This is a genomic window from Peribacillus sp. CSMR9 (genome assembly GCF_033141925.1).
Classification (GTDB): Bacteria; Bacillota; Bacilli; order Bacillales; family DSM-1321; genus Peribacillus; species Peribacillus simplex_A.
In genome coordinates this window covers 288,358-346,028 of sequence record NZ_JAOPHO010000001.1, presented here as the reverse complement: position 1 = coordinate 346,028, position 57,671 = coordinate 288,358, and the positions used below count along the sequence as shown (strand labels likewise).

52 protein-coding genes (2 of these 52 only partly in view) are annotated in these 57,671 nt (G+C 40.9%); 1 reads left to right on the top strand and 51 read right to left on the bottom strand.

The annotated features are described in order from the left end of the window. From yfmF to N9I19_RS01690, 6 genes are all read right to left on the bottom strand, one after another. Positions 1-1,041, bottom strand: the 5' portion of a protein-coding gene (yfmF, locus tag N9I19_RS01715; protein WP_317776828.1) for an EF-P 5-aminopentanol modification-associated protein YfmF. 240 nt of this gene lie to the left of the window's left edge; 1,041 of the gene's 1,281 nt are visible here — the first part of the coding sequence; its start codon is at positions 1,039-1,041; the stop codon falls past the left edge of the window. A gap of 202 nt (positions 1,042-1,243) precedes the next feature. Further along, complete coding sequence (locus N9I19_RS01710; RefSeq protein ID WP_089364410.1) at positions 1,244-2,203, bottom strand: ABC transporter permease; 960 nt, start codon at positions 2,201-2,203, stop codon at positions 1,244-1,246. Then, on the bottom strand, positions 2,204-3,247 hold the full coding sequence (locus tag N9I19_RS01705) for an ABC transporter permease (protein WP_317776827.1): 1,044 nt from the start codon (positions 3,245-3,247) through the stop codon (positions 2,204-2,206). Then, positions 3,240-4,775, bottom strand: a complete 1,536-nt coding sequence (locus tag N9I19_RS01700; protein ID WP_317776826.1) for an ABC transporter ATP-binding protein — start codon at positions 4,773-4,775, stop codon at positions 3,240-3,242. The genes N9I19_RS01705 and N9I19_RS01700 overlap by 8 nt, the downstream gene beginning before the upstream one ends. Before the next feature lie 214 nt (positions 4,776-4,989). After that, positions 4,990-6,090 carry a BMP family lipoprotein gene (locus N9I19_RS01695; protein WP_089364407.1) on the bottom strand — a complete coding sequence of 367 codons (1,101 nt, stop codon included), beginning with the start codon at positions 6,088-6,090 and terminating at the stop codon, positions 4,990-4,992. A 162-nt stretch (positions 6,091-6,252) separates the two neighbouring features. Beyond that, entirely contained in the window at positions 6,253-6,978 is a 726-nt protein-coding gene (locus N9I19_RS01690) for a GntR family transcriptional regulator (protein ID WP_061462463.1), read from the bottom strand. Between the two features lie 313 nt (positions 6,979-7,291). Between N9I19_RS01690 and N9I19_RS01685 the strand changes: the two genes are divergently transcribed. Continuing rightward, on the top strand, positions 7,292-7,591 hold the full coding sequence (locus N9I19_RS01685; RefSeq protein WP_317776825.1) for a DUF6509 family protein: 300 nt from the start codon (positions 7,292-7,294) through the stop codon (positions 7,589-7,591). A gap of 29 nt (positions 7,592-7,620) precedes the next feature. Here N9I19_RS01685 and N9I19_RS01680 read toward each other — a convergent pair whose 3' ends face one another. The 45 genes from N9I19_RS01680 to flhB form a co-directional block, all read right to left on the bottom strand. After that, positions 7,621-9,951, bottom strand: a complete 2,331-nt coding sequence (locus N9I19_RS01680) for a DNA translocase FtsK (RefSeq protein ID WP_317776824.1) — start codon at positions 9,949-9,951, stop codon at positions 7,621-7,623. Positions 9,952-10,190: 239 nt separating this feature from the next. Further along, positions 10,191-10,418 (bottom strand): YlzJ-like family protein, encoded by a 228-nt coding sequence (locus N9I19_RS01675; protein WP_061462460.1) that lies wholly within the window; start codon positions 10,416-10,418, stop codon positions 10,191-10,193. Further along, the gene (locus N9I19_RS01670) at positions 10,415-11,161 is read right to left on the bottom strand and encodes a ClpP family protease (protein ID WP_061462459.1); all 747 of its coding nucleotides are present in this window, start codon (positions 11,159-11,161) and stop codon (positions 10,415-10,417) included. Before N9I19_RS01670 ends, N9I19_RS01675 begins: the two co-directional genes overlap by 4 nt. 128 nt (positions 11,162-11,289) lie before the next feature. Beyond that, a complete protein-coding gene (locus N9I19_RS01665) occupies positions 11,290-12,960 on the bottom strand; it encodes a ribonuclease J (RefSeq protein ID WP_317776823.1) in 1,671 nt (556 codons plus the stop codon). A gap of 304 nt (positions 12,961-13,264) precedes the next feature. After that, positions 13,265-14,134 carry a 4-hydroxy-tetrahydrodipicolinate synthase gene (gene dapA / locus N9I19_RS01660; RefSeq protein ID WP_061462457.1) on the bottom strand — a complete coding sequence of 290 codons (870 nt, stop codon included), beginning with the start codon at positions 14,132-14,134 and terminating at the stop codon, positions 13,265-13,267. A gap of 48 nt (positions 14,135-14,182) precedes the next feature. Next, positions 14,183-15,403, bottom strand: coding sequence for an aspartate kinase (gene dapG, locus N9I19_RS01655; RefSeq protein WP_317776822.1), 1,221 nt, complete (start codon positions 15,401-15,403; stop codon positions 14,183-14,185). A 98-nt stretch (positions 15,404-15,501) separates the two neighbouring features. Continuing rightward, on the bottom strand, positions 15,502-16,560 hold the full coding sequence (gene asd / locus N9I19_RS01650; protein ID WP_061462455.1) for an aspartate-semialdehyde dehydrogenase: 1,059 nt from the start codon (positions 16,558-16,560) through the stop codon (positions 15,502-15,504). A 204-nt stretch (positions 16,561-16,764) separates the two neighbouring features. Next, positions 16,765-17,367 carry a dipicolinate synthase subunit B gene (locus N9I19_RS01645; RefSeq protein WP_125161963.1) on the bottom strand — a complete coding sequence of 201 codons (603 nt, stop codon included), beginning with the start codon at positions 17,365-17,367 and terminating at the stop codon, positions 16,765-16,767. Beyond that, the gene (gene dpaA / locus N9I19_RS01640) at positions 17,364-18,266 is read right to left on the bottom strand and encodes a dipicolinic acid synthetase subunit A (RefSeq protein ID WP_089364991.1); all 903 of its coding nucleotides are present in this window, start codon (positions 18,264-18,266) and stop codon (positions 17,364-17,366) included. The genes N9I19_RS01645 and dpaA overlap by 4 nt, the downstream gene beginning before the upstream one ends. Before the next feature lie 229 nt (positions 18,267-18,495). Continuing rightward, positions 18,496-18,765, bottom strand: a complete 270-nt coding sequence (locus N9I19_RS01635; RefSeq protein WP_061462452.1) for a YlmC/YmxH family sporulation protein — start codon at positions 18,763-18,765, stop codon at positions 18,496-18,498. Between the two features lie 162 nt (positions 18,766-18,927). Beyond that, on the bottom strand, positions 18,928-20,154 hold the full coding sequence (locus tag N9I19_RS01630; RefSeq protein ID WP_089364987.1) for a M16 family metallopeptidase: 1,227 nt from the start codon (positions 20,152-20,154) through the stop codon (positions 18,928-18,930). A gap of 46 nt (positions 20,155-20,200) precedes the next feature. After that, complete coding sequence (locus N9I19_RS01625; RefSeq protein ID WP_061462450.1) at positions 20,201-21,160, bottom strand: polysaccharide deacetylase family protein; 960 nt, start codon at positions 21,158-21,160, stop codon at positions 20,201-20,203. Between the two features lie 157 nt (positions 21,161-21,317). Beyond that, positions 21,318-23,435 (bottom strand): polyribonucleotide nucleotidyltransferase, encoded by a 2,118-nt coding sequence (pnp, locus tag N9I19_RS01620; protein WP_061462449.1) that lies wholly within the window; start codon positions 23,433-23,435, stop codon positions 21,318-21,320. A gap of 319 nt (positions 23,436-23,754) precedes the next feature. Next, positions 23,755-24,024, bottom strand: a complete 270-nt coding sequence (gene rpsO, locus N9I19_RS01615) for a 30S ribosomal protein S15 (protein WP_061462448.1) — start codon at positions 24,022-24,024, stop codon at positions 23,755-23,757. A gap of 147 nt (positions 24,025-24,171) precedes the next feature. Further along, positions 24,172-25,122, bottom strand: a complete 951-nt coding sequence (ribF, locus tag N9I19_RS01610) for a bifunctional riboflavin kinase/FAD synthetase (protein ID WP_317776819.1) — start codon at positions 25,120-25,122, stop codon at positions 24,172-24,174. Between the two features lie 33 nt (positions 25,123-25,155). Next, positions 25,156-26,076 (bottom strand): tRNA pseudouridine(55) synthase TruB, encoded by a 921-nt coding sequence (gene truB, locus N9I19_RS01605; RefSeq protein ID WP_284471257.1) that lies wholly within the window; start codon positions 26,074-26,076, stop codon positions 25,156-25,158. Between the two features lie 169 nt (positions 26,077-26,245). Next, entirely contained in the window at positions 26,246-26,614 is a 369-nt protein-coding gene (rbfA, locus tag N9I19_RS01600) for a 30S ribosome-binding factor RbfA (RefSeq protein ID WP_061462445.1), read from the bottom strand. A gap of 17 nt (positions 26,615-26,631) precedes the next feature. Further along, positions 26,632-26,913: a DUF503 domain-containing protein gene (locus tag N9I19_RS01595; protein WP_057913375.1), complete on the bottom strand. Its 282-nt coding sequence runs from the start codon at positions 26,911-26,913 to the stop codon at positions 26,632-26,634. Beyond that, on the bottom strand, positions 26,910-29,066 hold the full coding sequence (gene infB, locus N9I19_RS01590; RefSeq protein ID WP_061462444.1) for a translation initiation factor IF-2: 2,157 nt from the start codon (positions 29,064-29,066) through the stop codon (positions 26,910-26,912). Before infB ends, N9I19_RS01595 begins: the two co-directional genes overlap by 4 nt. Positions 29,067-29,085: 19 nt before the next feature. Further along, positions 29,086-29,388: a YlxQ family RNA-binding protein gene (locus tag N9I19_RS01585; RefSeq protein ID WP_057913377.1), complete on the bottom strand. Its 303-nt coding sequence runs from the start codon at positions 29,386-29,388 to the stop codon at positions 29,086-29,088. Between the two features lie 4 nt (positions 29,389-29,392). Next, positions 29,393-29,668, bottom strand: coding sequence for an RNase P modulator RnpM (rnpM, locus tag N9I19_RS01580; protein WP_061462443.1), 276 nt, complete (start codon positions 29,666-29,668; stop codon positions 29,393-29,395). A gap of 17 nt (positions 29,669-29,685) precedes the next feature. Then, the gene (gene nusA / locus N9I19_RS01575; protein ID WP_061462442.1) at positions 29,686-30,816 is read right to left on the bottom strand and encodes a transcription termination factor NusA; all 1,131 of its coding nucleotides are present in this window, start codon (positions 30,814-30,816) and stop codon (positions 29,686-29,688) included. A gap of 43 nt (positions 30,817-30,859) precedes the next feature. Next, positions 30,860-31,333 carry a ribosome maturation factor RimP gene (gene rimP / locus N9I19_RS01570; protein WP_061462441.1) on the bottom strand — a complete coding sequence of 158 codons (474 nt, stop codon included), beginning with the start codon at positions 31,331-31,333 and terminating at the stop codon, positions 30,860-30,862. Between the two features lie 193 nt (positions 31,334-31,526). Then, entirely contained in the window at positions 31,527-35,849 is a 4,323-nt protein-coding gene (locus tag N9I19_RS01565; protein ID WP_317776815.1) for a PolC-type DNA polymerase III, read from the bottom strand. A gap of 164 nt (positions 35,850-36,013) precedes the next feature. Beyond that, the gene (locus N9I19_RS01560) at positions 36,014-37,714 is read right to left on the bottom strand and encodes a proline--tRNA ligase (RefSeq protein ID WP_317776813.1); all 1,701 of its coding nucleotides are present in this window, start codon (positions 37,712-37,714) and stop codon (positions 36,014-36,016) included. A gap of 277 nt (positions 37,715-37,991) precedes the next feature. Beyond that, the gene (gene rseP, locus N9I19_RS01555; RefSeq protein ID WP_317776812.1) at positions 37,992-39,260 is read right to left on the bottom strand and encodes an RIP metalloprotease RseP; all 1,269 of its coding nucleotides are present in this window, start codon (positions 39,258-39,260) and stop codon (positions 37,992-37,994) included. A gap of 7 nt (positions 39,261-39,267) precedes the next feature. Further along, positions 39,268-40,428: a 1-deoxy-D-xylulose-5-phosphate reductoisomerase gene (dxr, locus tag N9I19_RS01550; protein WP_061462437.1), complete on the bottom strand. Its 1,161-nt coding sequence runs from the start codon at positions 40,426-40,428 to the stop codon at positions 39,268-39,270. 42 nt (positions 40,429-40,470) lie between these two features. After that, positions 40,471-41,268, bottom strand: coding sequence for a phosphatidate cytidylyltransferase (locus tag N9I19_RS01545; RefSeq protein WP_317776811.1), 798 nt, complete (start codon positions 41,266-41,268; stop codon positions 40,471-40,473). Positions 41,269-41,293: 25 nt separating this feature from the next. Then, a complete protein-coding gene (uppS, locus tag N9I19_RS01540; protein WP_089362492.1) occupies positions 41,294-42,067 on the bottom strand; it encodes an undecaprenyl pyrophosphate synthase in 774 nt (257 codons plus the stop codon). Positions 42,068-42,466: 399 nt separating this feature from the next. Beyond that, positions 42,467-43,024 (bottom strand): ribosome recycling factor, encoded by a 558-nt coding sequence (frr, locus tag N9I19_RS01535; protein ID WP_061462435.1) that lies wholly within the window; start codon positions 43,022-43,024, stop codon positions 42,467-42,469. Between the two features lie 3 nt (positions 43,025-43,027). Further along, positions 43,028-43,750, bottom strand: a complete 723-nt coding sequence (gene pyrH / locus N9I19_RS01530) for a UMP kinase (RefSeq protein ID WP_317776810.1) — start codon at positions 43,748-43,750, stop codon at positions 43,028-43,030. A 125-nt stretch (positions 43,751-43,875) separates the two neighbouring features. Then, entirely contained in the window at positions 43,876-44,760 is an 885-nt protein-coding gene (tsf, locus tag N9I19_RS01525; RefSeq protein WP_061462433.1) for a translation elongation factor Ts, read from the bottom strand. A gap of 305 nt (positions 44,761-45,065) precedes the next feature. Beyond that, on the bottom strand, positions 45,066-45,779 hold the full coding sequence (gene rpsB / locus N9I19_RS01520; protein WP_056526825.1) for a 30S ribosomal protein S2: 714 nt from the start codon (positions 45,777-45,779) through the stop codon (positions 45,066-45,068). A 152-nt stretch (positions 45,780-45,931) separates the two neighbouring features. Beyond that, on the bottom strand, positions 45,932-46,570 hold the full coding sequence (locus N9I19_RS01515) for a hypothetical protein (RefSeq protein WP_317776808.1): 639 nt from the start codon (positions 46,568-46,570) through the stop codon (positions 45,932-45,934). 266 nt (positions 46,571-46,836) lie between these two features. Further along, a complete protein-coding gene (locus N9I19_RS01510; RefSeq protein ID WP_317776806.1) occupies positions 46,837-47,127 on the bottom strand; it encodes a hypothetical protein in 291 nt (96 codons plus the stop codon). A 302-nt stretch (positions 47,128-47,429) separates the two neighbouring features. After that, complete coding sequence (locus N9I19_RS01505) at positions 47,430-48,188, bottom strand: FliA/WhiG family RNA polymerase sigma factor (RefSeq protein ID WP_317776804.1); 759 nt, start codon at positions 48,186-48,188, stop codon at positions 47,430-47,432. A 132-nt stretch (positions 48,189-48,320) separates the two neighbouring features. Continuing rightward, positions 48,321-48,824, bottom strand: a complete 504-nt coding sequence (locus N9I19_RS01500) for a chemotaxis protein CheD (protein ID WP_089362487.1) — start codon at positions 48,822-48,824, stop codon at positions 48,321-48,323. After that, positions 48,817-49,455: a chemotaxis protein CheC gene (locus N9I19_RS01495; RefSeq protein WP_317776801.1), complete on the bottom strand. Its 639-nt coding sequence runs from the start codon at positions 49,453-49,455 to the stop codon at positions 48,817-48,819. The genes N9I19_RS01500 and N9I19_RS01495 overlap by 8 nt, the downstream gene beginning before the upstream one ends. Positions 49,456-49,459: 4 nt before the next feature. Continuing rightward, positions 49,460-49,915, bottom strand: a complete 456-nt coding sequence (locus tag N9I19_RS01490; RefSeq protein WP_317776799.1) for a chemotaxis protein CheW — start codon at positions 49,913-49,915, stop codon at positions 49,460-49,462. A gap of 111 nt (positions 49,916-50,026) precedes the next feature. Then, a complete protein-coding gene (locus N9I19_RS01485) occupies positions 50,027-52,069 on the bottom strand; it encodes a chemotaxis protein CheW (RefSeq protein ID WP_317776797.1) in 2,043 nt (680 codons plus the stop codon). Positions 52,070-52,089: 20 nt separating this feature from the next. Then, positions 52,090-53,187, bottom strand: a complete 1,098-nt coding sequence (locus N9I19_RS01480) for a protein-glutamate methylesterase/protein-glutamine glutaminase (RefSeq protein WP_317776795.1) — start codon at positions 53,185-53,187, stop codon at positions 52,090-52,092. Between the two features lie 10 nt (positions 53,188-53,197). Continuing rightward, positions 53,198-54,064: a MinD/ParA family protein gene (locus N9I19_RS01475; protein WP_317776793.1), complete on the bottom strand. Its 867-nt coding sequence runs from the start codon at positions 54,062-54,064 to the stop codon at positions 53,198-53,200. Then, positions 54,048-55,196, bottom strand: a complete 1,149-nt coding sequence (gene flhF / locus N9I19_RS01470) for a flagellar biosynthesis GTPase FlhF (protein ID WP_317776791.1) — start codon at positions 55,194-55,196, stop codon at positions 54,048-54,050. The genes N9I19_RS01475 and flhF overlap by 17 nt, the downstream gene beginning before the upstream one ends. After that, the gene (flhA, locus tag N9I19_RS01465; RefSeq protein ID WP_317776790.1) at positions 55,193-57,229 is read right to left on the bottom strand and encodes a flagellar biosynthesis protein FlhA; all 2,037 of its coding nucleotides are present in this window, start codon (positions 57,227-57,229) and stop codon (positions 55,193-55,195) included. Before flhA ends, flhF begins: the two co-directional genes overlap by 4 nt. 40 nt (positions 57,230-57,269) lie before the next feature. Continuing rightward, positions 57,270-57,671 carry the 3' portion of a flagellar biosynthesis protein FlhB gene (flhB, locus tag N9I19_RS01460; protein ID WP_317776789.1) on the bottom strand. It continues 681 nt past the right edge of the window, so 402 of the gene's 1,083 nt are visible here — the last part of the coding sequence; the start codon falls outside the window, past its right edge; the stop codon is at positions 57,270-57,272.

Genomic DNA, 57,671 nt, shown 5'->3' with positions numbered 1-57,671 from the left:
AAAGTTCCCTTGCTTCATTTCCTTCATTTGTGCATGAATGATTTCCAATGCCTGCTTGTAGTTGGCATTTTCAATGCCGGCCATGACCATTAATAGACCTTTATGACTTTCGAGCCTTGAAGCTGCATAATAAGCAAGGCTTGCTTTCTCCCTGACATTAATGAAAAGCTTCGAATGTGAAAATCCGCCAAAAATCCCATTGAATAGCTGAAGAGCATAATAATCCGGATCACCGTATGCAACATGGGTTCGATAACCGATATTCAATTTCCCTTGTTTCACATCCGAGTTTTCAATGATTTCTTTTTCCTTCTCCACTTCATTACCCGTAATCCTTGTCATATTCACCGGCATTCGTTCTTTCAGTGATACATACTTGTCAGCTAGAGCCCCCACTTCTGATTCATCGATGTCACCGATCACATATAAATCGATTTCATCCTCAGTCAGCATTTTTTTATAATAAGCGAAAAGTGACTCAGGCGTTATCGTTTCCAAGTCTTGCAGATTACCGCTCGCTTCTAAAGCATATGGTTCATTTTTGCACATTTCCTCTACAAGCCGTGTTGCTGAATAACGCATTTTATCATCGGAAATGGATTGAATCCGCTGTTTTAAAGAACGGATTTCATTGGAAACGGTTTTGGGGTCAAAGGCTTCGCCATTCTTCTTCGGATTAAAGATCACCTCTGATAATAATCCAAAAGCCTTTTCGAGAAGCGGCGTTGAATCACTAAGGAATTTTTCATTGACGATATCGATCGTAAAACTTATGATTTGATATTCACCTTTTTTAACTACATCGACATAAAACCCTGCCCCGTATAAATCATCAAGATACGAACGAAGCTCGGGTGTTGTAGGATATTTATTTGTATTGCTTTGTAACACATATGGCAACAATGCACGATATGTAACGTCCTCTTTTGTAAGCGGGGCTTTCATTTTCAGCACGAGAGTATTCGTTTTATATTTATCCGTACGGACCACATGAAGCCTGTAGCCGCTTTTTTCCGTAATTGTATCGGAAGCAATAGACATGAATAATCCTCCTCATTATATAAATCACCTTTATTAGCTTATTGTTTGTAGATCGGGACCCTTTTAAACATCTACTTAAAATATACATGTGAAAGGAAAAATCATGCAAGTTACAGCTACTTTTTTTGTTTTACCAGCCCGATCTTTTGCTTAAACAAAGAGAAAAACCGGCCAGCACAGTTTGCTGACCGGTTAAGATAACTTATCTTTTCCCTTTGATGTATGGCTGTCCGGATGCTTTCGGAGCATCTGCACGTCCAATGAAACCTGTTAGTGCAATGATCGTCAGAACATATGGCATAATTAATAAGAAAACGGATGGTATATCTTTTATGAATGGCAGACTGGATCCGACAATGCTTAAACTTTGTGCCAAACCAAAGAATAACGCAGCTCCCATGGCCCCAAGTGGATTCCATTTACCAAAGATCATTGCGGCAATGGCCATGAAACCTTGCCCATTTATTGTCGTATGACTGAAATCATTCGCAAATAAAGTCGCGTGGATTGCTCCTCCGATACCAGCAAAAGCTCCTGAAAGAAGGACAGCCTGATAACGGATCTTCGTTACATTTACGCCCATTGTATCCGAAGCCATCGGATGTTCCCCTACAGCCCGGAGACGAAGTCCGAATGGAGTTTTAAAAATGATATACCAAACGATAATTGCAACGATAATGGCAAGATATGCAATATAGTAACCATTTGAGAAGAAGATTGGACCAATAAAAGGAATATCACTTAACAAGGGAATATCTATCCTCGGGAAAGTCTCCGTAATTATATCCGTCTGCCCTTTATCATAAATCTTCTTTACTAGAAATAATGTGAGTCCAACCGCCAGTAAGTTAATAGCAACCCCACTTACCGTTTGGTCCGCTCGGAATGTTATCGATGCCACTGCATGAAGAGCTGAAAATAGCAGGGAAGCAAGCATGGCGACAACAACGGATAGCCATGGTGTCCAAACTCCAAATACATCTGCATACATTAAGTTAAAAACGATTCCTGTGAAAGCCCCAATTACCATTAACCCTTCTAACCCTATATTGATAACACCAGATCGTTCAGAAAACACACCACCAAGCGCAGTGAAAATCAGCGGGGCAGCGTAAGCAATCATGGACGGAATGATGATTTGTAACACTTGATAAAAGTCCACTTATTTCGCCCCCTTCTTAAAGCGTTGCACGATCCAACGTATAAAATAACTTGATGCAACAAAGAATATGATTAATGCTATGACAATATCAACAATTTCACTTGGAATCCCGGTCTCCAATGGCATATTGATTGCCCCTGCTTTAAGACCACCGAACAAGAAAGCGGCTAACACGACCCCAATCGCTGAGTTGCCTCCTAGTAAGGCGACCGCAATCCCGTCAAAGCCGATTCCCGTGAATCCACCTTTAATGGCTGCATAGCCGAAAGTGCCTAAGCCTTCCATAGCTCCAGCAAGTCCTGCAAACGCACCAGAAATGGCCATAGATAGAATAATATTTTTGTTTACGCTCATACCCGAATATTCCGAAGCCTGCTGATTAAACCCAACAGCTTTTAATTCGAAACCGGTTTTTGTTTTTTCCAGGATGAACCACATGATGAATACACAAATGATCGCTATAAAGATTCCCCAGTGAAGACGGGAGAAGTCTGTTAAACTCTCAAAAAATGGAGAACGAAGAGATGCTGTTTCAGCAATCCGTTCAGTTTTGTCCTGGTTATCAGAAATAACATTTTGAATTAAATAATTCGTTACATATAAAGCAGTGTAATTAAGCATGATGGATACAATTACTTCGTGCACACGGAATTTAGCTTTCAAATACCCAGGAATAAAAGCCCATAGAGACCCAGCTGCAGCACCAGCAAGCACTGCTAATGGTAAGTGAATGATCTTAGGAAGATCAAAAGCTACACCGACCCAAACCGCTGCAAGCCAACCTACAATTAATTGACCCTCTACTCCAATATTGAACAGTCCTGTCCTAAAGGCGAAGGCAACGGCTAAACCAGCAAGAATATAAGGAATGATCGTCCTTAAGGTTTCTCCAGCATAGTAGGAATCACCTAGGATTCCCGCTAACATTGCTCCATAACCTTCAACCGGATTATACCCACTGACCAACATGATAATGGCACCGGCGAGCAATCCGAGTATGACAGCAAATAATGGACTCGTTAATTTATAAAAATATTTAGACATTCTCTCTTTCACCTGCTTCCGAACGCTTACTTCCAGCCATTAATAATCCCAATTCCTGTTCTGTTGTTTCTTTAGGATCAACTATTGCAACGATTTCCCCTTCATAAATAACAGCGATTCGATCACTGACATTCATTATTTCATCTAATTCAAAAGATATGAGAAGTACAGCTTTCCCCGCATCACGCTGTTCAATCAATCGACGGTGGATGAACTCGATTGCACCAACATCCAATCCACGTGTGGGCTGTGCTGCAATTAGTAAATCAGGATTCCGGTCGACTTCACGACCGATAATTGCCTTTTGCTGATTACCGCCTGATAGTGCCCGTGCCGGTGTATATTCATTAGGGGTCCTGACATCATATTCTTTTATGATAGTACGAGCTTTTTCGAATATTTTCTTCGAATGTAAAATGCCTCCTGTTGAAAAAGGCTCTTGATAATAAGTTTGTAGCACGATATTTTCCCCAATGCTGAAATCAAGGACAAGACCATGTTTATGACGGTCTTCAGGTATATGTCCTACTCCAGATTCGGTGATTTTACGCGGTTTCATATTTTGTATTTGTTTTCCGTTTAATGTTATAGTACCTGAAGCCACTTTCTTCAATCCTGTAAGTGCTTCGATAAGTTCAGATTGTCCGTTCCCATCCACTCCGGCAATACCGATAATTTCACCGGCACGAACTGATAGGTCAAGGTTATGAACAGCTGATACACCACGGGAATCCTTCACTTCCAGATTCTTCACTTCTAAAACGACTTCTTGCGGAATTGCTACCGATTTATCTGTTTTAAAAACCACATCCCGTCCAACCATTAAACTGGCTAGTTCATCAGGATTTGTATCCTTTACGTTCACTGTACCTATACCTTTACCTTTTCTAATAACCGTGACTCGGTCGCAAACTTCCATAATTTCTTTTAACTTATGTGTAATCAGGATAATCGACTTTCCTTCTTTAATAAGAGCTTTCATAATTGTTATTAACTCTTTTATTTCCTGGGGTGTCAAAACCGCAGTAGGTTCATCAAAAATCAGAATTTCAGCACCACGGTACAAGGTTTTCAAAATCTCTACTCTTTGTTGCATCCCCACCGATATATCCGCAATTTTCGCATCTGGATCTACGCTTAAATGATATCGTTCAGAAAGTTCCCTTACCTCTTCACTCGCTCCCTTTACATTAACTTTTCCATATTTCGATGGTTCTTTTCCTAGAATGATATTTTCGGTAACTGTAAATGGATCAATCAGCATAAAATGCTGATGCACCATCCCAATTCCGAGGTCATTGGCAACATTCGGACTTGTAATCTGAACAATCTGCTCATTTACTCGGATTTCGCCCTGTTCTGGTTGATATAATCCGAAAAGCACATTCATGAGCGTGGATTTACCAGCTCCATTTTCACCTAGCAATGCGTGAATTTCCCCTTTTTTCACTTGAAGGGTTATATTATCATTTGCAATAATACCAGGAAATTCTTTGCGTATATTAAGCATCTCAATTACATGTTCCACGTATAATCAACTCCTATAGAAATGAGGATTCTGATACCTAACTAGGAGATATGATAAATTCCTAATAGTTCTCATTAATTGGTTTTCTTTTATAAAAAACCAAATGAAAAACTACAAACTTTTTCATAGTCTTTCATTCGGCTTTTTTTTCAGTATGAAAAGGATTTGAAGGCCTTTGACAGGCCTTCTTCTCTCCTTATCATGTTATGCTTAATTATTTAAATCCTAATTCCTTCAACTCTTTTTCTGTTCCAGGAGTTTTTTGTTCACCAGATTTAATTTTTTCAACATATTCTTCAACCGCTTTTAATGATTCCTTGGTTACATTTTCTTGAGATTTTGAAATCATGATTCCGTTTTCTTCAAGACCATATTCAATGGTTTCTCCACCAGGGAAGTTACCCTCTTTTGTCTTTTTCGCTAAATCTTGTACTGCTACATCCACTCGTTTTACCATGGAAGTCAAAGTGACATTGTAGTCCTTGCCATTGACTTTCAATGCGCCTTCTTCTTTTTGGTCACGGTCTACCCCGATAACCCAAATGTCTTTTTTAGGATCTTTTTTCTTCAATTCCTTAGCAGATGTGAAGACGCCGTTTCCAGTTCCGCCAGCTGCTTGGTAAATGATATCAATTCCTGAAGAATACATGTTGTTGGCCATTTGTTGTCCTTTTGCCGCATCACCAAACGATCCTGCATATTGTGCTGTAATTTTTGCATTAGGATTAACAGAGAGAACACCAGCTTTAAAGCCTACTTCAAATTTCTTAATTAGTTTAGAATCCACACCACCGATGAAGCCAACTTTATCCGATTTTGTCTGCAAGCCAGCAATAACACCTACTAGGAATGAACCTTGCTGTTCTTTAAAAACGATGCTTGCTACGTTATCTTGTTTAACAACACTATCAACGATCGCAAAATGAGATTTAGGACGCTGTGTTGCTACTTCATCAACAGATTCGGCTAATGCATAGCCAATAGCGTAGATAAGATTGTAATCTTCTTTAACAAGAGTATTTAGGTTCGTCGTATACTCGGAATCTGATTTTGACTGAAGGTAATTATAGCCGTCTTTTCCTTTTTCCAATCCATTGTCTTTTCCAAACGCCTGAAGGCCTTCCCAAGCAGATTGGTTGAAGGATTTGTCATCGATACCACCAATATCGGTTACCATCGATACTGTGAAGTTATCTTTTTTGTCTTTTCCATTTGAAGATTTTTTATCATCATTCTCTGAATTACCACATGCTCCTAGTAGCGTTCCAGCTGCAAGAACAAGTGAAAGAGCTAGGCCTAATTTGCGCTTTTTCAAATTTTTATCCCCCTAAAATACATAGTTTTTTGAGCAGGAATGTTCTGAAAAGTCATTCATGTTGGCGTTTTCACTTCTCTTGAAAAATTTTTTTGCATGCGTTTGACCGACTTTTAAGGAATCGAACAAACGCTTGCATTCACCGTATGCAGACTAAAAGGACTACACACGTTTACGAAGGACATGAAAACTGAACATATTGGCTTTAAAGTAGTTAACAGAATACAGGATAGGCTGGTCCCAATCATCCAGATGCATCTGCTTTAGAACGAGGAGTGCGGCTTCTGGCGAACATTTAAGGATAGGAGAAACTTTCTCATGATATCCAATAGGCTCAATCTCTGCTACGGCATGCGTAATTTTTCGATTCGCATCTCTTTCCAAAATATCAAAAAGAGACTCATCATTACGGTCAAAATTTTCTGATAGTATTGATTCAGGAATTTTGTCAACACAGTAGACAACTGGTTCGCCATTCGCTGTCCTTACACGTTCAATGATGACGATGCGTTCATCTGGTGAACAAGAAAACCTTTGTATATCCTCTTCTGTAGCTTCTTGGGTCGTCGAGCTTAAGAAAATCGTACCCGGCTTCATTCCTGCCTCTTCAATCATGTTCGTGACACTTTTTAATTGCTCGATACCTGAAGTGAAGCGAGGTTTTGGATTGACAAAGGTCCCAACTCCATGGCGGCGAATGATAACGTTTTCTTCTTCTAAAATTCGCAGCGCTTCTCGAAGTGTCGCCCTACTCACTCCCAATTTTTTTGCAAGATCGAATTCTGAAGGGAATTTTTCATTTTCCTGATAGACTCCTGCTTCAATATCCTGCTTCAGGTAATCAATGACCTGCAAATATAAATGTCGACTATCTGATTTTATTGACATACAGTTTCCCCCAGCTAATTTCTTAAGACATCAGACCTCTGATGTTGAATCATTCCTACTAATCGAAAATAATATAACATTTTTTTTGATATAAATAAATAGTGTTTTACTATTTACTTTAAAAGAATTTAGGATAAATTACCCTCCTCTGTGTCTTTCCGTCTAGGGATGGCCGCGAAAGTTGTACGATTATTCTCCTAAATCAGATATTTTTTTTTTTTTGAAAATGCAAGATGAATGCAGCCAGCTTTCTTTTCAAGGCACCGTTTTCCTGTATAATAAGATTTATCTTCTTTGAAGGGATGTACACATGATGTTAAAGATTACAGAATACACGATTGAAAAATTGAATGATCCATTCGGAATTTTATCCGGGGAGCGTTACGAGTTGTTCTTGGATATTGAAGTGCCGGAAGAGGATGAGCTCTTTTCGGAAAATGGTTTATATATCCGGGTACTTTTTGTAGTGGAAGAACAAATAGGCAAGCTGATTAAATATGATATTTTTGAAAAAGGGAACGAAGCCGCACTCGAATTCGATTTAGAGGAAGATGAAGAAGCGATGATTTACGACTTCTGTCTTAAACATTTAGATGAGGCGATGAAGAATTAAAAAACCGGGCAGCCGCCCGGTTTTTTTTCCTATGATAAATGCGCTTCATCCTGTTCATCTTTAGTGACCAATACATTTCGTGGCTTACTGCCTTCATATGGCCCGACAATTCCCCTCGTTTCCATTTCATCAATCAATCTTGCTGCCCGCGTGTAGCCAATCCGGAAACGGCGCTGCAGCATGGAAACGGATGCGGTCTGCATTTCTATGATCAAGGACACGGCATCCCCGTATAAACTATCTTCGACTTCACCATTTGAAGTTTCTGCAATTTCATCCGGGATCATCTCTTCGTTATATTGTGCTTTTTGTTGTGAAATGACATATGTGACAACTTCCTCGACTTCATTGTCGGATAAAAAGGCCCCTTGGACGCGAACGGGTTTAGAAGCTCCTGCAGGCAGGAAGAGCATGTCACCCCGCCCTAACAGTTTTTCGGCACCGCCCATGTCCAGGATCGTTCTCGAATCGGTCATTGATGAGACACTAAAAGCAATCCGAGATGGGATGTTCGCTTTAATGACCCCTGTAATAACATCTACGGAAGGCCGCTGAGTGGCTATTATCAAATGGATGCCTGCAGCCCGTGCCATTTGCGCAAGCCGTGTTATGGCATCCTCAACATCATTCGAGGCGACCATCATCAAATCTGCCAGCTCATCGACAATGACTACGATATAGGGCAGGAGCGGTTGCTTTGCATCTTCTTCAATGTTATATCGGTTAATATAATCGTTGTAACCTTCAATATTACGCGTACCAGAATGTGAAAATAGCTCATAGCGCCTTTCCATTTCACTGACTACTTTTTGCAAGGCCTGTGCAGCTTTCTTTGGATTTGTCACTACAGGTGCGAGTAAGTGGGGAATTCCATTATAGACATTAAGCTCCACCATTTTTGGATCGATCATCATCATTTTCACTTCATGCGGTTTTGCCCTCATCAAGATACTCGTGATAATTCCGTTGATACAAACGGATTTTCCGCTGCCCGTAGCTCCAGCTACTAGTAAATGCGGCATTTTATTAAGCTCCGCCTTAACCGCTTCACCAGAAATATTTCGCCCTAGGCCTATTTGCAGTTTTGCATCAGGCTTGTCAACTTCTTTGGCCTCCAACACTTCCCTTAATGACACCATCGCCACTTCTGAGTTAGGAACTTCAATTCCTATAGCCGATTTACCGGGAATCGGCGCTTCGATCCTAATATCCTTTGCGGCCAGTGCAAGGGCTAAGTCATCGGAAAGGCTGACAATCTTACTTACCTTCACCCCTACATCCGGATGCACTTCATATTTGGTTACGGCTGGGCCTAAATGCACTTGAGTGACCCTCGCTTTCACTCCAAAGCTATGAAATGTCCGTTCAAGCTTTGCCGCATTTTCATGGATCAATTGGTACTCTCCGCTTTGGTCCGTTTTTTTGGGCTGTAATAATAATGAAAGCGGCGGTAAAAGATATTCTTTATTTTCCACTTCAGTAAAATTCATAGGCGGAACGGCATCTTCCTGCTCTTCTGCACTTTCAGCTGCAGGTTCCGTCGCAACCTGAATTACTTCAGTTTCGTCGCTATAGGCTTTATCAGCAAAGCTGGAAATGATCCGTTCCGTCGCCATTTGCTGTGTCTCCTCTTCTTGATGAAGGGGCTGATCCGTTTCTTCCTCCGGATCTTTTTCTCGTTTCTTCTTTTTTACGGGGTTTTTTTTCTTTTCTTTTTTGTCTTCATTCCACGTTTTCATATCATCACTGAATTCAGACCATTGCTTACTGAAAAAACCGCCAAGACCCATAAAAAACTTCCCGAGGGTTTCACCTAAAGTTTTCCCGGTCAATAATACAGCACCTACAATGATAAAAAGGAATGAGATGATTTTCGATCCAGCTTCGTCGAATAAAAAGTATGAGGAAGCGAATAATATCGCTCCAATCATACCGCCCCCGAGGTCCTTTGTGCTGGCCTTGCCGGTCACTTCCATCCAAAATAGTTCCCATGTATTCGAAATGACGCTGGGCTTCGTAAACGGGCCTCCATCTGCAAGCATGTTAAACAGCGTCACATGACTTAGTAAGAGCATGCTCGCGACAAGGAAGTACATCCCGATGAATTGCCGTTTCAACAGGAAAGGGACTTCCCTCCTTATCATCAAATAGAACCCAGCTGCAATCGCTCCCAACAAAAAGAGGATATACCATTCCCCCATGAAAAAGCGGATTAAAAAGACCGTCCCTTTTCCAACTGCTCCTAGCTTGGCAATGCCAATGATGGCCAACCCTATTAAAGTGAGGCCGATCAATTCATATTTAAGCGTTATTTTTAACTTCTCTGTACTTTTCTTTTTTCTGCGTTTCTTCTTTGCCATAATATCACCTGATTCTTCATGAAACTATTCTAACTTTCCTATTCAACATCACAACATGATTTCCCTTCACGAAACAAACGTTCGCTTATTGATTATACCAAATAAATTTGTCCCTGTCCTTGATATATGTACCATTTCTTCTTAAGGCTGACAATTTGCCCGTATAATGAATAAAGCAGCCAAGCGGCTGCTGATTTTCATTCCAGTATATCATAATTTACCTCAGTTAGTCGTTTTTACTAGGTACTCATATGTTCGAACACATTGATGACAGCTCCCGGCTGAATGTGTACATTCATATAATCTTCTGGATCCGTGCTCACAATTCGATCAATGCGAAACGTGCGTCCACCGTCATGTTCAACCATAACATGTACACCATTATAAATCATTTCTATTAAGTTTGCCGTCTTTTCATGGTGATGAGGGAAAATGACATCATCAGGAACGATCGTATAAAGCGTCATTGCAGAAGCCCCTCCCCTTCCCCAGCTATTTTTGGCCTTCTTTCATCCATGAAGCTATTTAGTTTTCTCATGGCCTGGCCCACTCCTCCTACATCATCGATCATACCTATTTCAACTGCCTCGGCCCCGATTACATTCGTGCCTATATCACGGGTTAAATTTCCTTTAGCAAACATTAAATCCTTAAAACTTTCTTCCGTAACATTGGAATGCCTCGTAACAAACTTAATGACTCTTTCCTGCATTTTATCCAAGTATTCAAAGGTTTGAGGTACGCCAATGACTAGACCTGTCAAACGAATGGGATGAATCGTCATCGTTGCTGTTTCTGCTATATAGGAATGATCACACGAAACTGCAATCGGCACACCGATTGAATGACCTCCCCCAAGCACAATCGAGACAGACGGCTTGGACAGTGAAGCCAGCATCTCTGCGATGGCCAGTCCCGCTTCGACATCTCCTCCAACTGTATTTAAAATGACAAGAAGCCCCTCAATATTGGGATTTTGTTCAATTGCCACAATTTGTGGAATAACATGTTCATATTTGGTCGTTTTATTTTGAGGCGGCAGCTGCATATGTCCTTCAATTTGTCCAATGATTGTTAAGCAATGGATTTTTGAGTCCTGAGATAGTTGCGGGACATTAGTAGCCCCCAGCTGCTGGATCTTTTCGACTAAAGTTGAATTCTTACCTTCCTGCCGGCCTTCGTTTTCATTTGGTAATGGTGCATTATCCACTATGCCAACCCCTTTCTTCTTAGCCTATAGCTTTATTATGTCTCGAGTCTCGGACTTCATTCTTCAAGATATAAGAGGTTTGAATCGAAAAAAAGAACCCCTGACTGCTCGAATCAGGAGTTCTTTACTTAATATTCCATGATGATTGGTAAAATCATTGGACGGCGTTTCGTTTTTTCATAGAAGAATTGGTTCAATGCATCACGCATTTCCTGCTTCAAAGTGGACCAATCGAAGGGTTGGCGCGATCCATTTTTTTTCACGATTTCACTTACTATTTCAGTTGCTTCCCCAATCATTTTTTCTGATTCGCGTACATAAACGAATCCCCTTGTAATGATTTCAGGTCCTGCTGCAATGCTTTTATCCTGACGGTTCAATGTGACGACTACAATCAAAATGCCATCCTGGGATAACAAGCGACGATCACGAAGAACGATATTACCAACATCTCCAACACCACTGCCATCTATCAAGATATTTCCTGCAGAAACTTTGCCGGATAGACCCATTTTATTGCCCTTTAGTTCGATGACATCACCTTTTTCGGCAATTATGATGTTTTCCCGTTTAATCCCCGCGGCAATCCCAACTTTTTGATGGGCATATAATTGGCGGTATTCCCCATGTACTGGGATAAAGAATTTAGGATTCATCAAATTGATCATCATTTTCAGTTCTTCCTGGCTGCCGTGCCCCGTTACGTGCACTTTATATTTATTAGCAGATACCACTTCCGCACCTACCCTGTACAGCAAATCGACGGTTTTTGATAAGATAAGTTCGCCGCCCTGAAGTGGTGATGCACTGATTAGAACTGTGTCTCCCTTTTTGATCGATACCTGCTTATGAGTCTGTTTTGCCATTTTTTGAAGGGCTGCAATTGGCTCCCCCTGATGACCTGTCGATAACACGACGATTTCACGGTCGTCATACTGGCTAATTTCATTAATTGGGATGATCAGCTCTTCTTCGACCTTCAGGTAGCCAAGATTCAAGGCTGTTTCATAAACGCGTTGCAGACTTTTTCCTACCACTGCAACTTTCCTGCGACTTGCAGACGCTGCATTGAAGACATGCTGAATCCGGTTGATGTTAGAAGCGAAGCACGCAACGATGATCCTTCCGGAGGCAGCAAGGAAAGCCTCTGTAATATCTCTGGCCACAACTGCTTCTGATGGCGTGTAACCTGGCCTCTCAGCACCCGTACTATCCGAAAGCAAGCATAGGACACCTTCTTCACCTATACTAGCCATTTTACCGATTTCGGGTTTATAAAGACCGGTCGCCGCTTGGTCGAATTTGAAATCCCCTGTATATACGATTGCACCTTCACGCGTGTGGATCACGACTCCGACAGAATCAGGGATACTATGGTTAGTCCGGAAAAAAGACACGGCTGCTTGAGGGAAACTTAAAAGAGAATCGGAATCGATTTCAGTAAATGTTGCCCTGCCGTTAAAGCCATCTTCCTTTAATTTGGTTTTGATTAAAGCAAGTGTAAGCTTTGTTCCATAAACAGGAACCGGTAAGTATTTCAAAACATAAGCAAGAGCTCCCATATGGTCTTCATGACCATGTGTAATGAATATCCCCTGCACCCGTTCCTTATTATCCATCAAATATGATATATCAGGAATAACCGCATCGATTCCCAGCATTTCCTCTTCTGGCAGCATTAACCCTGCATCAAGAAGATAGATGTCCTCATTCACCTCAACGACGTACATATTTTTACCAAGTTCCCCTTGTCCTCCAAGAGAAATGACTTTTATCCCATTATTTTTATCTTTACCCAATCGAATATCCTCCTTAAAAAATCCCGTTCATAATTTCCCAATGATTTCATTATAACTGATGTTCAAAAAACATGACAACACTTACCATTTTCAGAGGGACTTTTTCTTTTATTCATTAATAAAACTTTGCAAGTATGTATGGGACATTCATCCCATGTACTATTCGAATGGTTTTATCCTCTTTCGATCGAATTTTGGAGGAAATCACAATATTCAACCAAAATGCGGAAAATATATCCTATTTCAAATACATCTTTATGTAAAAACAAGCCAATCTTCAACGATCAGCTTGTTCCGTGTATTTTTATTTTTTTAATATCGAAGTTAAGGCAAGGCGCTCCTGCTCCGTCAATGGCACGATTGGAAGTCTGACCGATCCAACGTCTATTCCATATAACTGAAGAGCTGTTTTGACAGGTGCCGGGCTTGGCGCTGCAAACAAACCTTTAATAAGCGGTAACAGTTCCTGATGCAGCTGAGCCGCCTCTTTCAGGTTACCACTGATGAAAGCCTCCACTATTTTCTGCAACTCATTACCAGCAATATGTGAAGCAACCGAAACTACACCCACACCACCAATCGCTAGTACAGGGAGTGTTAAAGCGTCGTCTCCACTGTATAATGCAAAATCATCATCCGTTCCTGCTATGATTTGAGACATAGCGTTTAAATCCCCGCTTGCTTCCTTCACGGCTACGATATTAGGAATTTGTGCAAGGCGGATGATCGTTTCCGGTTCAATGTTAACCGAAGCACGCCCAGGGATATTATATATCATTACAGGGAGAGTGGTGCTGGCTGCAATAGCTTTAAAATGCTGGTACAGACCTTCTTGATTCGTTTTACTATAATACGGGGCCACCAGCATAATTGCATCGGCGCCATTTTGTTCTGCTTTTTTTGTCAACTCAATGGAAGCATACGTATTGTTGCTCCCTGTACCCATGATGATGGGCACACGTTTTTCAACCACCTTAGAAACATGACGCAATAATGCGATTTTCTCCTCCGAAGATAAAGTTGGAGATTCCCCTGTTGTTCCCGATAGCACAAGTGAATCCGTTCCATTCGTCAATAAGTAATTAACCAATGTAGTCGTCTTTTGAAAATCTACATTTCCCTTGCTATCAAAAGGGGTGACCATTGCGGTTGATACTCTACCAAATATCATCATCTAACACCTCTTTATTTTTTAAAACCTTTATTTATTAAAAAACCATGATTAGTGGACTTCATGCAGTTGAAATGCATCGTGCAGTGAATTAACAGCTTCAATTAAATCTTCTTCTTTTACGAGTACCCAAATAGTCGTATGGCTGTCTGCAGACTGAAGTATGGCAATTTCCTTCTCGGAAAGCGCTGTGACAATCTTCGCTGCAACGCCTGGTACTCCGTTGATGCCTGCACCGACTACGGAAACTTTGGCACAATTTCGTTCAATGACCGGTTCATGACCAAGCTCGGCCAAAATCGAGAGGGCCAGTTCTGTCATCTCTTCCGAAACTGTATAAACCACGCCACTTGGATAAATATTTATAAAATCCACTGAAATGGAGGCATTGGCCATTGCTTTAAAAACTTCTGCTTGTAGATTGTATTGATCTTTTTTTGCACGCACCTTGATTTGAGTGATTTTTGGAACATGGGCAATCCCGGTTACAAGCCTTTCACGTATGTCACTACCCTGGCTTTCCTTGTTCACACTTGTAACAAGTGTTCCCAAACCTTCGCTGTATGTTGACCTTATCCGAATCGGGACTTTGGCCTGCATGGCAATTTCAACAGCTCGCGGATGAATCACTTTCGCCCCTTGATATGCCATATTGCAAACTTCCGTATATGAAACGATTGATAATGGACGAGCTTGATCGGCAATACGTGGATCTGCCGTCATGATTCCTTCCACATCCGTATAAATATCGACCCGCTCAGCTTGCAAAGCCGCACCTAATGCAGCAGCTGAAGTGTCACTTCCACCACGACCAATGGTGGTGATATCCCCATTTTTAGCTGCTCCCTGGAATCCTGCTACAACGACAACATCCTTCACTTCCAGTTCTTTCATGAGACGGTCACATTTCATTTCGATTATTTTCGCACTAGAATAGTCGGAATTCGTCAAGAACCCCGCTTGAGCTCCAGTATAGGCGACGGCTTCAATACCGTGTTCCAACAGCATGTTCGTAAACACGACAGAAGATATCGTTTCCCCTACTGACATAAGTAAATCCTGTTCTCGTTTTGAAAGGCTGGCTTTTGCTCCATTTACTAAAGAAAGTAAGGTATCCGTTGCATAGGGATCGCCTTTTCTTCCCATTGCTGAAACCACAACCACCACTTTATACCCTTCTTTGATCGCATTTTCAATATGCCCTTTTGCAAATGAACGGCTTTTCTCATCACGAACGGATGTCCCACCGTATTTCTGGACGATAATTTTCATAATATGCACCCCAAATATAAGCCAGCTTCCCGATTAGGGAAGCTGACAAAAACTCTCTATCCTATAGGAAATTAATTTTCAAGTTCGTTAAGAATAAATTAATCCTTAACTGTAACTAAACCTAATTTCAAAAGGCTTTCAGCAATTTGAACAGAATTCCAAGCTGCTCCTTTTAATAGATTATCGGAAACCACCCATAAATGGAAGCCTTTATCTTCATCCAAATCTTTGCGGATCCGACCGACGAATACATCATTCTTGCCGACGGATGAAGCAGGCGTTGGGTAAATTTGTTGTTCCGGTTCATCTTCTAACACTATTCCAGGCGCCATCCTCATTAAATCTTTGATTTGAGAAGCCGCTACGCCTTCTTTTTCAACTTCAATGTAAACAGATTCTGAATGACCTGTTACAACAGGAAGCCTTACGCATGTTGCAGCTACTGGAAGGTCATGCATATGCATGATTTTCTTTGTTTCATTGATCATTTTCATCTCTTCGAATGTGTAACCATTTTCTTGGAATTTATCGATTTGGGGAATGACGTTAAAAGCGATTTGATAATGCTTTTCGTCCCCCTTCACCGGTAAAATTTTCGGATCTATTTCTTTTTCATCAAGCAAGTTGCGAGCTTGTTCTTTTAATTCATTTATCGCTGCAGCCCCTGCACCCGAAACAGCCTGATAGGTAGAGACGACAACTTTTGATAATCCGTATGTCTGGCGGATAGGTTCTAATGCCACAACCATTTGGATAGTTGAACAATTCGGGTTCGCAATGATCCCATTATGCAGTTTCAAGTCTTCAGCGTTTACTTCAGGCACGACTAGCGGCACATTTTCATCCATGCGGAACGCGCTGGTGTTATCCACTACTATTGCTCCGCGTTTCACTGCTTCTGGAGCCAATTCCTTAGACACGCTTCCTCCAGCACTGAATAATGCGATATCGATGCCTTCAAAGCTTTCAGGTTTTGCTTCCTGCACTTCGATTTCTTCGCCCTTAAACTTAAGTTTGATTCCAGCGGAACGAGCCGATGATAAAAAGATGATTTTCTTAATCGGTAAGTCCCTTTGTTCGAGTGTTGAAATCATTTGTTGTCCTACTGCTCCAGTTGCTCCCACAACTGCAATACGCAATCCCTGTGTCTCAGTCATTTATACATACTCCTTTTCTATCTCTTAAAATTAGTTTATAGTTGGATTTACTCTTCTTGTTCAGAATATCATTTATTTTATCACATTAACATTCCAAAGGGTCGGACTTTAACAAAATATTCTGGTAGTGGAGTGGTTTTTTATAACTTTACACTACAAAATTATGCATATATGTGAAAGCGGGAGCGTGCCTGAAAACTTGTTTTAGTCTAAATCATCCTTGAACCTTTCGACGATGACCGGTTGAACCTGTTCCCTTTCCAGTGCCGCAACGATCGTATCCCTTATCATACTCATCCTTGCAACCATGGAACTTGGCTTTCCTATTGGATTATCCTGGCCATATGGAACAAAATAAATATCTTTTGCTGCCATCAGCCTCATTAGATTGACACCATTTAACCCAAGTGCATCATTCGTTGATATAGCGACCACAACTGGACGGTGATTTCTCATCGTCGCTTTTGCAGCCATAAGTACAGGCGAATCGGTAAGAGCATTTGCCATTTTACTCATTGAGTTACCCGTTAAAGGAGCGATTACCATGCAATCAAGTGGCAATCTAGGCCCTAATGGCTCTGCTTTGACGATTGTATCAACGACATGATTCCCCGTCAATGTTTCAATCCTTTCGATCCAGTCCTCGCCCTTTCCAAAACGGGTTTCCGTGTTCTGTACAGTCGATGTTACGATTGGAATGACTTCCGCCCCTTCATTTACAAGTTTTTCTATTTCAGGAAATACTTCATCATATGTGCAATGTGATCCTGTTAATCCGAAACCGATCCGTTTCCCTTGGAGACTCATAGTTTTTTCCCCTTCCTTTTCATAAACTCGCCTTGAATCAATAGTCCCAGTGCATTTGCTAATATCTGACCAGCCGTTTTCGGGGCAACTATACCCGGTAGGCTCGGTGCCAACAGCGCTTTAATTCCCCTTTTTTCAGCGTAACGAAAATCCGTCCCCCCTGGTTTTGAAGCAAGGTCGATGATTAATGTATGAACGGGCATATTGGATATAACTCTTGCGGTAATTATCGGAAAAGGAATCGTATTAATACATATATCAACATTTTTCATTTCTTCAGCAAGATCATTTAAATGAAAAGGGGTTAGTGCCATTTCACTGATCCTCGCAATATCTTCGCTTTTTCTTGCCCCCACCTTCACTTTTGCTCCAAGGGCCTGGAATGACCGGGCTACACTCATACCGACCCTTCCCAGCCCAAGAACGGCTACATTCGATCCATGGATAGTAAAATCCGTATGTTGAATGGCCATCATGATCGCACCCTCTACAGTGGGAATGGAATTATAAATAGCCACATCATCACGTTCGAACAATAGCACAAGCTTACGATCCGCTTTCTTAAATATCCCATTGAGGTAATCGTTACTGATTCCTGCATAAAAAATGCAATGTGCCGGGGTCTTTTTTATCATTTCTTCAGTCAAAACAACCTCTTCACTGGAAAAGATCGTTTCCACTTTTCCATCTGAATCCGTGCCCCGGACAGGTAAAATAACTGAATCAATTTCGTTGAAATTTATATCTTTCATTTTTTCCTTAACCGCACCGGTAAAAGCATGGTCGAGCTGTTCAAACCCTACCAATAATAGCTTCGCATCAAGCTCCGTCAGTTTACGGACAACTTCAAGCTGACGCGCATCTCCACCAATTACAGCGATTTGCATGCCTGTGAGCATTAAAACCGTCACCTTCTTTATATAAAAGATCCTAAACATTCCCCGCCTCATGATAAACTTCCCTCAAGAAGCAACTCGGTTTTTGCTACATTCTCTAGTTACCCTGCCATCTTATGTTTTCACTTAAAAAACGGTGATAAGAAAAGAAAAAACGCCTTAGCCATTGCCAGCTAAGGCGTTTTCGAGAGACCATATCCAGACATTCCAAGGAGAATGGTGTGTGAGGTCTTCACCCGTCCATTTGCTCTCCATCTTTAAGTGAAAGTCCTTCCTGAAAATCAATGATGACCATATCCGATCCGATTTTTTTTATATGTTCCCATGGCACTCTTATTTCACTGCCATTCCTTAAAAGGCCGAACCATTTGACAGAAGGGATGATCAACGTGGTAATTTGTCCAGTTTCATCTATTTCCAAATCCGTCTGACCAAGGATTCCCAATCTTTCCGCCCTATTCACATCGACTATTTCCTTACCGCTCAGTTCGCTCAATCTCAATTATAGCTCCCCCTTTTTCACCTTCTATTCAATCTATATCCGAAAAAGGGAAACTTAGAAGGCATTTATCCAAATATTGTCCATAACACCGGCCCGGCCCTTCCATTATAAAAAAAGCCCGACCTCCCATTAATAAAAGGGAAGGTGCAGGCTTGTTCGTTTTTATTTGTCCCAGTTTTCCAACGGGCTCACTAATGACAAGGAATGTTCCGTAAATATCTGGTTTGCCAGTTCATTGACGGTATCCTCTGTCACCTCGTCAATTTTGATGATAATATCATCAAGGGAACGGTGCTCACCCAACATAAGTTCATTTTTTCCGTTTCGGCTCATCCGGCTATTCGTGCTTTCAAGGCTGAGCATCAAGCTTCCTTTAAGCTGTTCTTTACTATTTCGTAATTCCTTTTCTGTAATGCCATCCCTCTTTAATGTATCCAGTGTTTCCTGAATGGTTTCATATAGGCTGTCGAGTTGATTTGTGCCTGTTCCCCCATAGACTGTCACCAAACCGCTATCTTGATAGCTGGAATGATAGGAGTACACGGAATAGGCGAGGCCGCGTTGTTCCCTGACGTCCTGGAATAGGCGGCTACTCATGCTTCCTCCAAGAATATTATTCAAGGTAATTAAGCTGTATGTTTTATCATTGCCGATTTCCAATCCTTTGTAACCAAGGCATAAGTGGGCTTGTTCTGTTTCTTTTTTACGGGTGATCCTATTTTGATGAAAGGAAGGTTTCACCAATTCAAGACGATCTTCCCCACCTTGATACGACCCAAAGTAGCTTTCGACCTCTTGAATCAATTTTTCATCCACATTACCCGCAATGGAAACCACTACTTTATCAGGTGTATACATATCATGGACGTATTTTTTCAATGTATCACTATTGAATGTTTCAAGGGTATTTTCCGTCCCTAGTATTGGATAGCCAAGAGGATGATTTTCATAAACCGCCTTGCTTAAGAGGTCATGGACAATGTCATCCGGTGTGTCTTCGTACATTTTGATTTCTTCGTAGACTACATTTTTTTCTTTTTTCAATTCTTCCCCATCAAATGTTGAATTGAAGAACATATCGGCAAGTATTTCAAGCGCATAGCTTGCATGGTTATCCATTACTTTAGCATAATAGCATGTATACTCTTTTGAAGTGAATGCATTTACCTGTCCGCCAATACTATCGAACGACTCGGCAATTTCACGCGCATTCCTCGTAGTTGTCCCTTTAAAGAACATATGCTCCAGGAAATGTGAAACCCCATTCAATTCAGGTGTTTCATTTCGTGAACCTGTTTTGATCCATACTCCAATTGCTGCTGAGCGTACTGTTGGAATATTTTCCAATACAATTCTAACTCCATTTTGACACGTGTATTTCTTAATCAACTAACATTCCTCCCAATCATTCTATGCTGCTATCGTAACCAAAACATTATGGATTCGATCGCTCTTCATCTACAGCTTCCGAAACGGTAACAACATCCAGGTCTTTCTTTTTTATTTCAATTATTAACGTTTCCAATGATTTTGCAGTAGATTCCGTCGGATGCATTAAAATAAATGCTCCTGGGTGTACCTTAGAAAGCACTCGTTGTTGTAGGACTTCAGGGCTTGGTTTTTGCCAGTCGATCGTATCCACACTCCACATGACTGTTTCCAGACCGAAAGAATCCGCGATTTTCACCGTTTCATCCCGGTAGCTGCCACTTGGTGGCGCGAACCATTTCATCTTCGAACCTGTCACCGCTTCAATGACTTCGTTCGTTTTTCGAATTTCCTCACGTGTAGCTTGTGCGGATATGTTTTTCATATCGGGATGTGAATAAGAATGATTTCCTATTTCATGCCCGCCACCCTTAATCATCTTGGCTAAATCTGGATTTTTCTTGGTCCAATTACCTTCAAGGAAAAAAGTGGCCTTGACATTATTCTCTTTCAGCACAGCCAACATATCTTGTAAGTATTCATTCCCCCAGGCCACATTGATTAAAAATGAAACCACCGGCTTTTTGGGATGGGCCCGGTAAATCGGAGCCGGATCCAGATCCTCTAAGTGTATCTTTGCAGGGACCTGCTGAAATACCAGCTTATCCTTATCGAACACACCCTCCTTCTTCATGGCTTTATACGAATCATCAATATTTACTTTCAGGCCATTATATGCAGGAATGGTTTTCCATACCGAATCTATTCGTGCATCCTCTGGTGCAATCTCATATTTTTTTGTTGATTCTTTTATTTGTAAAAGAAGCTCATCTTCTTGCTTCATTGAAGCAACTGAATGATCTGTTAATTGGGTCAAATAAATTTGTGTATATGGATTTTGCACTAATAACCATGATATACCTGCAATGGCACTTATCGCAACTATCTGCTTCCATTTATTATTCATTTTTTACGCCCCCTTCATACCAAAATGTATGAAGAAAACGGACAAGGTAGAACATGACATACTATTAATGCCATTCATGCTATGTATTATCCCAATGCTTTTTACAAAAAAAAGCATGCAGATTCACAAAGAATCGCATGCCGGAATTTCATTTCTATTACGATTGAGAAGGGTTAGCTGCCTCTTTTTGCTCTTTCAGGACCGCTTTACGGGAAAGGTTTACCCTTCCTTGCTTATCAATCTCAGTAACTTTAACCAATAACTCATCGCCAAGTGAAACGACATCTTCCACTTTTCCGACTCTTTCTTCAGCCAGTTCGGAAATATGCACCAAACCGTCTTTACCATTGAAGATTTCAACGAAAGCACCGAACTTTTCAATACGTTTCACTTTACCTAAGTATAGTTCGCCGACTACGACTTCACGTACGATATCCTCAATGATTTTCTTCGCTTTTTGAATCATTGGTTCATCTGTAGAAGATATGAATACCGTTCCATCTTGCTCGATGTCGATTTTCACGCCAGTTTCTTCAATGATTTTATTGATATGTTTTCCGCTCGGTCCAATGACATCACGGATTTTATCCGGATTTATAGACATTGTAACGATTTTAGGAGCATATTTGGATAACTGCTCACGCGGTTGATTGATTGTTGACATCATTGACTCCAAAATATGCATCCGGCCGTGTTTGGCTTGAAGTAAAGCTTCTTCAAGGATCTCTCTTGATAGACCTTCAATCTTAATGTCCATTTGTAGGGCAGTAACACCTTTTGAGGTACCTGCGACTTTAAAGTCCATATCTCCAAGATGATCTTCCATACCTTGAATATCCGTTAAGATTGTATAGTGCTCACCAGTTTTGACAAGGCCCATTGCAATACCGGCAACTGGAGCCTTCAATGGAACACCAGCATCCATCATCGCCAAAGTGCTTGCACAGATACTTGCTTGTGAAGTTGAACCGTTTGATTCAAGCACTTCTGAAACAAGTCTGATTGTATAAGGGAAGTCTTTATCGTTTGGAATGACAGGTTCCAATGCTCTTTCACCAAGTGCACCATGACCAATTTCACGGCGACCTGCTCCACGGATAGGACCAGTTTCACCAACACTGAAATGTGGGAAGTTATAGTGGTGCATGAAACGTTTTGACTCTTCGGTTCCAAGCCCATCCAGAATCTGCACATCACCAAGTGCACCTAAAGTACAGATGGATAGTGCTTGGGTTTGTCCGCGTGTGAACAATCCAGAACCATGTGTACGGGGCAGAATGGTAACTTCTGATGATAATGGTCTGATTTCGTCAGGATTACGGCCATCCGGACGCACTTTTTCTTCCGTAATTAAACGGCGTACTTCAGATTTGACCAATTTATTCAGGATTTCTTTGATTTGTTTTAATTTAGCTTCATCAGTTTCTTCTTCATAATGAGCCAATACACGATCTTTCACTTCTTTAATCGCGTCTTCACGAGCATGTTTTTCCTGAACTTGTACAGCTTTGTTCAAGTCGGCTTCACATAGGCCTTTCACTTCTGCTTCCAGCTCTGCATCCACCTGATATAAAGCGATCTGCATTTTTTCCTTGCCGATTTCAGCAACGATTTTCTCTTGGAATGCAATGATTTTCTTGATTTCATCATGTCCAAACATGATTGCTTCAAGCATGGTTTCCTCTGGTACTTCATTAGCTCCGGCTTCAACCATGTTGATAGCATCTTTAGTACCGGCAACCGTCAAATTGATGTCACTTTTTGCAAGTTGGTCAACAGTAGGGTTAATCATGAATTCATTATTGATTCTTCCTACTACAACTCCAGCAATTGGCCCTTCGAATGGAATATCGGAAACTGAAAGTGCAAGGGATGATCCAAGCATCGCTGCCATTTCAGAAGAGCAATCTTGATCGACACTCATGACCATGCTGATGATCTGAACATCGTTCCTGAAGCCATCAGCAAATAGCGGGCGGATTGGACGATCAATTAAACGGCTTGCAAGAATTGCCCTTTCACTTGGTCGGCCTTCACGTTTGATGAAGCCACCTGGAATTTTGCCGACTGCATAAAGTCTTTCTTCGTAGTTGACTGTCAAAGGGAAGAAGTCGACATTTCTAGGCTCTTTCGAAGCTGTTGCTGTACTTAATACAGCAGTTTCTCCATAACGGACTAAAACTGCTCCGTTCGCTTGTTTGGCCAATTGCCCTATCTCTACCGTTACATTACGGCCGGCCCAGTCAAATGAATACGTATGTTTTTCCTGTCCCATTTATTAAACCCCTCTCTGAATCTTCACTTAAAGGCTTAGTTTACCTAAACCTGTATTGGATTAAATCATTATATGTGAAAGTAACTGAACTCGAGTTAAAACCAAACTATTCCTATTATGCACGAAAAAAACAAGCATTAACAGTAAAATGAATAAAAATTTCATTCATTTGATTATGTATATCCTGATCATTTATAAATGGAAAAGGACCCGGCTCCTGCCGAGTCCCAAGGACGAAGGCTCAGCCTTTAAGTAGAACACGTCCAAATCATTTGATTAACATCAAAAAAGCGGGAAATTTCCCGCCTTCCTGAAAAAATTATCTACGTAGACCTAATTTGTTAATTAGTGTACGGTAACGAGTAACGTCTGTGTTACGTAGGTAAGTTAAAAGATTACGACGTTTACCTACCATTTTAAGAAGACCGCGACGTGAATGGTGGTCCTTTTTATGTGTGCGTAAGTGACCGTTCAAGTTGTTGATTTCTTCTGTTAAAACTGCGATTTGAACTTCTGGAGACCCAGTGTCAGTATCGTGAGTTCTGAACTCAGCGATAAGTTCGTTTTTGCGTACTTGTGTAATTGCCATGTTATTATTCCTCCTAAAATTCTGTAAAATCACCTATTACCGAGCCAGCGTCGGAGTCTCGACTAGCCAAGCAATGGTTATTTTCATACATACAATAGAATACATGTTTTTCATTAAAATTGCAAGTCTTGTCTATTACTGCCCTTTTTATGCTTTCAGTTTTGAAAAATAGACTATTGCATTTTGCTTATCCGTTTCAATCTGAGCGACCAATGCTTCAAGTCCGGAAAATTTCTGCTCACTCCGAAGCCTTGTATGCCATTCAACCGAAACCTGGTCGCCATAAATATCTCCTGAGAACTCCAAGGCATGGACCTCCACAGTAGGGTATTTAGGCTTTTCTTCGTGGAACGTAGGTTTGTAACCGACATTGCAAACTCCGCAATACCATTTACCGCTTATTTTGATCCTGACGGCATATACGCCTGCAGCAGGGAAGATATAATCGTCACTTACTTCAATATTAGCGGTGGGGAATCCCAACTTCCTGCCCCGTTTTTCACCGTGGATGACATGCCCTTTCGTTAAATAGCGCCGGCCAGCCAAATGATAAAAGTCGGGAAAGTTGCCATTACCGAGAGTTTCCCTGATTCTCGTCGAACTAACCTTTTCATCTTCAAGTGTCTGTTTTTCAACGACAGTCTGCGAAAACCTTCCTTGGGCGTAAACAGGCAAATCTTTCATTGACCCTTGACCATAGCGACCGTATGAATAATCAAAGCCTGCTACGACGTGACGGACATTCAGCCCGGCAATGTATTCGTCAACGAACCGTTCCGGCAGTACCGAAGCAAATTCCTTGCTGAAATGGACTATGAATAAATAATCTATCTCCATCGACTCTATGATATCCACCTTATCTTCAAGTGGAGTAATATAGCGGATATTTTCCGTTTTCCTCCCCAGTACTGCTGAAGGATGCGGGTCAAATGTCATGACTGCTGACTTAAGATTCATTTCATCGGCTTTTTGCTTGGCGGTTTGAATAACAATCTGATGTCCTTTATGTATACCATCAAAAAATCCAAGCGCCATTACAAGCTCAGGAAAATCATCCGATTTAAATTGATGAGGATGCTCTATTGCGATCACTTTCACCTTTCAATCTCCTCTTTCCGACGGTAAAACGGTCTATAATTCTTGTGCCAATACTTTTACAGGTTTAATTAACCCCACTTTTGTCGGATGTATTTGATAAATGGCAATTGCCTTACCGGATGGGTCGACCATCACAAAAGGCTTACCTTTTTCAACAATGACATCCTCTGTTTGTTCCAATACCGCACCGTTAAGTACTTTCTTTGCTACTTTATCACTAATCTGAAATTTGGGCAAATGAAACAATCCCCGCTCCAAGGGCAACAGAAAACCATCAGTTCGTTCGGTTTCCATGAATGCTTCCACCTCAGCAAATGTAAAACAATCCTCTTGCTTAAAACCTGCTGATTCAATACGGGTTAAATCTGACATATGGGCAGGAAACCCCAATTCTTCACCCATCATAACTGCAAGTGTCCGAATATACGTACCTTTGCTGCACTTGACGCGAAAACGGAAAGAAATGGTTTCCCCTTTGAATTCAGAACGATCATCGAGAAGGGTAATTTCATAGATGGAGACCTCTCTTGTCGGCCTCTCCACTTCTACTCCTGCACGAGCATATTCATATAACTTCTTCCCGTTTACCTTAACAGCCGAAAACATTGGCGGAGTCTGTTCAATTTTCCCAGTCAATGATTCGAGCATCTCTAGAATCCGTTCACGCGGAATCACTTGTTCAACCTTTTTCTCTTCCACTTTTTCACCGCTTGCGTCTTCAGTTGTCGTTGAAAAACCAAGGGTCACTTCCCCTTCATACGCTTTGCCGGCTTCTGTCAAATATTCAGCAATTTTAGTTGCCCTGCCAATACAAATAGGTAAAACCCCTGTTACATCGGGATCTAAAGTACCTGTATGCCCAACCTTTTTCGTCTTTAAAATCTTTCTTAATTTAAAAACACAATCATGGGATGTCAATCCCTTGGGTTTCCATAATGGAAGAATACCGTTCACGCTTTCACCTCATCATTTATAAAACACCCTAAACGGTTATCATGAAGCAAAATAAATTTCAATTCCGAAAGGTGTTTTTTTGATTTTTAAATATTTCATTTTCAAAAAAAAGAGACCGACTTCAAGAAGTGCAAAGCACTTTTTGAGTCGGCCTCCTTTTACTGCTTGCTTATTCTTCGTCTTTTTCAGCCGGTTTGTCCTCTGAATTGATTTGGGAAATCAACGACTCGATACGATTACCATAATCAACTGATTCATCAAATTCAAAAAACAACTCTGGGGTCTTGCGCAGGCGGATTCTTTGCCCAATTTCTGAACGCATGAATCCTTTTGCCTTTGCTAGGCCTTGCAGGGTTTTCTCCCGTTGTTCCTGGTCACCCAAAACGGAAATATAAACTGTTGCCTGCTGTAAATCGCCTGTAACCTCAACATCCGTCACAGTTACAAATCCGATTCTTGGATCTTTAATTTTTCGGCCGATAATTTCACTCAGCTCTTTTTTCATTTGTTCGCCAACACGATTTGAACGAAGGCTCATAATATCACCTCGATAGCCTAAAGCCAGTCTATATCTGTTATTGTTCGCTCTAGTTCCGGAAAAGAATCTAGAAATTTAAGGGCATTTTGAAGTTCCCGCTCTGTAGCCTTCCTTGAGGATGTTACGGTTACGATAGTAATCTTTGTCCGCTGCCATAAATCCTGAAAATCGGTCTCGGCTACAGAAATATTGAACTTCTGTTTAAGCCGTGTCATGACACGCTGAAGCACGGCCCGTTTTTCTTTCAAAGAATGGGTGTCATGGATGATGCATTCACATTGGACAGAGCCAACGATCATTTACGTTCAATCTCTTCCATTACATAAGCTTCGATTACATCGCCTTCTTTAAGGTCGTTGTAATTTTTAATGGTAATACCGCACTCATAATTCGTTGCCACTTCTTTTACATCATCTTTAAAACGTTTCAATGCATCAATTTCACCTTCGTAAATGACGACACCTTCACGAATTAAGCGAATACCGCTATCACGTGTAATTTTTCCTTCTGTGACATATGAACCGGCAATCGTACCTACTTTAGATACTTTGAAAGTAGTACGAACTTCAGCCTGACCGATAATTTTTTCTTCGAATTCAGGGTCAAGCATCCCTTTCATAGCCGACTCGATCTCTTCGATCGCTTTATAGATGATGCGGTGAAGGCGGACATCAACATTTTCTGATTCAGCTGCACGCTTTGCATTCACGTCAGGACGGACGTTAAATCCGATGACGATTGCATTGGAAGCTGTAGCAAGGATGATGTCAGACTCTGTAATTGCACCGACGCCAGTGTGAATGATTTTCACTTTAGCGCCTTCCACTTCTATTTTATTCAGGGAAGCGGCTACTGCTTCCGCAGAACCTTGAACATCCGCTTTTAGAATGATGTTCAATTCTTTAATTTCCCCTTCTTTCATTTGCTCGAACAATGTATCAAGCGTTACACGGGATTTTTCATTACGTTGTGAAGCAAGTTGTCTCTGTGCACGCACTTCCCCAACTTGACGGGCCGTTTTCTCATCTTCAAAGACGATGAAACGATCACCGGCTTGTGGTACTTCGTTCAATCCAGTGATTTCAACCGGTGTTGAAGGACCTGCATCCTTAACACGGCGTCCAAGATCGTTAAGCATAGCACGGACACGGCCGAATGTATTACCGATAACAATCGGATCTCCGACTTTCAACGTACCGTTTTGAACAAGCAAAGTAGCAACCGATCCGCGACCTTTATCCAAACGCGCTTCAATAACCGTTCCATTTGCTTTACGAGATGGATTCGCTTTATACTCCTCCACTTCACTGACAAGAAGAATCATTTCAAGCAAGCTATCGATACCCTCACCGTTTTTAGCTGAAATTGGTACGAAAATTGTGTCTCCGCCCCAAGCTTCAGAAACTAAACCATGTTCAGTCAATTCTTGCATGACACGGTCCGGATTGGCAGCTTCTTTATCCATTTTATTGACAGCGACGATAATTGGTACTTCTGCCGCTTTAGCATGGTTAATCGCTTCAATCGTTTGAGGCATAACACCATCATCCGCCGCAACAACCAGGATCGTGATATCAGTAACTTGTGCACCGCGGGCACGCATTGTTGTAAAAGCAGCATGGCCTGGTGTATCTAGGAATGTTATTTTCTTATCGTTTACTTTAACTTGATAAGCACCGATATGCTGAGTTATTCCGCCTGCTTCGCCTTCTGTAACTTTTGTATGGCGTATAGAATCAAGCAATGTCGTTTTACCATGGTCAACGTGCCCCATGATCGTTACGACAGCCGGACGTTCAATCAAATCTTCAGAAGCGTCTTCAGTGACTAGTGACTCAAGGTCGGTAAGGTCAACACGAATCTCTTCTTCGGCCACTACACCGTATTCTGTACAAATCAATTCAATTGCATCTTTATCCAAAGTTTGGTTGATTGTAGCCATAACACCAAGCATAAAGAGCTTTTTAATGATTTCAGAAGGTTCACGATGAAGTTTTTTACCAAGTTCCATAACGGTCAAAGACTCATAAAACGTAATTTTCTCTGGAAGTTCTCTTTCCTTACGCTTTGTAACGGGAGCCTGTGGGGCTTGTTGTCTTTGTTTATTATTTTTATTCTTATTATTGCGGCCCCTGTTAAACTGCCCCGTTGGTTTTTTCGTACCTACAGGTTTAACTGGTGGTTTCTTCTTCAGTTTTTCTTTATTAACTGTGCTCTTTTCATCCGCTTCAGCTTCGTACTTCGCAACCGTAGCGTTTGCCTTTGGTTCAGCAGCTTGGCTTTTATCTTCGTTTTTAGGTTTAATTGAATCGTTTAATTTATTTACAGTTGAATCGTCTAATGCTGTCATATGGTTTGTTACCTCTATATTCATTTCTTTAAGTTTATTTATTACATCCTTGCTTGAAACGTTCTTTTGTTTTGCATATTCATATACACGCAATTTTGTCATACGTTCACCCCCGTAAAATTTAATCGAGCAGCGTTCGGAGTTTTTGTGCAAAACCTTCATCCAGAACTGCGACGGCAACTCTAGCATCCTTACCTATCGCATGGCCGAGCATAGACCTGCTTTCGACTCTTTTTAAAGGAACCTGATAAAATGCGCACTTATCAGATATTTTTTTTTCAGTGTTTTTTGAAGCGTCCGCGGATAAAATAACAACTTTGGCATTACCGCTTCTAATCTCTTTAACCACTAATTCTTCACCCGAAATTAGCTTGCGTGCCCGATTGGCCAAACCTAATAGAGACATCCATTGTTGTTGGGTCATGGTGTTAGTTTTTCTCCTTATTCACTAATTCAAGCAATTGTTCATAAAGGGAAGAATCGATTTGGGTACTAAGGTGATTAGCCAGCACGTTTTTCTTTTTGGCCAGCTCGATAACATCCCGATCAAGAGTCAAATAAGCTCCCCTTCCCGATTTCTTTCCGGTCGGATCAAGGCTGACTTCCCCTTCTTTAGATCGAACGATGCGAATGAGTTCTTTCTTCGGCTTCATTTCACCTGTAGCCACACATTTACGCATCGGGATTTTTTTTCGGCTATTCATCTTTTTTCACCTCTGAATTACTCGTTATCCTCTTCGAAATCTGTTTCCTCTTCATTAACATAACTATCTCTGCTCAAAAGGAATTCCTGTTCTTCCACTGGATAAATACCAGCTTCGCGGGCTTCCGTTTCACTCTTGATATCAATTTTCCAGCCTGTAAGTTTGGCAGCTAAACGGGCATTTTGTCCGCGCTTACCAATTGCCAGGGAAAGTTGATAATCCGGAACGATCACAGTCGTCGCCTTTTCCTCTTCTTTTACGATAACTTCAAGTACTTTTGAAGGGCTTAAAGCATTCGCAACGAAAATGACCGGATTCTCCGACCATTTAACGATATCGATTTTTTCACCCTTCAACTCATTGACGATGGCCTGAACACGTTGTCCTTTTTGGCCTACACATGAACCGACAGGATCGACTTCTTCGTTATCTGAGTGCACGGAGATTTTTGAACGGTCGCCTGCTTCGCGGGCAACTGACTTAATTTCTACTGTTCCATCAAAAATTTCAGGCACTTCGATTTCGAATAAACGTTTTAAAAGGCCAGGATGTGAACGGGATACAAAAATTTGCGGGCCCTTAGAAGTTTTTTCAACTTTAGTGATGAAAACTTTAATGCGATCATGAGGTTTATACTGTTCATTCGGCATTTGCTCATTCACCGGGAGCAAAGCTTCGATTTTACCTAGGCTCACATAGATGAATCGTGAATCTTGGCGTTGAACGATGCCAGTCATGATATCCTCTTCCCGATCAATGAATTCGGCATAAATGATGCCTCGTTCTGCTTCACGCACTCTTTGAGTAACGACTTGTTTTGCAGTTTGTGCAGCAATACGGCCGAAATCCTTTGGTGTTACTTCCATTTCGACAATATCCTCTAACTGGTAGTTGGGATCAATTGCTCTTGCTTCTTCAACAGAAATTTCCAGACGTGAATCGAATACTTCGTCAACAACGTCTTTTCTGGCAAATACACGCATAGTTCCTTTACCAAGGTTCAAGTCGATACGTACATTTTGTGCTTGGTTAAAGTTACGGCGATATGCCGATATAAGAGCAGCTTCAATCGCGTCGATCAAAACTTCCCTGGAAATTCCTTTTTCGTTTTCTAAAATATAGAGAGCATCCAATAACTCATTGCCCATGGTGATCCCCCTTACGGATATTTAAATTAATGATTTGCTTGACTTAAGAGAAGGTAATCGCCAATCTTGCTTTGGCCACCTTTTCGAATGGTATGACGATGGTTTTCTTTCTTGTCTTGATTCTGACTTCGAGTGTCACTTCTTTACCATCGAAACTGGTTAAGATTCCTTCGAATTCTTTTTCATCTAAAATGGGCTCGTATGTTTTTATGTAAACATTTTTACCGATAGCTTTAAGGAAATCCTTCTCTTTTTTCAGAGGCCTTTCAGCTCCGGGAGATGAAACTTCGAGAAAATAATTTTGTGGAATCGGATCAACCTCATCAAGCTTTTCACTGAGTTTTTCACTCACATTTCCGCAATCTTCAATATCTACGCCTGTTTCTTTATCAATGTACACTCGAAGGAACCAGCTTTTACCTTCCTTCACATACTCCACTTCGACTAATTCAAGCTGCAATTCTTCAAGAATTGGTAATGCAAATTCCTCTACAACTTCCGTTACCTTTTTACTCATTTGTTTCCTCCATACGTGCGTTGTATGCGCTTGGTTTCGGATTCAAAATTAAATGGTCAATACAACACGAAAGAGTGGGTTTCCCCACTCTTGCCATTGGTTCCTCTTAGTATTTCCAATAAAAATATACCATAATCAAGATATTTATGCAAATACCATGTCTGTTTCTTCCTTTTTGACAACAGTTTCCTCTTTAAAATAATGATAACTGATTTTGTTCAGGCAATGACTCCAGACAGCCTTGTTTATCAAGGTATTCAAGGATGGTCTTCGAAACCTTCCCCCGTTGTTGTAGGTCTTCTTTCGAGAGGAATTCACCATTCTTGCGTGCGTTGACGATATTGATGGCGGCATTCGTTCCAAGACCAGGTATTGAATTGAAAGGCGGTATCAAAGTATTTCCTTCAATTAAGAATTGATCAGCACTTGATTTGTACAAATCCACTTTAGCGAACGCATATCCGCGTTCACACATTTCCAAAGCTAGTTCAATAACCGTCAATGTATTCTTTTCCTTTGTGGATGCATCCAATCCCTTTACGGTGATTTCTTCCATTTTTGTTTTTATTGCTTGCGGCCCCCGTGTCATGGCATCGATTTCAAAATCATCGGCACGCACTGTGAAATAGGCTGCATAATACAATAAAGGCAGATGCACTTTAAAATAGGCTATCCGGACAGCCATTAAGACGTATGCTGCAGCATGGGCTTTCGGGAACATGTATTTAATCTTCTTACATGAATCGATGTACCATTCCGGCACCTCATTTTTCCTCATTTCCTCTTCAAACTCCTCTGAGAGCCCTTTCCCTTTACGTACAGATTCCATAATTTTGAACGCTAGGGATGGATCGAGTCCTTGATAAATCAGATAAACCATAATATCATCACGACAGCCTATAACCTCACTTAGTGTGCATATCCGGTTGTGGATCAGTTCCTGTGCATTGCTCAGCCACACATCGGTACCATGAGAAAGCCCTGAGATCTGAACAAGCTCGGAAAATGTCGTAGGTTTCGTATCTTCAAGCATCTGCCGGACGAAACGCGTTCCAAATTCGGGAATGCCGAGCGTACCCGTTTTACACATGATCTGTTCTTCTGTAACTCCTAAAGATTCGGTACTGCTGAATATTTTCATTACTTCAGGATCATCTGTGGGAACGGTCTTTGGATCGATGCCGCTTAAGTCTTGAAGCATCCGGATCACAGTCGGATCATCATGTCCAAGGATATCTAGTTTCAAAATATTATCGTGAATGGAATGGAAATCAAAGTGAGTTGTTTTCCATTCGGAATTCCTGTCATCAGCAGGGAATTGAATAGGTGTGAAATCATAAATATCCATATAATCAGGAACAACGATGATTCCGCCTGGATGCTGTCCTGTCGTCCGTTTCACCCCAGTACAACCGGCAACAAGTCGATCAGTCTCAGCTCCGCGCATATGGATGTTATTATCAGCGGAATACCCTTTTACATATCCATAAGCCGTTTTTTCAGCGACAGTACCAATCGTTCCCGCACGATATACATATTCTTCACCGAATAAGACTTTAGTGTAGTTATGGGCCTTTGGCTGATATTCACCAGAGAAGTTCAAATCGATATCAGGAACCTTATCTCCTTTAAATCCAAGGAAGGTTTCAAACGGGATATCATGCCCGTCTTTTGTATAAGCTATGCCACATTCGGGACAGTCCTTATCTGGGAGGTCAAACCCCGAACCTACAGAACCGTCATTGAAGAATTCGGATTTCTTGCACTCCGGACATACATAATGTGGCGGAAGAGGATTTACCTCCGTAATTTCAGTCATCGTGGCAACGAAAGATGATCCAACCGATCCCCTTGAGCCAACGAGATAACCATCATTCAATGATTTTTTTACTAGTTTATGAGAAATTAAATAAATAACGGCAAAACCATGGCCAATGATGCTTTTCAATTCTTTCTCAAGACGGGCTTCCACGATTTCCGGCAGGTTCTCTCCATAGATCTTCCTTGCCATGCCATAACTCATCTCACGCATCTCTTCTTCGGCACCTTCAATTTTAGGTGTATATAGCTCATCCTTGATTGGCTTGATTTCATCAATCATATCAGCGATTTTATTGGTGTTAGTTACCACGACCTCTTTGGCTTTCTCTGAACCAAGGAAGGAAAATTCCCGTAGCATTTCATCAGTTGTCCGAAAATGTACGTCAGGAAGCTTATGACGATTCAGCGGGTTTGCTCCACCTTGTGAATTCACAAGGATTTTCCGGTAAATTTTATCATTCGGATCCAAATAATGTACATTTCCCGTCGCTACGACTGGCTTATCCAATTTTTCACCAAGCTTGACGATATTGGAGATGATCGTTTCTAACGATTTATCATCCCGGACATATTCAAGATCAATCAGATGCTGATATACTTCCTTCGGATGAATTTCAAGATAATCGTAGAATTCTGCGATTTCGACGACTTCCTCAAACCCCTTCTGCATCATCCCTTCAAAAACTTCCCCTTTATCGCATCCCGATCCGACCAAAATTCCTTCACGATACTTTTTAAGTTGTGAACGCGGTATCCGGGGAACACGATAAAAATAATCGATGTGCGATATTGAAATTAACTTGAAAAGGTTTTTTAAGCCAGCCTGTGTTTGCGCGATCAACGTACAATGGGATGGCCGGGAACGCTGATAAGCGTTTCCTTTACCCATATTGTCATTAAGCTGATCATGATGGGTAATCTCTTTTTCCATTGCATCCTTCAGCATCTTCAGCATAAGGTAACCTGTAGCTTCGGCATCATAAATGGCCCTATGATGCTGGGTCAAATCAATATCGAACTTTTTACATAATGTATTTAACCGGTGGTTTTTAAACTCCGGATATAAGAAACGGCCAAGTTCCAATGTATCAAGAACAGGATTGGAAGCTTTAGGATATCCCATGTTTTTATAACCTATATTCAAAAAGCCCATATCGAAGGCTGCGTTGTGGGCAACAAGGATCGCATCGCCTGCCCAGTTCTTGAACTTTTCTAGTACTTCCGAGACTTCTGGAGCATTTTCCACGAGATCATCAGTGATTCCAGTCAAGTCTATCGTCGTATTGGATAATGGGTGATGCGGATTCGCAAATGACTCAAATCTATCAATGATGTCCCCGTCACGAATTTTCACTGCAGCAAATTCAATGATCGTATCATAAACAGCTGACAGACCAGTCGTCTCTACGTCAAACACAACGTAGGTGGCATCTGCCAAAGGAATATGCGCCTCATTATAAACAATGGGCACCCCATCATTCACAAGGTTCACTTCGACGCCATAAAGGATTTTAATACCATTCTTTTTCCCGGCACTATAAGCTTCAGGGAATGATTGTGCACCTGCGTGATCCGTAATGGCAACAGCCTTATGCCCCCACTTGGCAGCCTGGGCAACAAGAGCAGAAGTAGGCGTCACTGCATCCATCTGGCTCATCGGGGTATGCATATGCAGTTCTACACGCTTTTCACCTTCAGGTGCCTTATCCTGCCGTCCTTGTTTAGAAATTTCATTTATATCATTTGCGATCATTACCAGGTCACGTACGAATGTATCATTTTGGATACTGCCTTGGGCACGTACCCACATCCCTTTTTTCACTCGGGCAAGTATGGCAGCATCCTCTTTATCACGCGAAAACATTTTGACTAATATTGAGCTTGTATAATCCGTGACTTTAAACGTCAAGAGGCTCCGTCCGCTGCGTAACTCACGGACTTCTGCATCAAACACGAAACCTTCGACAGCAATCCTGCGTTCTTCATCGATAATCTGTTCGATTCTGCGGAAATCCGCATCTTCTTTAATCGTATAGCCAATTTTAACCGGTCCTTCGTAGACGCCTTCGTCGCCGCCTTTTTCCGATTCTTTTTTCTGCATTTCCACTAAGGCAGCAAGTCCCTTTTCCGCGTCTTCCTTTTGTTTCTCTTCTAAAAACTTCTGGTAATCAGGATTCGAAACCGTTTCCTTCACTTCCGCTTCCAAAGTCAACGGGGGAAAACCGAAAGTTTGGTAGATATTCGAAATGATGCCGGAGTACTTACGTTTCAATTGGCCAGCCTCCGTATCATTCCGGGCGCTTACGATAAGTTTATATCCATTCACTGCGGGCTCTTGTTCATTCAGAAGTGACAACAGGGCTGGAGACATTCCTTCAAGCTCGCCAATGCAGTTTTTCCAATATTCTTTTACCAATTGTTCCGTCACTTGCGGATTGGCCACATTTAAGTTGAACGTTACCTTCGCAATATGGGAAAACGTACTTGCTAATTGAGTAGCAAGTCTTGTATGAACACTGCAAGGAATTAATGCAGGTATATTAAAGGTAAAATGCCATTTTTTGGACTCCCTCTCGATTGAGAGTTTATCAATTTCGGCACCTATGAAATAATTCACAAAGGCATCCTCAGTCAAGTCCATTTGCTGGAGCAAGAGTTGAAATCTCTCTCTACCGCTATTTGGATTTTGATCCATTTCCTCTCTCCCCTATCTACTATCTCTAAGATATTATTCATTATCATTTTCACTATGATATCAGAGGCTATTATAACATATCACGAGTGTTTCACTAGTATCTAAATCCATGAAAAAAAAGGCATCATCCAATTGAATGATGCCTAATTCCCCAATTTTTAAAATTACCCAAGTATTTCTTGAAGCTTTTGAATAAGTTCAGCTCTTTCTATTTCAAGAACCTCACCCGTTTTACGGATTTTCACTTCGACGATTCCCTCGGATGCCTTTTTACCGACCGTCACCCTGACAGGAAGACCGATCAGGTCAGAGTCGGCAAATTTTACGCCAGCACGTTCTTGACGATCATCCATAAGAACATCCATGCCTTGTGCCTTTAGATCATTATACAAATCTTCTGCCAGGACAGCCTGAGCCTCATCCTTCATATTGATTGGAATCAAATGGACTTGGTATGGTGCTAAATTCGCTGGCCAGACCAATCCTTTTTCATCGTTGAATTGTTCAGCTACAGCTGCAAGCGTACGTGAAACACCAATTCCATAACAGCCCATTATCATAGGCTGAGACCGTCCATTCTCATCTAGGAATGTTGCATTCATAGCTTCGGAATATTTTGTTCCCAGCTTGAATACGTGGCCTACCTCAATTCCTTTGGCAAATTTAATTTTTCCGTTTCCGTCCGGTGATGGGTCACCCTCTTGAATGAAACGAAGGTCTATAAAATTGTCCACGTTAAAATCACGAGTGGGATTTACGTTCATATAATGATGGTCTTCTTCATTTGCACCACAGATTCCATTAACCATAGCTTCTACGGCAACATCGGCTATCACTTCCACTTCAGAAGTGACATTGATTGGTCCAAGGGATCCAATTGCACATCCTAAGACTTCTTTCGTTTCATTCGGATCGACCAATTCAACGATTGAAGCGTTATAGAAATTCTTCAGCTTGATATCATTTACTTCATGATCCCCTCGTACCAATACAAGCACATACTTTTCATCCACTTTAAATAATAGCGATTTGATTAGTTTCTCTGCATCTGTATTTAAGAATGAAGTCACGTCTTCAATAGATTTTTGGCCAGGTGTATGAATTTTTTCAAGTGCAATTTGTGCTTCGGAACTTTTTTCATATTTTACACTCACCGGTGCCATTTCAATATTCGCTGCATATTCGGAAGTATCAGAATAGGCGATGGTATCTTCCCCTATTTCGGATAGGACCATGAATTCGTGTGTATCCTTTCCGCCCATCGCCCCAGAATCAGCAATGACGGCACGGAAGTCCAACCCACAACGGCTAAATATATTTGAATATGCCGCATATATATTTTTATAAACAGCATCCAGGCTTTCTTGATTGGCATGGAAAGAATAAGCGTCCTTCATGATGAACTCACGTCCACGCAACAATCCGAAACGCGGTCTTTTTTCATCACGGAATTTGGTTTGGATTTGGTAAACCGTTAAAGGAAGACGCTTGTATGATTTCACCTCATCACGAACTAAGCTGGTTATCACTTCTTCATGTGTGGCACCTAGCGCAAATTCACGGTTATTGCGGTCCTTAAGGCGCATCAACTCTGGACCATAGGTATACCAGCGTCCAGATTCCTGCCAGAATTCAGCTTGTTGTAAAGCAGGCATCAATAATTCTACTGCACCAGCATTCTCCAACTCTTCCCGAACGATCGCTTCAACCTTTTGAAGCACCTTTTTTCCAAGCGGCATAAAACTGTAAACCCCGCTGGAGTTTTGTCTCATAAATCCTGCACGTAATAGAAGCTGATGACTTTTGATTTCAGCATCTGCAGGCACTTCTCTCAATGTAGGGATTAACGTCATACTTTGTTTCATATCTGCACCTCTTCAATATTTCCTTTAAATTAAACTGCGGCTGCGGTAAAATTCATACTGCAGCATGAATACGGTCATATCATACAAAAAAGTCTTTCTGCGCTATTCAGAAAAGCTAATTTAATATACTCATTCTCGATTATACTTACGATTTCCTTAGAAAACAAACTATTTCCCTAAAACGGTTAAAAAACTAGGAAATGGCTATTCCTTCTTGGAGATAAGAAACAGCCAACAGAAAAATCTGCTGGCCTGTTTTACCTTATCCAAACATGTCTTATAAGAAGAACCGCTGAATGTCATTCCATGTAACGACTATCATCAATAACATCAGCAAAGCAAAGCCGATGAAGTGAACCATTCCTTCTTTTTGGCGATCGATCGGTTTTCCTCTTAAGAATTCGACAACAAAGAATAACAGTCTTCCTCCATCCAATGCCGGTAGCGGCAGCAAGTTCATGATTCCCAAGTTAATGCTCAGCAGCCCTGCCCATTTCATTAACGTGAATAAACCTTGTTTCGCTACTTCTTCAGTTGATTTATATATTCCTACAGGACCGGATAGGCTGTCAATCGAAAATCCACCTGTTACGAGGTCACCAAGGATGATGAAAATTTGTTTTGTCCAAAAATATGTTTCCGTAAAACCGTATTGTATAGCTTTAATCGGTGCTTTTTCAACTGGAGGGTAAACTCCGATAATCCCGATTTTCTTACCTTCCCTCTCCACTTCTTGTGGAATGACCGGCACTTCTAACGTTTTCCCGTCCCTGTCCACGACAAACTCGATCTCTTGCCCAGGGTTCTTTTGAATGCTTTCCTGAACATCTTCCCAAGATGAGACTTCCGTCCCTTCTATGGATTGAATGACATCACCAGATTTTAACCCGGCATTAACAGCCGAACCGTCTGCAGTCAGCTCACCAAGTTTCGCTTCATCCACCACGACCCCTTGAAACAGGCCGATCAACACAAAAATGACAAAAGCCAAAACAAAGTTCATTGCTGGTCCAGCTACTATCGTCAGGAAGCGATGCCCAAGCGACTTTGAAGCAAATTGCCGGTCATATGGAGCAATCTGGTTCTCTACACCATTTTCAACGATTACCGCTTCTTCATGAATGGTAAACGTTTTTAAATTATCTTCCTCACCTTCTTCATAACCAGTAAGGATAAGCTTATGGTCAAGGTCGATCACTTCAACTTCTACAAGACGAATATCAGGATATTTATCTTTATTGTTCAAAATGATTTTTGTAACATTCTCTTCATTATCAAACATCAATCCTACTCGATAGCCGGGCTTCAATTCTATATTTTCTGCATCTTCACCAGCCATACGCACATACCCGCCCAGCGGAAGCAATCGAATGGTATAAACGGTTTCCTTCTTTTTATATGTGAATACTTTTGGGCCGAAACCGATTGCGAACTCACGGCATAAAATTCCGGCACGCTTTGCAAACACTAAGTGTCCAAGCTCATGGAAAAATACAAGAGCGCCAAAAATGATGATGAACGCTATAATCGTTTCTAAAGTCTGCATGTTCCGGTCACCTATCTTTCACTAAAGATTCTATATACTGCCTTGTCATATTATCCACTTCCTGAATCGTTTCTAAATCCGGAAGGGCCATCACGGAATGCTGATTCAGCGCTCTTTCAATTAACGTTTCAATTTCAAGGAAGGATACCTTTCCAGATAAGAAAGCAGCGACTGCCGCTTCATTGGCGGCATTCAGCACGGTAGTCATCGTTCCGCCCATTTTACCCGCTTTATAGGCGAATTGCAAACAAGGATATCTAGTGAAATCCATATCGCTAAAATGCAGTTTGCCTGCTTCAGCCAAATTCAGGCGCTTGCGTCCTGCCAACGGAATACGGTCCGGATAAGTAAGTGCATATTGAATCGGCACTCGCATATCCGGTGTTCCCAGTTGTGCAATCACGCTGGAGTCATGAAACTCAACCATGGAATGGATGATACTCTCCTTATGTAGCAATACATCAATTTTATCGTATGGAAGATCAAATAGCCAGTGGGCCTCAATCACTTCCAAACCCTTATTCATCATTGATGCTGAATCAATCGTGATTTTAGCTCCCATTGACCAGTTCGGATGGTTCAATGCCTCTTCCACCGTTACATCCTTCAATTCTTCCCTGGTCCGATCGCGAAAACTGCCACCTGAAGCAGTAATGACAAGACGTTCTATATTTTTTTCCTTTTCACCCTGCAATGCCTGAAAAATAGCGGAATGCTCGCTGTCAACCGGCAGCAAACGAACCCCCGCTTTTTTAGCTTCACTTATGACCAAATGACCTGCCGTTACCAAAGTCTCCTTGTTGGCGATAGCAATATCTTTTTTAGCCTTTATCGCTTGAAGCGTCGGATAAAGGCCCACGCTTCCGATGACGGCATTGACCAATATTGTCGCCTGATCATATACAGCAACAGCAGACAGTCCCTCATCGCCATACATGAACTCGATATCTTTGCGGCTGAAGAATTCACTTTTCAAAACATGATAATCTTCTTCCGTCTGGACCGAAACTAGTTTCGGTTCAAACTCTTGTATATAAGTCCTGACCAATTCTATATTCTTTCCAGCAGAAAGAGCCACTATCTTGAATTGGTCAGGATGTGACCTCACCACATCCGCTGTTTGTTGACCAATCGAACCTGTCGCGCCCAAAAGGCTGATGTTTTTCAAATTGCTCATCTCCTAATTCATATAACACTGCCTATTTTTATATTATAAAACATGCAATAAATGCAAAATCGGTAAAATGAATATCAAGCTATCAAGCCTGTCCAAAATTCCGCCATGTCCCGGGAGAAGATTGCCGGAATCCTTAACCCCATAATGACGTTTATACGCCGATTGGACGAGATCCCCCAATTGGCCGAATACCCCAATGATTAATGAAATCAATAATAATTGTAATAACGTGTAGTCAAGACTCGAGAAGATGTAAAATAGCACACCCACTACCATCGCAGAAAATAATCCGCCGATAAATCCTTCCACAGTCTTGTTTGGACTTATTTCTGGCCATAGCTTCCTTTTACCAAGTGATTTACCTATGAAGTAAGCTCCGGAGTCGGTTGCCCAAATCGTGAATAGGGTAAGCAAGATATAAATCAGACCCAGTCCTAAAGAGTCACGTGTTTCAAATAGGAAGTAGAAACCCATTCCCAAGTATAAGATTGAAATCACTAAAAAGCCTGCGTCATCAAAAGTAAAACGGTTTTTAGAAACAACTGTATAAAGTAACAGCAGCAAAACCCCGATTAAGAAGACTTGCACTTTATCGTAATTTATTTCTGCTAAAAAAGCGGTATGTTCATTAGGCAATAAAAGTACCCACAATAATATATGAGAAAGTAACGCCTCAAAAGATACAACGCGTAAATTTTTCATTTTCATCAGTTCATACAAACCAATGGACCCTAACAGATAAACTGTCAGTAAAAAGGGAACTCCCCCTAAAATGACTAGTGGAATGAAGATAGCGGCAACTACGACCGCCGTAATAATTCGTTGTTTCATTATTCCATTTTCCTCGCCTTCTAAATTAAACGCCACCGAATCTTCGTGAACGTTTTTGATACTCCTCAACTGCCTGCAATAAATGCCCCTCACTAAAATCCGGCCATAGCACCTCAGTAAACCACATCTCAGTATAAGCCGCCTGCCAAAGCATGAAATTACTCAAACGGATTTCACCACTTGTACGGATCAGTAAATCAGGATCCGACAAATGTTTGGTCATCAGGTAACTGGATATAATTTCCTCTGTTGCATTTTCCTTTATTATACCATTCTTAACATCTTGAATAATGCTATTCACTGCAGATACAATCTCCCCACGGCTTCCATAGTTCAGGGCAAAATTCAGAATCATCCCATCATTATCCTTCGTGTCTTCCATTGCCCGTTTAACGGCATTTTGAGTATGTGAGGGAATGAGTGACAGGTCCCCGATCGTTTCAACTCTTACATTTTCAGAAATGAGCTCGGGTAAAAATGTCCCAAGAAATTCCTGGGGAAGCTTCATCAAAAAGTCGACTTCACTTTTCGGGCGTTTCCAATTTTCAGTGGAAAACGCATAGACTGTCAAAGTTTTGACCCCTAATTTATTGGCAACTTTCGTAATTTTACGAACGGTTTTCATTCCTTCATGATGACCTGCCACACGTGGCAATGCACGCTTTTTGGCCCAGCGGCCGTTTCCATCCATAATGATGGCGATATGCTGAGGAACATCAAACTGTTTAATATGCTGAATCCTATTAGTTACATCGGAAGAAGCATCTTTTTTAACGAAACGCTTCCATAGTGAATACATATGTTAGTCCCCCATCAGGTTGTACTTATCTCTCTACAAAGGCAAAGTTAACGTGCACTATGTATATCAAGCTTTCTGCCGCTTAAAAAGAATCTATATCATAATATCAAAAAAAAACTGGTTCTCATATTATTATTATGAAAATTATTTCTTCATTAGAAGCTAGAAAGGGAGAAATCATTACTTCTTTTTTTCTAAAACCGGTTATGATTACCGTGAAAAATGCAAAAAAAGGACCACCTCCAACGTTTGCATGCTACATACTAACTCAAGGAGTAATCATTATCGGAGAAACCTTATTATAACAGTTTTCTCTTTTAAGCACACCTATATGTTAGAATCAAGACATGACCCAGTATGGATTCGGCCCTCTTTATTTAATCAATTCTTTAAGTAAAATTATACTTCCAAAATTTCTTTTTCTTTATCTTTTGTAATATCATCGATTTTCGTGATATTGCCATCTGTCATCTTTTGGATGTCATCAGCATAGCCACGTAAGTCATCTTCAGTGATTTCACCATTTTTTTCAAGCTTTTTCAAATCATCATTAGCATCGCGACGCACATTACGGACAGCTATTTTCGCTTCTTCCGCTTCTTTTTTAACAACTTTCACAAGTTCTTTTCTGCGTTCTTCAGTTAACGCGGGGATGGCTATCCTGATGATTGAACCATCATTAGAAGGATTCAAGCCTAAGTCTGATTTCAAAATCGCCTTTTCGATTTCACCCAATACCGTTTTATCATATGGTTGAATGACTAAAAGCCTAGCTTCCGGGACAGAAATACCAGCCACCTGATTAACCGGTGTCGGCGAACCATAATAATCAATCGAGATTTTATCAAGCAATGAGGCATTTGCCCTTCCGGCACGGATGCTGGCTAATTCACGTGTATACGCTCCAATGGCTTTTTCCATTTTCGTTTTCGCATTCGAAATAACTTGTTTCGGCATCTTTTATTTCCCCCTTACAATAGTTCCAAGCGTTTCGCCTAGTACGGCCCGTTTAATATTACCTTTTTCCATAATCGAGAAGACGATCAATGGAATATCATTGTCCATGCATAGTGAGGACGCGGTCGAATCCATTACTTCTAAGCCTTCTTTAATCACATCAAGATAGGAAAGCGTATCATACTTCACTGCATTTTTGTCCTTAACCGGATCTGCATTGTATACGCCATCCACATTATTCTTCGCCATCAAGATGACATCAGCTTCAATTTCAGCAGCACGCAGGGCGGCAGTGGTATCCGTTGAGAAGTATGGATTACCTGTACCAGCTGCAAAAATCACCACTCTCTTTTTCTCTAGATGCCTGATTGCACGTCGTCTAATGTATGGTTCTGCAACTTGTCTCATCTCGATGGAAGTTTGTACACGCGTTTCAATTCCAAGCTGATCAAGGCTGTCTTGTAACGCCAATGAGTTCATGACTGTAGCCAGCATCCCCATATAATCGGCATTAGCACGATCCATGCCCATTTCGCTGCCTATTTTGCCGCGCCAAATGTTTCCGCCGCCAACCACAACAGCCACTTCCACATCAAGCTCAGCCACTTCCTTGACTTGTTCAGCAATAGATTTAATTACTGCAGGGTTAATTCCAAATCCTTCTTCACCGGCTAATGCTTCGCCACTTAATTTTAGAACTACACGTTTATATTTAGCGTTACTCATGAGAACCTCCAACTATGTAATCTTTTCATTCGTTCATCATGCTTTCTTGCAATATTACCAAAAATTCATGACATTTCAAAAAATAGGGAACACCAGAGTGTTCCCTATTATTAATTATCTGACAATTAGTCTTTTTTAACTTGGTTCATTACTTCTTCAGCAAAGTTTTCTTGACGTTTTTCAAGACCTTCCCCTACTTCATAACGAACGAATGATTGGATTTTTCCGCCTTTTGATTCAACGAATTGTCCCACTTTTTGATCAGGGTTTTTAACGAAAGCTTGTTCGTTCACACAGATTTCTTCGTAGAATTTATTGATACGTCCTTCAACCATTTTTGCAACGATTTTTTCTGGTTTACCTTCGTTAAGCGCTTGTTGAGTAAGAACTTCGCGTTCGCGATCTAATTCACTAGCATCGACTTGGTCACGAGAGATATATTTAGGGTTAATTGCAGCGATGTGCATTGAAACGCCTTTTGCTGCATCTTCGTCAGTTGTACCTTCAAGAACTGATAGTACGCTGATACGTCCACCCATGTGAAGGTATGCACCAAATGCGTCGTTATCTGTTTTAGTAACAACTTGGAAACGGCGAAGAGTTAATTTTTCTCCGATTTTAGCAACTGCAGCATTGATATGATCTGCAACTTTTTCTCCATTTTCCATTGTTTGTTCAAGAGCAACTTCAACGCTTTCAGGTTTGTTAGCAAGAAGGAATGAAGCCAAGTCTTTAACAAGTGTTTGGAATCCTTCGTTTTTTGCAACGAAATCTGTTTCTGAGTTCACTTCAAGAATAACCGCTTGGTTTCCTTCTACAACGATTGAAGTTAAACCTTCAGCAGCAATACGGTCGCCTTTGTTAGCAGCTTTTGCAATTCCTTTTTCACGTAGGAAATCGATTGCCTTTTCCATATCGCCTTCTGTTTGTACAAGTGCCTTTTTACAGTCCATCATACCGGCACCAGTTTTTTCACGCAATTCTTTAACTAATTGTGCAGTGATTGCCATAATATATATCCTCCTCAAATTAAATGCAGTTTATTCAATCTTTACCCATTTTTACCAAAAAATACTTGTTATCATCAAAGAAAATAACGAGCAAAGGCAATATTCCAGAAAAGCCATCCACTTAGTCAGTCAATTTGACGGAACTAAATACTTAATGATTTCTTTTCCTTAAAAATCGACTATACCTTTTAAAAAACATTCCGTACAGTGATTTATGTACGCTTATTTAGTGCAAAAAAAAGGGATAAAAGGCATTATCCTCTTATCACCTTTTTTCTTACTGAATAAGCAACCTTTTTTGCTTATTAAGCAGTAGTTGTTTCAGTTGCTGTTTCTTCGCCTTGTTTAGCTTCTAAGATAGCATCTGCCATTTTACCTGTTAATAATTTAACAGCACGGATTGCATCGTCATTCGCAGGAATAACTACATCGATTTCATCCGGATCACAGTTTGTATCAACGATACCTACAAGTGGAATGTGTAATTTGTGTGCTTCCGCAACAGCAATACGCTCTTTGCGAGGGTCGATAACGAAGATCGCATCTGGAAGAGTCTTCATATCTTTAATTCCGCCTAAGAATTTTTCTAAGCGATCCCATTCTTTTTTAAGTTGGATAACTTCTTTTTTAGGAAGGACTTCGAAAGTTCCGTTTGCTTCCATTTTTTCGATATCTTTAAGACGAGTAATACGTTTTTGGATTGTTTCAAAGTTTGTTAAAGTTCCACCTAACCAACGTTGGTTTACATAGTACATACCAGAACGGATAGCTTCTTCTTTAACAGATTCTTGAGCTTGTTTTTTAGTACCAACGAAAAGAACAGTTCCACCGTTAGCAGCTAGTTCTTTCACGAAGTTATAAGCTTCTTCAACCTTTTTAACTGTTTTTTGAAGGTCGATGATGTAGATGCCGTTACGCTCAGTGAAGATATATTTCTTCATTTTCGGGTTCCAGCGACGTGTTTGGTGTCCGAAATGCACACCAGCTTCAAGCAATTGTTTCATAGAAATGACTGACATTTTAGTTCCTCCTAAATGGTTTTGTTTTTCCTCCGCACCGATCATTTTCATACAGAAACTGTCGAAACAGCACCATCTGCAAGAATCACGGGGCGTGTGTATTAACACCATTTCATAATATACCATAATGATTCTTCTCAATCAAGTAATATCTATCTATTCATGCGAAACTTTAGTAATAGCTCTATTTCCGTTTGACCGCGACCTAGCCTTTTGGCGATTTCTTCAATTGAATGACCTTGATCAGCTAACATATCTACTTGTTCATTTAATGAATGTTCATTTACCGAGGCCTGTAACATGTCCGCAAATTCTTTACCCGTCGCCTTCCCCTCGTTCGGAAGGGTGGTGGCAGCTGATGAAAGTTCCAATTTGTCCTCAACTATTACGGGTAAAGCATTATCCTCATCGTCTTCAGTCATTATTTTGTAAGCGTTGGTCGCCTGCTTTTTAGTCGCGGCACTTCTTCCCTCTTTATACTCTTTCAGCATGTTTTGTTCTTGTTTTACTTCTTTATCTTCCATGGTTTCTCTAATTGCGCCATGTTCTTTTATTTTTTGATCATGCTCGGAATCCATTGCAACCGAATTGGTGAATGCCTTTACCAATATCTCGTTGTCCTGTTTCATCTCAATCAAAAAACCAGACAAAAGTTGTTCCATTTCATCAATTATGGCTTTTTGGTCTTTTTCCACCTTACTTAAACGGTTTTGCCGAAGATATAAAACGATGATGGCGAAAATGGTGAATATATTTAATACAAACAACAGAAACATAAAAAATACTGACATGTTGCCTCCTAATTAACCGGAATAGTCAATCCAGTTTCCTTTATACGGATGGGGATCATTTTTCAATGTTGTTTTTTGGGGGATTTCTTTCTGTTTATATTTTTTTTGAGACTGTCCCTTGTCTGCATTTCTTTCTTTTTCATAGGCTGTTTTCACATACTTTGTTGCTATTTACCAGGTATTGAGTTGTGGTTGATTTCCCCTCCAGATGCTCGCTTTCCGCGGGGCGGGCGGTGAGCCTCCTCGGCGTAAACGCCTGTGGGGTCTCACCTGTCCCGCTGCTCCCGCAGGAGTCTCGCACTTCCGCTCCAATCAACCTTAAATAGTTTCGTTTTAAAAACAACAATCTTTACGAAAAGAGCCTTTTCATAAAAATGGGCCGGAAGCTTTCGTTCTTCACCTACAACGGTCCTTTGTTTTCGTTCTGAATCCTTTTGGACTTGATGGGCAGCATGATCTTGTTGGATTAAATTCTTTTGTTGATTTTGCTCTTGGATTTTCCCTGCATCCTGTGTTCGTGGGATTGCAATTTGCATCTCAATCGCTTTTAAACTCATATGGAAACCGCCTTTCCATTTCCAATAACCAGACAAAACCGAGCTGAAAGTGAGTTCTCATTGGACTTCTTAATAATATTTATGATTACCTTACGGAGTAAGGGACACTTGAACTGCTCTTCGTGACCAAGTTCAGTTCGAAATTCTGTGATTTCGAAACATTTATTGAAGTGATGGGTTCCTAAGTCCTTTCAGGGCTGCCCCTGACTTTAAAGAAGGCATTTTTCGTTCAACCGGATCTATGATCAACAGGATGCATCTCTGGCTCCATTCCCTTTTCAAACAAAATATGATTAATTCTTTTAATTTTGCATCGAGTTTCTTAATTTATATATCGCTTTCGAGTGAATCTGGGATATCCGAGACGTAGATAGGCTCATCACTTGTCCGATTTCGGTTAATGTCAGTTCTTCTTTATAAAAAAGTTGTAAAACCAACTGTTCTTTTTCATTAAGCGTTTCTATGACTTTGGCTAATTCCACATACAGTTCTTCCCTTAAAACATGTTCCTCAGGTAAATCCGCCTTTTCATCTTTAATATGAAAATTCGTGCTTTCTTTGTCGTCTTGTTCTTGGGGATTTTCATCCATCGAAAGTACATTGGCAAAGAAATTCCCATTTAACGCAGCATATACTTCATCTTCCGGAATATTCAATTCCGCAGCAATCTCGTTTGGAGAAAGGTTTCTCATATATCGCTGTTCTAGCTTTTCTATTGCAGATTCAATTTTCTTGGCTTTATCTCTTGCACTCCGTGGAAGCCAATCCTCTTTTCTTAATCCATCTAAAATAGCACCACGAATTCTAAATGAAGCATATGTATCAAATTTCAGGTCACGCTTCGTCTCAAAACGTTCCAGGGCATCGAATAATCCCATCATCCCTAAACTCCTTATATCATCCCGGCTCACATTTTTAGGAAGGCTTACTGAAATGCGTTGAACATGATACGATACGAGAGGGGTGTATTTCTTAACTAAAATGTCCCCGGCTTGCGGATCCCTGCAATCAACCCAATTTTCCCAATATATCTGCTCTTCTTCGATGGTCAGACGAGACATTGGACATCCTCCTTACATTATAAACGTCTTGTGATCAAAATTACTCTTAAAGGCATAAATGCAACAATAATTTGATTGCAAGTGTACCTGTCATATTTTCAGCTGTTCTTTTTAAGTAAAGCCTAATCGTTACTATATGTTTTTTGTCCCTTTATTAGCGGTCCGTATATTCAGTAAACAATCGTTCAAATTGAACTCGATCGTTCTACCGCTATTACCGCCTATATCTTCTGCAACGACTTGAATGCGCAAGTCAGATAACTCTTTCCGGACAGCATCCACATTTCGGGGTCCTATTCTCATTAAATCTCCTCCAGAAGCAAATTGAAACATTTGCGCACCACCAGCCAACTTCGCTTTTAGGAATCGAATTCTTGCTCCTTCATTTACTAAAAGCTGCACTAATTCCTTTATCGCCGTATCAGCAAATTTGGCAGCGTTGATCTGTCCTGATTTAGCGAGTGAAGAGTCAGGCAGCATAATGTGAGCCAAACCGGCAATCCCCTTTTTTTGGTCATATACCACAACACCAACACATGACCCCAGCCCTGAAGTGCGAATCGAATATGGAGGTTTTATAATATTCATATCCGCTATTCCAACCTTCACAACCTTGACCTTTATCAATTCAGTCATTAAGTGACACTCCTAAAGCGGAAAAAATGGTATCAAAAAATCCGGGATCAGGTAAAAGAAAGAAATGACCGTCAATGGATTCAGCAAAATGCTGATCTTTTTCAAGTACAGTATCAATGACAATGGCTGCGTCACTTACTTGAGATAATTCCAATAAACCATAACTGATTGTGGCCCCTACCATATCAATGCTCAATGACGGTACGGATGGATAGATATTCAATCGAGTGAAATCGGAAAGTGAAGAAAGATAGGATCCAGATAAAATATTCCCTAATTCCAAAAGGCAGGAGAGTGCCAATTCGGTATAGGGCGTGGAATCTATCAAAAAGGTTCCATCACCAGTCATTTGACGAATCAAGTATTGGGCTACAGGAAGTGAAAGGATAAAAAACATACTCCCGGAAGCATCTCCTTCTATTCTAAGGAAAACGCTGGCAACGACGTGATCGGCCCCGCCAGCCATTTCCATCATTTCATCAAAGGAAACGACCCGAGCATTTGGAACATTCATATCAATTTTCCTATTAAGGATGGCAGAAAGAGCTGTTGCTGCGTTGCCTGCACCTATATTGCCAATTTCCTTCAAAATATCGAGTTGAAGAGGATTGATTTTCTCAATGAACGACATGTGATTATCCTTCTTTTAACATATTTTCAGTCACTTCTAGACTTAAAGCCTTTTCCAAATTAATCAGGACGAGCAGACGCTTTTCAATTTTAGCCACTCCGCTTATGTATTCTGATGCTAAATGTCCCACAACTTCAGGCTGCGGCTCGATACTATCCACCGGAATATCCAAAACATCATTGGCAGAGTCCACTATCAACCCAACTTCCATATCATCCAAAATGACGATGATGATCCTTGTTGATTCATCATAAGCCACCTCTTCGAAACCAAAACGTACCCGTAAATCAATGATTGGAGTGATAACACCCCTTAAATTTATGACTCCCTTAACAAACTGAACAGCCTTTGGAACTCTGGTAATATGCAGAAGCTTTTCGATACCTCTGACCTTTTCCACCGGAATGGCATATTCTTTATCCTTAATTTGAAAAACGATTACTTTCATATCCTGCGACATCCGTTCCCCTCCTTTAAAAAACTTCATGATGACAGGTATAACCTTAATGAGAACTTGAATGCGGTACGGGCGAGCAAACGTCCCATTACCTTGCCCTCTTCATCTATTTATTCAATGAATCAATGTGTTGCAATCTATGATTAAAGCAACTTGTCCATCTCCAAGAATCGTTGCCCCCGATATTGCAAATGCACTTGTTAAATAATTCCCCAGTGATTTCAATACAATTTCCAGCTGCCCGATAAATGAATCAACGACTAACCCAGCTAATTTATCTCCTTTTCTTACAATGACCACAGAGAGAAACTCTTCTTCTTTCTGACTGATAGGCACTTCAAAAATATCTTTCAGGAACAGAAGTGGCAGCACCTTCCCCCTGAAGTCAATAACTTGTTGATCATGGGCATTCATGATATCTTCTTTTTTTATGATCGCTGTTTCTATAATGGATGACAGCGGTATGGCATATTTTTCGTTTTGGATTGCAACCAGCATGACAGAAATAATAGACAATGTAAGTGGAAGCTGAATAAGGAAAATGGACCCTTCGTTCTCCCTGGAATCAATCGTGACGGATCCACCGAGAGACTCAATAGTATTTTTAACTACATCCAGACCCACACCGCGCCCCGATACATCCGAAATGGTTTCCGCTGTTGAGAAACCAGAAGCGAATATCAATTCATAGATTTGCTTATCCGTTAGAGTGGCAGCAGTTTCCTTAGTTAATATCCCATTGGAAAGCGCCTTGTTCAAGACTCGCTCTTTATTGATGCCTGCACCATCATCATCGATTTCAATGAAGACATGATTGCCGCTGTGATATGCTTTTAATAGGATTTTACCTTCTTCATTCTTCCCTTTCGCCAACCGTTCTTCAGGCGTTTCAACTCCATGGTCCATGGCGTTTCTTAATAAATGGACGAGAGGATCACCGATTTCATCAATGACTGTACGATCAAGTTCCGTTTCAGCTCCGATGATTTCCAAATCGACTTTCTTGTTTAAATCCCTTGCTAATTGACGAACCATTTTAGGAAAACGATTGAATACAGTTTCCACGGGAACCATCCGCATATTCAATACGATTGTTTGTAAATCACTTGTTATACGGGACATTCTTTCAACTGTTTCATGCAATTCTTGATTATCCAAATCACTAGAAATTTGATCAAGCCTGCCTCTATCGATTACAAGTTCCTCGAATAAATTCATTAATATATCAAGCCGCTCAATGTTCACCCGAATGGTCTTGCTTGATGCCGGCTTAAAGGATGCCTGTTTTTTCTTCTCATTATTAACAGTTGGGAGCTTTGCATTGGTTGTCTCTTTTTCCTGAACTTCAGCAACTTTATCCTCTTTAGCATTGGCGGTATGTCGCAAGCCTTCAAGATCAATGTCATTTATAACAACGTGACCCACTTCTGAAACCTTCATGATTTTTTTCTTTATCTCTTCAATCGATTCTTTTGATATCATCGTGACTATAAATTGCTGATCGAACTGCTCTTCTTCCAAAACTTCAACAGGTGGGTGTGACTTGATTATTTCACCTGATTTTTCAAGCACCTCAAATACCATAAATACCCGGGCAGCTTTTAAAAGACAGTCTTCACGCAAAGCTATCGAAATTTCAAAGCTGTTGAAGCCTTGATCTTTGGACTGCTGAAGCACTGTCCATTCAAATTCATCATACTGTCCCGCAGCCATTTCCTCCTTTTCAAGAACGACAGAAGCTGCTGCAATCTCTGCACTGGATGAAGAAACCAACGACTCTCCTTTTTCAATTAATTCCAGCTGGTGAACAACCCTCTTCACATCTCTCTTTCCATCTCCACCTTCAGCAATGGACATGACCATCGCTTCTAAATCATCAACCGCTAAAAATATCACATCAAACAATTCAGGCGTAAGGATGATTTGACTGTTTCGGATCGAATCCAAAACATTCTCCATTTTATGAGTTAAATTAGCTAAGTCCTCATATCCCATAGTTGCCGACATCCCTTTTAGGGTATGGGCTGAACGAAAGATTTCGTTCACAATCGAGAGGTCTTCCGGGTTCTTTTCGAGTACCAGCAACTGTTCGCTGCACGTTTGAAGATGTTCTTTACTTTCCTCTATAAATACCTCTAGATACTGGTTCATATCCATACAAACTCCACCTCCATATGTTAACAAAAGCTTATTATCGTTTTAGCTATTTTTTCTACATCCTCTATGCAATCTATTAAATTGGTTTTGATTGCCGCTTTCGGCATACCAAAAATGATTGATGTCTCCTGTGATTCGGCTATAGCTTTTAAAGGACCCCTTTGCTTCAGCTTAATAAGCCCCGCCGCCCCATCCATGCCCATCCCGGTCATGATAACGGCTATTTTCGCAAGATCCTTCATTTCACTTACCGATTCAAATAGCACATCAACCGACGGCCGATGTCCATTTCGCAATTCGGATTGATCCAAAAGGACTGCCAAGCTCATTCCGACTTTTTTCACTTTTAAGTGAAAACCTCCAGGTGCGATGTAGGCGACACCTTTTTGTATCAGTTCACCCTCTTCTGCTTCCTTCACTTTAATCTTGCATAATGAATTCAGGCGTGCTGCCAAAGACTTTGTAAAACCGGGGGGCATGTGCTGGACAATGAGTATGGACGCATCAATATCTAGTGGGAGTTCTGTCAAGACGGTCTGAAGCGCTTTTGGACCTCCAGTAGATGTACCAATGACTATTATCTTCCTGTTCCTATAGGACCATGTTTTATTATTTTTTTCTTTTTTTGTCGATACTATTGAATCTATTTTACTATATTTTCCCCAAAATGATGGGCTTATCTCCATATTCAACGCATTTTTTTGTAGTTTGTGAACATTTGCCCTGCTGGCAGCCATAACTTTTTCAAGGAGTTCTGTCTTAATTTTATGTAAATCCAATGAAATGGCACCTGTTGGTTTAGCTACAAAGTCAAAAGCTCCACTGTCCATGGCAGCAAATGTATTTTCCGTTCCTTCTTTCGTTGTGCTCGATAACATGACTACAGCGGTTGGACATTCATTCATGATCCGGTTTAATGCTTCCAATCCGTCCATAACCGGCATTTCTACATCCAAAGTCACGACATCGGGTTTTAAAGCCTTTATTTTATCTAAAGCATCTCTTCCATTCCTGGCAGTCCCGATGACTTCAACTCTGCTATCTTCTGTTAAAAACTCTGAAATTAACTTTCTCATAAACGCAGAATCATCCACTATCAGCACTTTTACGATATCCATGAAAGGAGACCTACTTTCCAAGAAAATATCTCTTCATATTTCGGAGGAAATGGCTTCTTTGCAAAGTCAATTCTCCCCCAAATGAATGATTTGCATATCTCGACGCAATGTCCATAATAGCTTTGGAAACATCTGCTTCAGAATCGAAAAGAATGAAGGGCATTTGTTTGGTAACAGATTTTGATACTATTCCATCGTTTGGTAAGTACCCTAGAGCAACTGTTTCCAGACCCAAAAATTTCACTAGTGCATTTTGGAGCCGCTTAATCGCTTCTTTGCCGTCCTTACTCGTGAAAACCCTATTGCAAACAAGGAACAACGGAACCTCTTTATTTACTGAATTAATATATTTCATTGCGGAGTATGCATCCATGATAGAAGTAGGTTCAGGCGTCGTGATAACGACTAATTCATCCACACATAACATGAATTTCATAGAATCCTGAGTAATACCTGCTCCCATGTCAAATAAAATATAATCGTAGTTCGCCAACAATAAACTGAATTCTTCATTAAAACGGGTATACTTATCTTCATCAAGTGAAAAGAGATTCGTCAGTCCCGTTCCGCCGTTAATGATTGAAATATTCCCCGGTCCTGCTGTGATGATATCTTTTAAACTACAATCATTTTCAAAGAAATCAATAATACTGTAGGGGGAGTGTTCCCCAATCAAAATATCTATATTCCCCATACCAATATCCATGTCGAACAACAGGATCTTTTTCCCCCTCTGGGATAAGGCAATGGAAAAATTCAAGGAAAAGTTTGATTTTCCCACTCCTCCTTTACCGCTTAAAACGGCAATCGTCCTGGCCATTGATTGATTATGGCGGGCTTCCAATCTTCTCCGTAAGTTCTCAGCTTGATCTTTCATATTTTTTAGCCCCAAAAGCCATTTTCAATAGCTGTGATGATGTAGCTATTTCCATATCGTCTGGCACATTCTGTCCATCTGTTATATAAGCGGCTCCTACTTTATGAGAGTGTATAAAATTGAATATCGCCCCGAAAGTGGAGGTTTCGTCCGCTTTTGTAAAAATGACCTGTTTAATCGGTATGGTAGCAAACTGTCGATAAATATCTTCCATATCCTTTTGTTTTGAGGTTAATGACAACACTAAATAGGTTTCCATCTCATCTGTAAAATGAATAATTTCATTAAGATCCTTGACGTATTGAGGGTTACGGAAATTCCTCCCGGCCGTATCTATAAAAACATAATCATAATGGGAGAAACGTTCAGTCGCCCTTTTGAAATCCTCCAAATTATAAGCGACTTCGATCGGAACGTTCAAAATCTTCGCATATGTCTTAAGCTGATCTATTGCAGCAATCCTGTAAGTATCCGTCGTAATGAATGCCACCTTCTTATCATGATTCAACATGGTTTCCGCAGCTACTTTTGCTAAGGTCGTTGTCTTTCCCACACCTGTTGGACCAACAATATTAATATATTTTTTTTGGAGCCCGGGTTTTCCGTTTTCAACCTTTTCCAAAATACCGAACATGGCTTCCTCCAACCAAACTTGAATCTCTTCATCCGTTGATTGTTGTTTGTAAACGAACCATTTCTCAAGTAGTACATCCATGATTTGGGACCGAAGTGATATATCTACTTCTTGCTCCATTAAGTAATCGTGGATTTTCTGCAATTTCCCCGGATATTCTCTACCAGGTGAATAGATTTGTATACTCTTGATCATATCTTTCAAACCTTCTATTTCTTTTAATAAATCGGCACTTTCCTTATTGCCCTCATTAATATGACTTGCCATTTTCGGCTTCGATGGCAACTTCTTCGATTTCTGTTTCACTATCGTTTCGATAGGCTGGGAAACCGGATCTATGGCTGCAATGACTTCAATACTCCTCTTTTTGAATAATCCTAGGAAACCGCCATTATACACAGCCTTTGAACTTAAGATGACCGCATCACTGCCTAGTTCCCCCCTTATTCGCTTCATCGCCTCGTTCATTGATGGTGCCAAATATTTTTTTACATTCAATCGATATTCACCACCCCTACACTTTGTACTTCTACATTCGATTCTAGTTCATTGTATGAAAGAATCGGTACATTTGGAAAATAACGTTCAGTTAATTGCCTGGCATACATCCTTACCGCAGGAGAGCATAGTAAGATCGGTTGGTGATCCATTAACGTCAGCTCTTCCAATTTGGCTGCAATCGCCTCCAATATGGATTGCGATATAGTTGGATCCAATGATAAAAAGTTACCATGCTCGGTTTGCTGTACACCATCGGCAATGGTCTTTTCCACTTTCCCCGATAATGTTATGACTTTAATTCTATTTTCATCCGCAATAAAAGAATTCGTTATCTGTCTGGCTAAATTCTGCCTTACATATTCAGTCAGCAAATCTGTGTCAGTCGACAACTTTCCATAATCAGCAAGTGTTTCGAAAATGACCGGTAAGTTCCTTATAGAAACTTTTTCCTTCAATAATTTTGCCAATACCTTTTGAACATCACCTATAGACAAGGGATTCGGAGTGACTTCCTCTACTAGTATAGGTGAGGATTCATGGAGATGATCGATTAATTGTTTCGTTTCCTGCCTGCCCAATAGTTCCTGTGCATTGGCCTTTATGACTTCCGTCATGTGTGTGGATACTACACTTGGCGGGTCTACTACCGTATAACCCATCATCTCCGCATGTTCTTTCATATCATCCGTGATCCATTTGGCTGGTAAACCGAAGGATGGTTCTATCGTATCGATTCCTTCTATTGACTCATCCTCGTTCCCTGGACTCATGGCCAAGAAATGATTAAGGAGCAACTCCCCCTTTGCCATGACACTTCCTTTAATTTTCAGCCGATACTCATTAGGATTCAACTGAATGTTATCACGTATTCTGACGACAGGAATCACGAGCCCCAATTCAATTGCAAGCTGCCTGCGAATCATGACGACCCGGTCCAGCAGGTCCCCGCCTTGGTTGGCATCCGCAAGTGGAATCAATCCATATCCAAACTCAAATTCGATCGGGTCGACATTTAAAAGGTTAACGACGCTTTCTGGACTTTTCATTTCATCCGTTTCCAGCACTTCTTCCATTTCTTGTATTTCACTTTCGTCCTGCTGTGGTATCCTTGAAATCGTATAACCTCCAACGACTAATAAAGCAGCAATCGGCATGGTGAATAAGTCGGAAATGGGAGTGAATAATCCTAAAAGGAAAATGGTCGCTGCTGTCAGGTAAAGCATTTTAGGAAATTGAAATAACTGTTCAACAATATCCGCTCCGAGGTTTCCATTTGAGGCAGCCCGGGTTACGACGATTCCCGTAGCTGTGGAAATCAATAAGGCAGGTATCTGACTTACGATACCGTCACCAACCGATAACATAGAAAAATGTACGGCGGACTCTCCAAAACTCATGTCCAATTGCATGATGCCAATGATCATACCAAAAATCAAGTTAATGATGACAATGATGATTCCTGCTATGGCGTCACCTTTAACAAACTTACTCGCTCCATCCATGGATCCATAAAAGTCTGCTTCATTACTTATTTTTTCCCTTCTGGCACGTGCTTCGTTTTCGGAGATCATCCCAGCATTTAAATCTGCATCAATGGCCATCTGTTTCCCTGGCATCGCATCCAGCGTAAATCTTGCAGCAACCTCCGAGACCCGTTCGGATCCTTTCGTGATGACGATGAAATTGATGATGACCAAAATGATGAATACAACTAATCCAACAAGCACGTTTCCTCCGACTACAAACGAACCAAAGGTTTCTACAACTCCACCAGCATCACCATAGGTCAAAATGGCACGAGTCGTCGAAACGTTCAACCCCAGCCTGAACAATGTAAATAAAAGGAGCAAGGAAGGAAAGATTGAAAATTCGAGAGGTTCTTTCATATTCATCGTAGTCAATAGAACCAGCAGCGCAAGAGAGATATTTAAAAGGAGTAAAATACTTAACAACCATGTTGGCAATGGAATGACCAACATGGCAACGATCATAATGACGCTCGAAATAACAACTAAATCTCTTGCTCGCATGTTTTTTCTCTCCTAACTAGCGGGTTACCCTGTTACTTCTTTACAGCTTACCTTTGGTTTTATATACAAAGGCTAATATTTCAGCGACCGCCTTAAAGAACTCCTCAGGTATCGCTTGACCTAATTCAGCTTGATCATATAAAGACCTGGCCAAAGGCCGATTTTCTACCATGATCACATCATTTTCTTTAGCAATGAATTTAATTTTCTGAGCGACAAAATCAACGCCTTTTGCCACTACATACGGAGCCTCTGCCTTATCTTCATCATATTTTAGAGCAATTGCAAAATGCGTCGGGTTAGTGATGACGACATCCGCATTGGGAATTTCCTGCATCATTCTTTGAGCGGCCATCTGCCTTTGCTTTTGCTTAATCTTGGATTTGATAAGCGGGTCCCCTTCGGAATTTTTATATTCATCCTTAATATCCTGTTTGGACAT

Coding starts and splice junctions, on each gene's coding strand:
- N9I19_RS01705 (WP_317776827.1), bottom strand. CDS start 3,247: ATGTCTAAATATTTTTATAAATTAACGAGTCCATTATTTGCTGTCATA.
- N9I19_RS01690 (WP_061462463.1), bottom strand. CDS start 6,978: ATGTCAATAAAATCAGATAGTCGACATTTATATTTGCAGGTCATTGAT.
- N9I19_RS01685 (WP_317776825.1), top strand. CDS start 7,292: ATGTTAAAGATTACAGAATACACGATTGAAAAATTGAATGATCCATTC.
- N9I19_RS01680 (WP_317776824.1), bottom strand. CDS start 9,951: ATGGCAAAGAAGAAACGCAGAAAAAAGAAAAGTACAGAGAAGTTAAAA.
- N9I19_RS01675 (WP_061462460.1), bottom strand. CDS start 10,418: ATGACGCTTTATACGATCGTTCCTGATGATGTCATTTTCCCTCATCAC.
- dapA (WP_061462457.1), bottom strand. CDS start 14,134: ATGATGATATTTGGTAGAGTATCAACCGCAATGGTCACCCCTTTTGAT.
- dapG (WP_317776822.1), bottom strand. CDS start 15,403: ATGAAAATTATCGTCCAGAAATACGGTGGGACATCCGTTCGTGATGAG.
- asd (WP_061462455.1), bottom strand. CDS start 16,560: ATGACTGAGACACAGGGATTGCGTATTGCAGTTGTGGGAGCAACTGGA.
- N9I19_RS01645 (WP_125161963.1), bottom strand. CDS start 17,367: ATGAGTCTCCAAGGGAAACGGATCGGTTTCGGATTAACAGGATCACAT.
- dpaA (WP_089364991.1), bottom strand. CDS start 18,266: ATGCTCACAGGCATGCAAATCGCTGTAATTGGTGGAGATGCGCGTCAG.
- N9I19_RS01625 (WP_061462450.1), bottom strand. CDS start 21,160: ATGAATAATAAATGGAAGCAGATAGTTGCGATAAGTGCCATTGCAGGT.
- pnp (WP_061462449.1), bottom strand. CDS start 23,435: ATGGGACAGGAAAAACATACGTATTCATTTGACTGGGCCGGCCGTAAT.
- rpsO (WP_061462448.1), bottom strand. CDS start 24,024: ATGGCAATTACACAAGTACGCAAAAACGAACTTATCGCTGAGTTCAGA.
- rbfA (WP_061462445.1), bottom strand. CDS start 26,614: ATGAGCCTTCGTTCAAATCGTGTTGGCGAACAAATGAAAAAAGAGCTG.
- N9I19_RS01595 (WP_057913375.1), bottom strand. CDS start 26,913: ATGATCGTTGGCTCTGTCCAATGTGAATGCATCATCCATGACACCCAT.
- infB (WP_061462444.1), bottom strand. CDS start 29,066: ATGACAAAATTGCGTGTATATGAATATGCAAAACAAAAGAACGTTTCA.
- N9I19_RS01585 (WP_057913377.1), bottom strand. CDS start 29,388: ATGACCCAACAACAATGGATGTCTCTATTAGGTTTGGCCAATCGGGCA.
- rnpM (WP_061462443.1), bottom strand. CDS start 29,668: ATGAATAGCCGAAAAAAAATCCCGATGCGTAAATGTGTGGCTACAGGT.
- nusA (WP_061462442.1), bottom strand. CDS start 30,816: ATGGGCAATGAGTTATTGGATGCTCTCTATATTTTAGAAAACGAAAAA.
- rimP (WP_061462441.1), bottom strand. CDS start 31,333: ATGAGTAAAAAGGTAACGGAAGTTGTAGAGGAATTTGCATTACCAATT.
- N9I19_RS01565 (WP_317776815.1), bottom strand. CDS start 35,849: ATGGATCAAAATCCAAATAGCGGTAGAGAGAGATTTCAACTCTTGCTC.
- N9I19_RS01560 (WP_317776813.1), bottom strand. CDS start 37,714: ATGAAACAAAGTATGACGTTAATCCCTACATTGAGAGAAGTGCCTGCA.
- rseP (WP_317776812.1), bottom strand. CDS start 39,260: ATGCAGACTTTAGAAACGATTATAGCGTTCATCATCATTTTTGGCGCT.
- N9I19_RS01545 (WP_317776811.1), bottom strand. CDS start 41,268: ATGAAACAACGAATTATTACGGCGGTCGTAGTTGCCGCTATCTTCATT.
- uppS (WP_089362492.1), bottom strand. CDS start 42,067: ATGTATTCACTATGGAAGCGTTTCGTTAAAAAAGATGCTTCTTCCGAT.
- frr (WP_061462435.1), bottom strand. CDS start 43,024: ATGCCGAAACAAGTTATTTCGAATGCGAAAACGAAAATGGAAAAAGCC.
- pyrH (WP_317776810.1), bottom strand. CDS start 43,750: ATGAGTAACGCTAAATATAAACGTGTAGTTCTAAAATTAAGTGGCGAA.
- tsf (WP_061462433.1), bottom strand. CDS start 44,760: ATGGCAATCACTGCACAATTAGTTAAAGAATTGCGTGAAAAAACTGGT.
- rpsB (WP_056526825.1), bottom strand. CDS start 45,779: ATGTCAGTCATTTCTATGAAACAATTGCTTGAAGCTGGTGTGCATTTC.
- N9I19_RS01515 (WP_317776808.1), bottom strand. CDS start 46,570: ATGTCAGTATTTTTTATGTTTCTGTTGTTTGTATTAAATATATTCACC.
- N9I19_RS01510 (WP_317776806.1), bottom strand. CDS start 47,127: ATGAGTTTAAAAGCGATTGAGATGCAAATTGCAATCCCACGAACACAG.
- N9I19_RS01505 (WP_317776804.1), bottom strand. CDS start 48,188: ATGTCTCGTCTGACCATCGAAGAAGAGCAGATATATTGGGAAAATTGG.
- N9I19_RS01500 (WP_089362487.1), bottom strand. CDS start 48,824: ATGACTGAATTGATAAAGGTCAAGGTTGTGAAGGTTGGAATAGCGGAT.
- N9I19_RS01495 (WP_317776801.1), bottom strand. CDS start 49,455: ATGTCGTTCATTGAGAAAATCAATCCTCTTCAACTCGATATTTTGAAG.
- N9I19_RS01490 (WP_317776799.1), bottom strand. CDS start 49,915: ATGTCGCAGGATATGAAAGTAATCGTTTTTCAAATTAAGGATAAAGAA.
- N9I19_RS01485 (WP_317776797.1), bottom strand. CDS start 52,069: ATGGATATGAACCAGTATCTAGAGGTATTTATAGAGGAAAGTAAAGAA.
- N9I19_RS01480 (WP_317776795.1), bottom strand. CDS start 53,187: ATGGATATCGTAAAAGTGCTGATAGTGGATGATTCTGCGTTTATGAGA.
- N9I19_RS01475 (WP_317776793.1), bottom strand. CDS start 54,064: ATGAAAGATCAAGCTGAGAACTTACGGAGAAGATTGGAAGCCCGCCAT.
- flhA (WP_317776790.1), bottom strand. CDS start 57,229: ATGCGAGCAAGAGATTTAGTTGTTATTTCGAGCGTCATTATGATCGTT.